Annotated in this window: 58 protein-coding genes (2 of these 58 only partly in view); 28 read left to right on the top strand and 30 right to left on the bottom strand. The window is 72.6% G+C overall.

Going from position 1 to position 55,727, the window contains the following annotated elements; translation table 11 throughout:
- The 4 genes from F8566_RS14905 to F8566_RS14920 form a co-directional block, all read right to left on the bottom strand.
- Positions 1-187, bottom strand: the 5' end (the start) of a protein-coding gene (locus F8566_RS14905) for a cytochrome d ubiquinol oxidase subunit II (protein ID WP_151560799.1). Its footprint begins 560 nt before the window's first position; 187 of the gene's 747 nt are visible here — the first part of the coding sequence; its start codon is at positions 185-187; its stop codon lies beyond the left edge, outside the window.
- A gap of 75 nt (positions 188-262) precedes the next feature.
- Complete coding sequence (locus F8566_RS14910; protein WP_225993185.1) at positions 263-1,495, bottom strand: cytochrome ubiquinol oxidase subunit I; 1,233 nt, start codon at positions 1,493-1,495, stop codon at positions 263-265.
- Between the two features lie 198 nt (positions 1,496-1,693).
- Positions 1,694-2,776 carry an MFS transporter gene (locus F8566_RS14915; RefSeq protein ID WP_151560801.1) on the bottom strand — a complete coding sequence of 361 codons (1,083 nt, stop codon included), beginning with the start codon at positions 2,774-2,776 and terminating at the stop codon, positions 1,694-1,696.
- A gap of 108 nt (positions 2,777-2,884) precedes the next feature.
- On the bottom strand, positions 2,885-3,373 hold the full coding sequence (locus F8566_RS14920; RefSeq protein ID WP_225993186.1) for an Lrp/AsnC family transcriptional regulator: 489 nt from the start codon (positions 3,371-3,373) through the stop codon (positions 2,885-2,887).
- A 70-nt stretch (positions 3,374-3,443) separates the two neighbouring features.
- Between F8566_RS14920 and F8566_RS14925 the strand changes: the two genes are divergently transcribed.
- The 3 genes from F8566_RS14925 (at position 3,444) to trxA (ending at position 5,312) form a co-directional block, all read left to right on the top strand.
- Positions 3,444-4,421 carry a threonine ammonia-lyase gene (locus tag F8566_RS14925; protein ID WP_151560802.1) on the top strand — a complete coding sequence of 326 codons (978 nt, stop codon included), beginning with the start codon at positions 3,444-3,446 and terminating at the stop codon, positions 4,419-4,421.
- Positions 4,422-4,606: 185 nt separating this feature from the next.
- The gene (locus tag F8566_RS14930) at positions 4,607-5,116 is read left to right on the top strand and encodes a MerR family transcriptional regulator (RefSeq protein WP_318836409.1); all 510 of its coding nucleotides are present in this window, start codon (positions 4,607-4,609) and stop codon (positions 5,114-5,116) included.
- Positions 4,998-5,312 carry a thioredoxin gene (gene trxA / locus F8566_RS14935; protein ID WP_318836410.1) on the top strand — a complete coding sequence of 105 codons (315 nt, stop codon included), beginning with the start codon at positions 4,998-5,000 and terminating at the stop codon, positions 5,310-5,312. The genes F8566_RS14930 and trxA overlap by 119 nt, the downstream gene beginning before the upstream one ends.
- A 6-nt stretch (positions 5,313-5,318) precedes the next feature.
- Here the strand turns inward: trxA and F8566_RS14940 are convergent, their stop codons facing one another.
- On the bottom strand, positions 5,319-5,771 hold the full coding sequence (locus F8566_RS14940; RefSeq protein WP_151560804.1) for a hypothetical protein: 453 nt from the start codon (positions 5,769-5,771) through the stop codon (positions 5,319-5,321).
- A 161-nt stretch (positions 5,772-5,932) separates the two neighbouring features.
- On the opposite strand from F8566_RS14940, the gene F8566_RS14945 reads away from it, so the two are divergent.
- Entirely contained in the window at positions 5,933-6,973 is a 1,041-nt protein-coding gene (locus F8566_RS14945; RefSeq protein WP_151560805.1) for a tyrosine-type recombinase/integrase, read from the top strand.
- Positions 6,974-7,118: 145 nt separating this feature from the next.
- Here F8566_RS14945 and F8566_RS14950 read toward each other — a convergent pair whose 3' ends face one another.
- Positions 7,119-7,712, bottom strand: a complete 594-nt coding sequence (locus F8566_RS14950) for a dihydrofolate reductase family protein (RefSeq protein WP_151560806.1) — start codon at positions 7,710-7,712, stop codon at positions 7,119-7,121.
- Between the two features lie 137 nt (positions 7,713-7,849).
- On the opposite strand from F8566_RS14950, the gene F8566_RS14955 reads away from it, so the two are divergent.
- The gene (locus tag F8566_RS14955) at positions 7,850-10,489 is read left to right on the top strand and encodes a helix-turn-helix transcriptional regulator (RefSeq protein ID WP_151560807.1); all 2,640 of its coding nucleotides are present in this window, start codon (positions 7,850-7,852) and stop codon (positions 10,487-10,489) included.
- A gap of 114 nt (positions 10,490-10,603) precedes the next feature.
- On the opposite strand, the gene F8566_RS14960 is transcribed toward F8566_RS14955, so the two are convergent.
- The 5 genes from F8566_RS14960 to F8566_RS14980 form a co-directional block, all read right to left on the bottom strand.
- Positions 10,604-11,290, bottom strand: a complete 687-nt coding sequence (locus F8566_RS14960) for a hypothetical protein (protein ID WP_151560808.1) — start codon at positions 11,288-11,290, stop codon at positions 10,604-10,606.
- Positions 11,287-12,255 carry an ArsR/SmtB family transcription factor gene (locus F8566_RS14965; RefSeq protein ID WP_151560809.1) on the bottom strand — a complete coding sequence of 323 codons (969 nt, stop codon included), beginning with the start codon at positions 12,253-12,255 and terminating at the stop codon, positions 11,287-11,289. Before F8566_RS14965 ends, F8566_RS14960 begins: the two co-directional genes overlap by 4 nt.
- A 90-nt stretch (positions 12,256-12,345) precedes the next feature.
- Positions 12,346-12,849, bottom strand: a complete 504-nt coding sequence (locus F8566_RS14970; protein WP_151560810.1) for a hypothetical protein — start codon at positions 12,847-12,849, stop codon at positions 12,346-12,348.
- Positions 12,850-13,154: 305 nt separating this feature from the next.
- Positions 13,155-13,799, bottom strand: a complete 645-nt coding sequence (locus F8566_RS14975) for an HAD family hydrolase (protein WP_151560811.1) — start codon at positions 13,797-13,799, stop codon at positions 13,155-13,157.
- 56 nt (positions 13,800-13,855) lie between these two features.
- Positions 13,856-14,335, bottom strand: coding sequence for a DUF1707 SHOCT-like domain-containing protein (locus F8566_RS14980; protein WP_225993187.1), 480 nt, complete (start codon positions 14,333-14,335; stop codon positions 13,856-13,858).
- 264 nt (positions 14,336-14,599) lie between these two features.
- Here F8566_RS14980 and F8566_RS14985 point away from each other — a divergent pair, with 264 nt between their 5' ends.
- Positions 14,600-15,361 carry a phosphatase PAP2 family protein gene (locus tag F8566_RS14985; RefSeq protein WP_151560812.1) on the top strand — a complete coding sequence of 254 codons (762 nt, stop codon included), beginning with the start codon at positions 14,600-14,602 and terminating at the stop codon, positions 15,359-15,361.
- Positions 15,362-15,451: 90 nt separating this feature from the next.
- On the opposite strand, the gene F8566_RS14990 is transcribed toward F8566_RS14985, so the two are convergent.
- The gene (locus F8566_RS14990; protein WP_151560813.1) at positions 15,452-16,726 is read right to left on the bottom strand and encodes an epoxide hydrolase family protein; all 1,275 of its coding nucleotides are present in this window, start codon (positions 16,724-16,726) and stop codon (positions 15,452-15,454) included.
- 183 nt (positions 16,727-16,909) lie between these two features.
- Between F8566_RS14990 and F8566_RS14995 the strand changes: the two genes are divergently transcribed.
- Together F8566_RS14995 and F8566_RS15000 are read left to right on the top strand one after the other, a co-directional pair.
- Positions 16,910-17,881: an ATP-binding cassette domain-containing protein gene (locus tag F8566_RS14995; RefSeq protein WP_151560814.1), complete on the top strand. Its 972-nt coding sequence runs from the start codon at positions 16,910-16,912 to the stop codon at positions 17,879-17,881.
- Between the two features lie 3 nt (positions 17,882-17,884).
- Positions 17,885-18,760 carry an ABC transporter permease subunit gene (locus F8566_RS15000; protein WP_151560815.1) on the top strand — a complete coding sequence of 292 codons (876 nt, stop codon included), beginning with the start codon at positions 17,885-17,887 and terminating at the stop codon, positions 18,758-18,760.
- Between the two features lie 95 nt (positions 18,761-18,855).
- Here the strand turns inward: F8566_RS15000 and F8566_RS15005 are convergent, their stop codons facing one another.
- Both F8566_RS15005 and F8566_RS15010 read right to left on the bottom strand, forming a co-directional pair.
- Positions 18,856-19,521 (bottom strand): response regulator, encoded by a 666-nt coding sequence (locus tag F8566_RS15005; protein WP_151560816.1) that lies wholly within the window; start codon positions 19,519-19,521, stop codon positions 18,856-18,858.
- A 47-nt stretch (positions 19,522-19,568) separates the two neighbouring features.
- A complete protein-coding gene (locus F8566_RS15010) occupies positions 19,569-21,203 on the bottom strand; it encodes a sensor histidine kinase (protein ID WP_151560817.1) in 1,635 nt (544 codons plus the stop codon).
- 71 nt (positions 21,204-21,274) lie between these two features.
- Between F8566_RS15010 and F8566_RS15015 the strand changes: the two genes are divergently transcribed.
- From F8566_RS15015 to F8566_RS15030, 4 genes are read left to right on the top strand one after another with little or no spacing between them, the layout of a single operon-like run.
- A complete protein-coding gene (locus F8566_RS15015; protein WP_225993188.1) occupies positions 21,275-22,480 on the top strand; it encodes a sensor histidine kinase in 1,206 nt (401 codons plus the stop codon).
- Positions 22,477-23,142 carry a response regulator gene (locus tag F8566_RS15020; protein WP_151560818.1) on the top strand — a complete coding sequence of 222 codons (666 nt, stop codon included), beginning with the start codon at positions 22,477-22,479 and terminating at the stop codon, positions 23,140-23,142. Before F8566_RS15015 ends, F8566_RS15020 begins: the two co-directional genes overlap by 4 nt.
- 42 nt (positions 23,143-23,184) lie before the next feature.
- The gene (locus tag F8566_RS15025; protein WP_225993189.1) at positions 23,185-23,814 is read left to right on the top strand and encodes an RNA polymerase sigma factor; all 630 of its coding nucleotides are present in this window, start codon (positions 23,185-23,187) and stop codon (positions 23,812-23,814) included.
- A gap of 4 nt (positions 23,815-23,818) precedes the next feature.
- Positions 23,819-24,583, top strand: coding sequence for a methylated-DNA--[protein]-cysteine S-methyltransferase (locus F8566_RS15030; protein ID WP_151560819.1), 765 nt, complete (start codon positions 23,819-23,821; stop codon positions 24,581-24,583).
- A gap of 59 nt (positions 24,584-24,642) precedes the next feature.
- Here the strand turns inward: F8566_RS15030 and F8566_RS15035 are convergent, their stop codons facing one another.
- Positions 24,643-25,236 carry a dihydrofolate reductase family protein gene (locus F8566_RS15035; RefSeq protein ID WP_151560820.1) on the bottom strand — a complete coding sequence of 198 codons (594 nt, stop codon included), beginning with the start codon at positions 25,234-25,236 and terminating at the stop codon, positions 24,643-24,645.
- 481 nt (positions 25,237-25,717) lie between these two features.
- Here F8566_RS15035 and F8566_RS15045 point away from each other — a divergent pair, with 481 nt between their 5' ends.
- From F8566_RS15045 to F8566_RS15060, 4 genes are all read left to right on the top strand, one after another.
- Positions 25,718-27,340, top strand: a complete 1,623-nt coding sequence (locus tag F8566_RS15045; RefSeq protein WP_225993190.1) for an RNA polymerase subunit sigma-70 — start codon at positions 25,718-25,720, stop codon at positions 27,338-27,340.
- A 99-nt stretch (positions 27,341-27,439) separates the two neighbouring features.
- Positions 27,440-27,958: a pyridoxamine 5'-phosphate oxidase family protein gene (locus tag F8566_RS15050; RefSeq protein WP_151560821.1), complete on the top strand. Its 519-nt coding sequence runs from the start codon at positions 27,440-27,442 to the stop codon at positions 27,956-27,958.
- Between the two features lie 55 nt (positions 27,959-28,013).
- On the top strand, positions 28,014-28,691 hold the full coding sequence (locus tag F8566_RS15055) for an alpha/beta hydrolase (RefSeq protein ID WP_151560822.1): 678 nt from the start codon (positions 28,014-28,016) through the stop codon (positions 28,689-28,691).
- Between the two features lie 329 nt (positions 28,692-29,020).
- Positions 29,021-29,863, top strand: coding sequence for an SCO6745 family protein (locus tag F8566_RS15060; RefSeq protein WP_151560823.1), 843 nt, complete (start codon positions 29,021-29,023; stop codon positions 29,861-29,863).
- Positions 29,864-29,867: 4 nt separating this feature from the next.
- On the opposite strand, the gene F8566_RS15065 is transcribed toward F8566_RS15060, so the two are convergent.
- Positions 29,868-30,569: a 2OG-Fe(II) oxygenase gene (locus F8566_RS15065; protein WP_225993191.1), complete on the bottom strand. Its 702-nt coding sequence runs from the start codon at positions 30,567-30,569 to the stop codon at positions 29,868-29,870.
- Between the two features lie 69 nt (positions 30,570-30,638).
- Complete coding sequence (locus tag F8566_RS15070) at positions 30,639-31,538, bottom strand: DMT family transporter (RefSeq protein ID WP_225993192.1); 900 nt, start codon at positions 31,536-31,538, stop codon at positions 30,639-30,641.
- An 87-nt stretch (positions 31,539-31,625) separates the two neighbouring features.
- Between F8566_RS15070 and F8566_RS15075 the strand changes: the two genes are divergently transcribed.
- The 4 genes from F8566_RS15075 (at position 31,626) to F8566_RS15090 (ending at position 34,526) form a co-directional block, all read left to right on the top strand.
- On the top strand, positions 31,626-32,156 hold the full coding sequence (locus F8566_RS15075; RefSeq protein ID WP_151560824.1) for a CGNR zinc finger domain-containing protein: 531 nt from the start codon (positions 31,626-31,628) through the stop codon (positions 32,154-32,156).
- A 187-nt stretch (positions 32,157-32,343) separates the two neighbouring features.
- Positions 32,344-32,928 carry a cysteine hydrolase family protein gene (locus F8566_RS15080; RefSeq protein WP_151560825.1) on the top strand — a complete coding sequence of 195 codons (585 nt, stop codon included), beginning with the start codon at positions 32,344-32,346 and terminating at the stop codon, positions 32,926-32,928.
- A gap of 23 nt (positions 32,929-32,951) precedes the next feature.
- Positions 32,952-33,887, top strand: coding sequence for a GlxA family transcriptional regulator (locus F8566_RS15085; protein WP_151560826.1), 936 nt, complete (start codon positions 32,952-32,954; stop codon positions 33,885-33,887).
- Positions 33,888-33,899: 12 nt separating this feature from the next.
- Positions 33,900-34,526, top strand: a complete 627-nt coding sequence (locus tag F8566_RS15090) for a YigZ family protein (RefSeq protein WP_151560827.1) — start codon at positions 33,900-33,902, stop codon at positions 34,524-34,526.
- A gap of 58 nt (positions 34,527-34,584) precedes the next feature.
- On the opposite strand, the gene F8566_RS15095 is transcribed toward F8566_RS15090, so the two are convergent.
- Positions 34,585-35,127: a DUF3152 domain-containing protein gene (locus F8566_RS15095; protein WP_225993214.1), complete on the bottom strand. Its 543-nt coding sequence runs from the start codon at positions 35,125-35,127 to the stop codon at positions 34,585-34,587.
- On the opposite strand from F8566_RS15095, the gene F8566_RS51165 reads away from it, so the two are divergent.
- Positions 35,033-35,506, top strand: coding sequence for a hypothetical protein (locus F8566_RS51165; protein WP_225993216.1), 474 nt, complete (start codon positions 35,033-35,035; stop codon positions 35,504-35,506). The genes F8566_RS15095 and F8566_RS51165 overlap by 95 nt on opposite strands.
- A gap of 98 nt (positions 35,507-35,604) precedes the next feature.
- On the opposite strand, the gene F8566_RS15100 is transcribed toward F8566_RS51165, so the two are convergent.
- Positions 35,605-36,387, bottom strand: coding sequence for an HAD-IIA family hydrolase (locus F8566_RS15100; protein ID WP_151560828.1), 783 nt, complete (start codon positions 36,385-36,387; stop codon positions 35,605-35,607).
- A 153-nt stretch (positions 36,388-36,540) separates the two neighbouring features.
- On the opposite strand from F8566_RS15100, the gene F8566_RS15105 reads away from it, so the two are divergent.
- Both F8566_RS15105 and F8566_RS15110 read left to right on the top strand, forming a co-directional pair.
- Positions 36,541-38,280, top strand: a complete 1,740-nt coding sequence (locus F8566_RS15105; RefSeq protein ID WP_151560829.1) for a class I adenylate-forming enzyme family protein — start codon at positions 36,541-36,543, stop codon at positions 38,278-38,280.
- Between the two features lie 11 nt (positions 38,281-38,291).
- Entirely contained in the window at positions 38,292-38,708 is a 417-nt protein-coding gene (locus F8566_RS15110) for a RidA family protein (RefSeq protein ID WP_151560830.1), read from the top strand.
- On the opposite strand, the gene F8566_RS15115 is transcribed toward F8566_RS15110, so the two are convergent.
- Positions 38,705-39,352, bottom strand: a complete 648-nt coding sequence (locus F8566_RS15115; protein WP_225993193.1) for a TetR/AcrR family transcriptional regulator — start codon at positions 39,350-39,352, stop codon at positions 38,705-38,707. The two genes, F8566_RS15110 and F8566_RS15115, sit on opposite strands and share 4 nt — an antisense overlap.
- A 12-nt stretch (positions 39,353-39,364) precedes the next feature.
- Between F8566_RS15115 and F8566_RS15120 the strand changes: the two genes are divergently transcribed.
- Positions 39,365-40,528 (top strand): alpha/beta hydrolase, encoded by a 1,164-nt coding sequence (locus tag F8566_RS15120; protein ID WP_151560831.1) that lies wholly within the window; start codon positions 39,365-39,367, stop codon positions 40,526-40,528.
- A 73-nt stretch (positions 40,529-40,601) separates the two neighbouring features.
- Here F8566_RS15120 and F8566_RS15125 read toward each other — a convergent pair whose 3' ends face one another.
- The 3 genes from F8566_RS15125 to F8566_RS15135 form a co-directional block, all read right to left on the bottom strand.
- A complete protein-coding gene (locus F8566_RS15125) occupies positions 40,602-41,177 on the bottom strand; it encodes a TerD family protein (protein WP_151560980.1) in 576 nt (191 codons plus the stop codon).
- Positions 41,178-41,296: 119 nt separating this feature from the next.
- The gene (locus F8566_RS15130) at positions 41,297-43,126 is read right to left on the bottom strand and encodes an acyl-CoA dehydrogenase (protein WP_151560832.1); all 1,830 of its coding nucleotides are present in this window, start codon (positions 43,124-43,126) and stop codon (positions 41,297-41,299) included.
- A 72-nt stretch (positions 43,127-43,198) separates the two neighbouring features.
- The gene (locus F8566_RS15135) at positions 43,199-44,263 is read right to left on the bottom strand and encodes an ACP S-malonyltransferase (protein ID WP_151560833.1); all 1,065 of its coding nucleotides are present in this window, start codon (positions 44,261-44,263) and stop codon (positions 43,199-43,201) included.
- 217 nt (positions 44,264-44,480) lie between these two features.
- Between F8566_RS15135 and F8566_RS15140 the strand changes: the two genes are divergently transcribed.
- A complete protein-coding gene (locus F8566_RS15140; RefSeq protein WP_192809681.1) occupies positions 44,481-45,503 on the top strand; it encodes a 3-oxoacyl-ACP synthase III family protein in 1,023 nt (340 codons plus the stop codon).
- Here the strand turns inward: F8566_RS15140 and F8566_RS15145 are convergent.
- Both F8566_RS15145 and F8566_RS15150 read right to left on the bottom strand, forming a co-directional pair.
- Positions 45,500-46,642 carry a serine hydrolase domain-containing protein gene (locus F8566_RS15145; RefSeq protein ID WP_151560834.1) on the bottom strand — a complete coding sequence of 381 codons (1,143 nt, stop codon included), beginning with the start codon at positions 46,640-46,642 and terminating at the stop codon, positions 45,500-45,502. The genes F8566_RS15140 and F8566_RS15145 overlap by 4 nt on opposite strands.
- A 68-nt stretch (positions 46,643-46,710) precedes the next feature.
- A complete protein-coding gene (locus F8566_RS15150; RefSeq protein WP_151560835.1) occupies positions 46,711-47,775 on the bottom strand; it encodes an aminotransferase class V-fold PLP-dependent enzyme in 1,065 nt (354 codons plus the stop codon).
- Positions 47,776-47,858: 83 nt separating this feature from the next.
- Here F8566_RS15150 and F8566_RS15155 point away from each other — a divergent pair, with 83 nt between their 5' ends.
- Positions 47,859-48,824: a LysR family transcriptional regulator gene (locus F8566_RS15155; protein WP_151560836.1), complete on the top strand. Its 966-nt coding sequence runs from the start codon at positions 47,859-47,861 to the stop codon at positions 48,822-48,824.
- Between the two features lie 33 nt (positions 48,825-48,857).
- Positions 48,858-49,637, top strand: a complete 780-nt coding sequence (locus F8566_RS15160; protein ID WP_151560837.1) for an alpha/beta fold hydrolase — start codon at positions 48,858-48,860, stop codon at positions 49,635-49,637.
- 4 nt (positions 49,638-49,641) lie between these two features.
- Here the strand turns inward: F8566_RS15160 and F8566_RS15165 are convergent, their stop codons facing one another.
- Together F8566_RS15165 and F8566_RS15170 are read right to left on the bottom strand one after the other, a co-directional pair.
- Positions 49,642-50,106 (bottom strand): SRPBCC family protein, encoded by a 465-nt coding sequence (locus F8566_RS15165; RefSeq protein WP_151560838.1) that lies wholly within the window; start codon positions 50,104-50,106, stop codon positions 49,642-49,644.
- 95 nt (positions 50,107-50,201) lie between these two features.
- On the bottom strand, positions 50,202-51,542 hold the full coding sequence (locus tag F8566_RS15170; RefSeq protein ID WP_151560839.1) for an MFS transporter: 1,341 nt from the start codon (positions 51,540-51,542) through the stop codon (positions 50,202-50,204).
- An 88-nt stretch (positions 51,543-51,630) separates the two neighbouring features.
- On the opposite strand from F8566_RS15170, the gene F8566_RS15175 reads away from it, so the two are divergent.
- A complete protein-coding gene (locus F8566_RS15175) occupies positions 51,631-52,215 on the top strand; it encodes a TetR/AcrR family transcriptional regulator (RefSeq protein WP_151560840.1) in 585 nt (194 codons plus the stop codon).
- 31 nt (positions 52,216-52,246) lie between these two features.
- Here F8566_RS15175 and F8566_RS15180 read toward each other — a convergent pair whose 3' ends face one another.
- The 3 genes from F8566_RS15180 to F8566_RS15190 form a co-directional block, all read right to left on the bottom strand.
- Positions 52,247-53,206, bottom strand: a complete 960-nt coding sequence (locus F8566_RS15180) for a helix-turn-helix transcriptional regulator (RefSeq protein WP_151560841.1) — start codon at positions 53,204-53,206, stop codon at positions 52,247-52,249.
- 987 nt (positions 53,207-54,193) lie between these two features.
- Positions 54,194-55,498: a hypothetical protein gene (locus F8566_RS15185; protein WP_151560842.1), complete on the bottom strand. Its 1,305-nt coding sequence runs from the start codon at positions 55,496-55,498 to the stop codon at positions 54,194-54,196.
- Between the two features lie 3 nt (positions 55,499-55,501).
- On the bottom strand, positions 55,502-55,727 hold the 3' portion of the coding sequence (locus tag F8566_RS15190) for a cupredoxin domain-containing protein (RefSeq protein WP_151560843.1). It continues 206 nt past the right edge of the window; the window shows 226 of its 432 coding nt (coding positions 207-432); its start codon lies off the right edge, out of view; its stop codon occupies positions 55,502-55,504.

A 55,727-nucleotide genomic window follows, 5' to 3' on the forward strand; every position in this document is an offset into this window, starting at 1 on the left:
CCGCCGTCGACACCAGCCACACCTCGTTCCCGAGGAAGAACGGCGCGATCGCCGCGATCACCACCCGGCGCTCCTGCTGCGAACGCCCCAGCACCGGCAGCAGCATGCCCACGCCGATGTCGGCTCCCGCCAGCACCAGATACGCGCCGGCGAACACCGCCAGCATCACGATCGCCAGAATCTCCATCGTCAGGCTCCACTCAAGACCGAAGTGAACAAAGGCCGCAGAAGTACGAAGGGCGGCAGAAGTACGAAGGGCGGGTCAGAACGTCGGGGCGAGCGCCGGCGCCGCCGGCTCCACCGGGGCGGGCGCACCGAGCCGCGCCGCGTCCGGCCCCCGCCGCGCATACCGCGCCAGCAGCCACGTGTTCACCCCGATCAGCACCGCGAACAGCGCCGTGAACGCCACGAACGACGTCGTGATCAACCCCGGGCTGACGTCCGACAGCGCGTCCTTGGTCTTCAGCAGCCCGTAGACCGTCCACGGCTGCCGTCCCACCTCACGGAACACCCAGCCCGCCAGCATCGCGACATAGGGGAGCGGCACCGCCAGCATCATCAGCACATGGAACACCCGCCCCCGCACCAGCCAGCGGCCGAACGGCAACTTCACCAACGCCACCAGCGCGACCAGGATCATCACGACCCACGCCATGACCATCGTGGCCAGGCCGGCGTCCGTCAGCCCCGGCGCCAGGTAGTCATCAGGCCCGAACCGCGCCGTGAACTCCGCCGCCTTCGCCGCCGCGTCATCCGACCCCGGGTTCTTCGTCGGCTGCACGTGCGCGAACTGCATCCCGCCGAACACCACCACCGGGAACACCGACAGGATCACCGTCAGCAGCCCGATCCGCATCGACCGGCGGAAGAACTCCACCTCCGCCGTCCGCCGGAACAAATGGAACGCGCTCACGCCCGCCATGAAGAACCCCGCCGTCAGCAACCCGCCGAACAGCACATGGAAGAACGCCAGCACCGCCGTCGGGTTCGTCATCACCGCACCCAGGTCCGTCAGCCGCGCGGCCCCGTCCACCATCTCGTAGCCCACCGGCCGCTGCAGCCACCCGTTCGCCACCAGCACGAAATACGCCGACAAGTACGCCGTCAGCGTCACCACCCAGATCAGCGCCAGATGCGCCCACCGGTTCAGCCGATCCCACCCGAAGATCCACAAACCCAGGAACGTCGACTCGATGAAGAACGCCACGATCGTCTCCATCGCCAGCGGCGCCCCGAACACCCCGCCGGCCATCCGCGTCATGCCGCCCCAGTTCAACCCGAACTGGAACTCCATCACCAGCCCCGTGACGATCCCCACCGCGTAATTGATCACATACAGCTGGCCCCAGAACCGCGTCATCCGCGCGTGCACCGCGCTGCCCGACACCGTCGCACGGGTCTGCATCACCGCCACCAGCGTCGCCAGGCCCAGCGTCAACGCCACGAACAAGAAATGCGAACCCGCCGTCAACGCGAACTGGACCCGGGACAGCATCAGCGCATCCATCAACTCACGCCCCAAATCAGGATCGTTCCAGTACGCCCCCGATCCTGACCGGGCCACCCGCACCGCCGAATCCGGCGCGAGCGTTCACCCGCCGTGCACCTTTCGCGCAGCACCACCCACCCGGCTACATCCGGAGATGTACACCACCCGCCACCCTGTACACCCGCCGTCCCGGCACCCCGGCGGTCAGCGGCGCGCCGGCACCCACAACGCCAGCCCCATCACCACGAACGGCACCGACGCCACCGCGAACAGCACCCCCGGCCCCGCCCACGCCGACCCCAGCGCGTACCCCGCGAACACCAGCACCGCCGCCACCTCCGACCCGAACCCCGCCATCGACATCACCGTCGCCCGCGACCGATCCGAGATCCGCTCCTGCAGCCGCACCTCCGCCGCCACGGCCGCCCACTGGATCACCCCGAACGCCACCGCGATCAACGCCATCCCCTCCGGCCGGCCGCTCAGCGCCCCCGCCGCCATGCACACCGCCGCGGCCACCAACGCCGGCGCCAGCCACCGCACACCCCGGCCCGCCAGCCACCCGCCCGCCGTCTCACCCACGCCGACCACCAGCATCAGCAACGGCACCACCGCCACCGCCGCGCCCGTCGAACGGCCCAGCACCGGCAGGTACTCATCCAGCGCCCCGAACCCCATCACCGCCGCCGTCAGCACCAGCGCACCCCGCACCCGGGGAACCCGCCGGACCTGCGCCACCCCGTCACGCAGCACCTCCAGGAACGACCCCTCGCCATCCCCCTCGCCCGCGCCGCTGCCCGCGGCCCGCGACTCCGGCAACGACCACGACACCACCGCGCACAGCAAGCACGCCACAACGCTCGCCACCCCCACCGCGCGGTAACCCCCGGCAGCCATCACCGGCGCCGCCACCCCGTTCGCCAGCATGATCGCGGTCGTCCCCAGCGCCTGCGACCGCCCCATCACCCGCGCGTACGAACCCGCCGCCCCCACCCGGCCGAGCTCCTCGTAGACCAGCGCCTGCAGCGTCCCCGAACGCAGCGCTGTCCCCACACCCCACAACACGAACCCCGCCGCGAACGCCGGATACGACGGCAGAAACGTCCACAGCGCGAAACCCGCACCGGTCAGCAGGGGAGCGGCCACCAGCAGCCGGCGGCGCGAGAACACATCGGCGAACAGACCCGACGGCAACTCGAACGCGAAACCCGCGACCGACCAGATGACGAACAGCGACGAGATCGCCGCGGGGGAGAGGCCGGCGTCGGCGAACAACAGCGCGTACACCGGATACAGAAGAACGAAGTCCTCAAGGAACGCGCAGGCGTACAGCCGCCGCGCCAGCCCGGACCCAGGCTCACCTGAAGATCAATGTCGCCACGTCATGGGCCCAGCCTATCCCGCCGCGCCCGGCAGCGGCACCGCCAATCCCGACTTCACCGTCTCGTACGCCGGCAACGTCTCATACCGCCGCACATACGTCGCGTCCCCGACGAACAACCGCCGCGACACCTCACGGTTCGCCGCCAGATCCGCCGTCACCAGCACCACCACGTAATCCCACTGCCCGACGATGTTGAAGCACTGCTGCACCGCCGGCTCGGCCCGCATCCGCGCCCGGAACCCCTCGTGATGCGCCGCGTCATCGTCCACCAGCGCCACCAGCACCACCGCCGTCAACGCCGCGCCCACCGCACGCGGCTCCAGCACCGCGACCTGCGACCGGATCACCCCCGCCGCGCGCAGCCGCGTCAGCCGCCGCTGCACGGCGCTGGGGGACAGGCCCACCTCATCACCCAGCTCGTGCAGCGGCCGCGCCGCGTCCACCTGCACCAGCCCGAGCAGCAGATAGTCGATCTCATCAAGCCCGTACGCGACGTCCACGCAAGAATCTTGCATCGCACCGGGAAAATCTTCAATCGTGTCCACCGGCTGCCTGCCTACCGTTCCACCCATGACCCACCACGCACCAGCCACCGACGCCGTCCCCGACCTCGGTCCGGACCTCGGCCTTGACCTGGAACGCATCGCCCACGCCGCCACCACCATCGACCCGGTGTTCCGCGACAGCCCCCAGTACGCCGACGAACAGCTCCAGGCACGCCTCGGCCGCCGCGTCATCACCAAGATCGAGACCCTCAATCCGCTGCGCAGCTTCAAAGGCCGCGGCGCCGACCTGCTCGTCAGCGGGCTGGCCCGGGGGAGCACCGTGGTGTGCGGCTCCGGCGGCGGCAACTTCGGCCAGGCCATCGCCTACGCCGCCCGCCGCCACGGCCTGCGCGCCGACGTGTTCGTCCCCGCCGACGCCTCCCAGGTCAAGACCCGCCGCATGGCCGCGTTCGGCGCCCACGTCCACCGCGTCGAAGGCTCCCACAAGGACCACGCCGCCGCCTACGCCGCCGAGGCGCCCGGCCGGTACTACGCCGTGGACGGCAGCGACACCGCCGTGTACGAGGGGAACGCCACCATCGGCGTCGAACTCCTGCGCGGCGAACCGTTCGACACGCTCGTGGTCCCCGTCGGCGACGGCGCGCTCATCGCCGGCGTCGCGCGCTGGGTGAAGGCCCACGCGCCGCACGTGCGCGTCGTCGGCGTCACCTCGGCCGCCGCGCCCGCCCTGGAACGCTCCTGGCGCAGCGGCGCGCGCGTCGCCGTCGAACGCGGCGCCACCATCGCCGCCGGCATCTCCATCAGCCAGCCGGAACCCGAGGCGGTCGTGCGCACCCGCGCGCTCGTCGACGACTTCCTGCTGATCGACGACGACGAGTTGCTGGCCGCGATGCACCTGGCGGCCGAGACGCTCGGGCTGCTGCTGGAGCCGGCCGGGGCGGCCGGCCTGGCCGCGATCGCCTCCCGCGACCTCCCCGGAGACGTGATCGCCACCGTCCTCACCGGAGCCAACGCCGACCTCGGCCTCTACCGGCTTACTTAACATAATGTACATTATCAACCAAGGACGAGAACGCCAGAAGAGGGGCGCAAACCAGAGAAACCGGAAACAGAAAGCGGGAGCGGAAACCGCGCGGCGACCGGGAAGAAGCCGTGACCGCGGCCGCTTGACCTTGACGCCGGTGTCAAGGGTTACCGTCGCTGACGGCTGAAGATCAGGGAGGGCCGATGCGGATCGGTGAGCTGGCCGGACGGGCCGGCGTCAGCACGCGCTCGCTGCGTTACTACGAGCAGCAGGGACTGCTGACGGCGCGCCGCGACGCCAACGGCTACCGCGAGTACGACGAGTCGGACGTGCGGCTCGTCGCGGAGATCCGCACGCTGCTGGCCGCCGGGTTCACGCTGGAGGACGCCCGCCCGTTCGTGGACTGCCTGCGGGCCGGCCATGACACGGGCGGCTCCTGCCCCCAGTCCATAGCGGTCTACCAGCGCAAACTCGCCGAGATCGACACCGAGATCCGCGCCCTGATCCGACGCCGGGCCGACATGGCCGACCAGCTGGCGCGGGACTGCCCAGGCTGCGTCCTGACTGGAAAGACGGCACGGAAGGATGACAACGATGATCGAACTGACCGGCGAGACCTTCGACGAGCAGGTACTGCGCGGCGGCACACCGGTACTGGTCGACTTCTGGGCGGAGTGGTGCCCGCCCTGCCGGATGATCGCACCGATCCTTGAGGAGATCGAGACCGAATACCGCGGCCGCCTGACGATCGCCAAGCTCAACGGCGACAACCACCCCGGCATCGCCCAGCGATACGGCGTAATGGGCCTCCCCACCCTCAACCTCTACCGCGACGGCCAGGTCGCCCTGCAGATCGTGGGCGCCAGGTCCAAGCGCCGCCTGCTCGCCGACCTGGCCCCGCACCTCTAGGCACCTTTAGCGACGCAGCGGCTCCAGTGCCGTCATGTAGTCGACGAGGCGCACCCCGATGTCGAAGGCGATGTCGCCGTCGGCGAGGTCGGGGTCGAGCCACAGCTCGGAGATGCGGCGCCAGTTGGCGGGGCCGATGAACGGGCCGGCAACCGCGTCGTCCCCCAGGTCCGGGCGCCACCGGTCCTGGCGGGCGGTGAGGCGTTCGAGCGCGGCGTCGTTGTCGGCGGCCTTGGGATGCTCGGCGTGGAAGCCGATCTCGATGGCGAACTCACGGGCGGCGGTGGCGATGTCGGCGCCGATGACCTGGGCTTCGTAGTGCTCGCGGTGCGGCGCGGCGTCGCCGAACCAGGCCTTGACGCCGGTGCGGCGCACCATCAGGCGCAGCTCTCCCAGGTCACGCGGCGCCGATCCCCTGACGACCTCGCCGACCTGCTCGAACAGCCCCTCGTCCAGCACCGCTGACCTCCTCGTGATCATTATGGGGAACGGCTCGCCGGGCCGTCCGATTCCACCGGATCCGCACCTATTTCAAAACCAGACAGAATGAGGGTTCTGTCTGGTTTTGCATCGGATGTCCGATTCTAGATTTGTCAGAGGTGGCCGGTAGCGTCCCGCGGGTGCGTCCAGCCGATGTTCAGCGTCTCACCGTGGCCGAGTGCGTCGACCGCTACACCGAGATGGTCCGCGCCAAGACCGCGACGGGCGCGCTGGCTCCCGGCAGCGCCGAGGTGTACGCGCGGGACGTGCACACCTTCGCCGACCTCGCCGGGCCCGACCGCGTCCTCGACGACCTGGACGGCGCCGACGTCGACGAGGTGCTGCTGCGGTTCGCCCGCAAGCCCGACGGGCGCCGCGCGCGTGACGGCGTTCCGGACGGCGGTGCCGCTCCCCTGCAGAGCGCCGCGTCGCAGGCGCGGTTCCGCCGGTCGGTGTCGGCGTTCTTCCAGCACGCGGCGATCTCCGGGTGGGTCCAGCTGAACCCGATGCTCGCGGTGACGGTCCGGCCCAAGCAGCGCGGCGGGCTGCGCGCCGAACGCCGCGCGCTGACGTCCGAGCAGGCGGCGGGGCTGGTCGGCGCGGCGCGGGAGCTCAGCACCGACCAGCGGCGGCGTGGCCGGTCCGACCAGCGGACCGAGCTGCGGGACGCGCTGATCGTACTCGTGCTGGCGGCGGTGGGGCCGCGAGTGTCGGAGCTGACGGGTGCCAACTCCGAGGACTTCTTCGTGAACGCAGGCACCCGCTACTGGCGGATCTTCGGCAAAGGCGGGCGGACCAGGGATGTGCCTCTCCCCCGGCCGGTGGCGCAGGTGCTGGACGCCTACCTGGCCGAGGGGCGCCCGCTGCTGGACCGCGGCCTCGAGCCGAAGGCGCTGCTGCTGTCATGGCGAGGGCGGCGGCTGGCGCGCGGTGACGTGCAGGCGGTGATCGACCGGGTGCTGGCGCGGGTCGAGCCGGACCGGCGGCGCAGCGTCACCCCCCACGGACTGCGGCACACCACCGCGACGCACCTGCTGGCGGCGGCGACCGACATGGACGCGGTGCGGCGGGTGCTGGGTCACGCGGACCTGTCGACGCTGGGCCGCTACCGCGACGAGCTGCCGGGTGAGCTGGAGGCGGCGATGCGCATACACCCGCTGCTAGGCCGCGACGACACCTGAGCAGACGCCCTGAGCGGACCCCCTCTCCCCCGCCACGCCACCTGGCGGAGGTGGCGTGGCGGGGCAGCGCGGCGACCTGCTGTGCCGGTGCGCGCCCACCGCGTCTGGACGGACGCGGCGGCCGCCGGCTGCGGCCCTCTGGAGGTCAGCGGATCCGGTCGTAGATGAGGCAGACGGCGCCGGTCTCGGACGTCGCCAGATCGGTGAGCGACCAGGACGTGGCGGGCATCTCCTCCGGGAACAGCTTGATTCCGCCGCCGACGAGCTCGGGGCAGAGCGTGATCTGCAGGCGGTCCAGCTCTTCGGCTTCCAGCAGCGCGGCGATGATGGTGTGGCTGCTGAGCACCACGATGTCGCCGCCCGGCTCGCTGCGGAGCCGCTGGATCTCGGTCACCAGGTCGTCGGCGGCGATCCGGGCGTTCTGCCAGGTCGCCTCGGTCAGCGTGGACGAGAAGACGACCTTCTCCACCTTGTCCAGCCACTGCGCGAAGGCGCGGTCGCGCGGGTCGGCGTCCTCGGCCTGTGCGACCTGCGGCCAGTACCCGGCGAAGCCCTCGTAGTTCTTGCGTCCCAGCAGTGCCGTCGTCGCCGTATCGATCATCCGCGTCATCAGGTCTCGGGGTGCGTCGGCGACGGCGTGGCGGCCGACCCAGCTCATGTCGTGGTCGCCGCCGCGTCCGGTGACGCGGCCGTCCAGGGAGAGGGAGATGTTGCCGGCTACGGTGCGGTTTGCGGTCATGTTCGTTCCTAGGGTTTTCGCGGTGCCCGGCGGGCTCCGTCTGCTCATGAGTCCGTCTGCTCATGAGACTGCCGCTGCGGCGGCGGAGGAACATCTGCCACCTGGCCGATATCGCGGGTAATGGCAGGATGCGCGGTATGGGTGAGGTGGATCGGCTTCCGGTGGAGCCGTCGTCCTTCGTCGGCCGCGCCGCCGAGCTGGCGGCGGTCGGTGACGCGCTGGCCTCGGCGCGGCTGCTGACGCTGGTCGGGCCGGGTGGCTGCGGCAAGACGCGGCTGGCGATCCGTGTCTGCCGCGAGCAGGAGGGCCGCTGGGCGGACGGCGTCCACTGGGCGGGGCTGGAGCACGAGCCCGACGGGCGGCAGATCGCTCACCGTGTGGCCGAGGCGCTCGGTCTGGTCCTGCCGGGCGGGTCTGACACGGTCCCGGGGCTGGTGCAGGCGCTGCGGGGCCGGAGTCTGCTGCTTGCGCTGGACAACTGCGAGCACGTTCTGGACGAGGCCGCCGGGTTTGCGTCGGCCGTTCTGACGCAGTGCCCAGGTGTGAAGATCCTTGCGACCAGCCGGGCGACGCTCGGCGCCGGGGGTGAGCGGGTGTGGCGGGTGCCGCCGCTGGCCTTGGCGGATGCGCTGGAGCTGTTCGTGGAGCGTTCCGCGACCGGTGACACGAGCGCGGCGCGGCGGATCTGTGATCGTCTTGACCGGTTGCCGCTCGCGCTGGAGCTCGCCGCCGGGTGGGCGGACACGCTGTCGCCTGCGCAGATCGCCGAGGCGCTGGCGGGGTCGTACGCGCTGCTGGAGGGCGGTGCGCGGACCGCGGCGTTCCGGCAGCGGACCCTTGAGGGGTCGATGCGGTGGAGTCATGACCTGCTGGAGGAGGACGAGCGGGTGCTGTTCCGCAGGCTCGCGGTGTTCGAGCCGGGCTTCGGTGTGGAGTCGGCGTGTACGGTGGCGGCGCTGCCCGCCGAGCGGGCGCTTCGGGCGCTGCGGGGCCTGGTCGACAAGTCCCTCGTCGTGGCCGACACGGCGGGTCCGGTCGCGCGTTACCGGATGCTCGGTGTCGTGCGCGCCTTCGCGCTGGCGCGGCTGCGGGACGCCGGGGAGGAGGACGCCGTGCGCGCCCGGCATCTGAAGGCGCAGCTGGCTCTCGTGGAGGAGGCCCGTCCGCTGCTGGAGACCGACCGGGACGCGTGGCGGGCCCGGATCGGCGAGGACTACGCCAATCTGCGGTCAGCGCTCGGCTGGGGGCTGCGGCGTGCTGATCCCGGCCCGGCGCGGTGCCTGGCCGCCGAGCTGGCCTGGTTGTGGCATCTGGAGAGCCGGCGCGCCGAAGGGCTGCGGTTGCTGCGGGAGGCCGCCGAACGCGGGCGCGGTGAGCGGACCGCGCTTCAGGCTCGGGTGTTGCTGGCGCAGGCGCTGGTGGCCGACTCGGGCGGGCCGGGCCCGGAGTCGCACGCGGCGGCCCGCGCGGCGCGGGAGCTGGCGGTCGAGACCGGGGCGGAGGCGGCCGCCCGGCTTGCCGGTCTGCTGGCCGCCCTCGGCCTGCTGGAGAGCGACCTGGAGGCGGCTGCCGCGGAGGCCGCCCGGCTCCGCGGCGAGGCTCTGGAGGCGGGCGACGGCTTCGTCGCCGACGCCGCGGCGGCCCTGGTCGGCCTCGTTCACCTGCAGCGCGATGAGCACGGTGACGCGATCATGCAGCTGCGGGCCGCGCTGGAGGGCCTGCTGCGGCGTGGTGACCGGGGGGTGGCGTCGTCCGCGCTGGGCTGGCTGGCGCAGGCCACGGCCGGGTCCGGTGACCTGAAGCAGGCCGAGGACCTCGCCGAGCGTTCGGTGGCGACGGCCGAGCCGCTGCGTGACTTCCACCGGATCGGGCTGGCGCGCGGCATCCTGGCTGAGGTCCGCACCGCGCGGGGACGTCTGGATGCCGCCGCTGAGGCGTTGCGGCCGATCGACCGGCTGCGTGCCGAGTCCGGGGAGACCGGCGGGTCCACCTACGTTCCCGGCTGGGAGCGGCGCAAGGCGTTGCTCGCGCTCGCGCTGGGGCGCGCGGATGAGGCTGTCGCCCTGTGCCGGGCGGAGGCGGCCTGGCGTGGTGAGGCGAGCGGTCACCTCGAACCGGAGACCCGGCTGGTGCTGGCCAGAGCTCAGCGGGAGTCCGGCGACGAGGCGGGCGCGGCGCGCACGCTCGATGTCCTGGAGGAGTCGCCTCTCGCCGCGGCCATGCCGCGCGTCCGTGCGGGGATCCTGGAGCAGCGTGCGCTTCTGCTGGCGGCGGCGGACGATCCCGGCGCGGTCGCCCTGCACCACGAGGCGCTGCGGATCCGCACCGGCCACGAGCTCGTCCTGGATCTGATCACCGGTCTCGGTCACCTCGCGGACCTGGCGCGGCGACGCGGCGCCGCGGAGACGGCCGCGGTGCTGACCGGCGCCGTCCAGCGGGCCCGGGAGGACGCGGGTGCCGAACCGGCCCCGCCCGGCGGCGATCCGGCGTTGCGTGCGGCGCTTGACCGTGGCCGCGCTCTTGGCCTGCGGGAGGCCGTGGCCTACGCGCGGCGTGCCCGTGGCCCGCGGCGCCGCCCCGGCTCCGGCTGGGCGAGCTTGACGCCGACCGAGCGTTCGGTGGTGGAGCTGGCCGTCCAGGGCCTGTCCAATCCGCAGATCGCTGCCCGGCTGCTGATGAGCCGCGGCACCGTGAAGACTCATCTGGCCCACGTCTACGCCAAACTCCACGTTGCCAACCGCACCGAACTGGCCCGTCTCTCCACAGACCGCTTCTGACGCTGACGCAGCGGTGTGTCATGGGTGTGTCATGGACGCTGGACTGGCAGCCTGAGCCGCTGACAGTCTGAGCCGCTGTCGCGCCGCGCCGAGCGGCGGCGGAGCGGGACCGGGTCAGACCCAGCCGATGTCGGAGGGTTCGGGGAATCCCCCGTGCATGATGCCGTAGGCGATGAGCAGGATCAGCGCGGGCGCGAAGGTGTAGATCATGACGCGGCCGAGGGTGCCGCGGGTGCGCCACCCCCAGGCGGTGAACGCCGCCGCGACCGCGATGCCGGCGACGGCGGTGCCGCCCTCCAGGGCGTTGGTGGTGAAGGTGACGCCGGTGATGAGGGCGAGGAGGGCCGGCAGCGGCCCGCGTGCGGGTGGCCGGCGGGCCAGGGCCGCGGCGAGCGCGGCGAAGACGACGGCGAGGCCGCCGTACCACAGGTAGTGGCCGACGACCTCGTCCCACAGATGCACCAGGTCGCTGGGTTCGGCGTTGCTGACGGAGTTGGCGGCCAGGTGGATGCCGTGGCCTTCGACGTAGGTGAGGGCGCCGGCGAGGTAGAGGATCCAGAGGCGGGGTGCCGCTCCCCCGGCGCGCAGTGCCGCGGCGGCGGGGAGCAGGACGGCGTAGGGGGTGATGAGGTCGACCCAGTCGGCCCATCGGGTCTCCCCCGCGTTGCCGAGCCAGGCCAGTCCGAACCCGATGTGGTGCGTGAGGGAGTAGGCGATCGCGATGACGGCGAGCCAGGGCAGGTAGGCGGCGCCGGTGGTGTGGCCGGTGGGAGGTGTGCCGGGGGTCGTGGGGGCCCTCATGGGTGCTCCTGGGCCTGGACGAGGGCGTCGCCGGTGCCGGTCCGGTAGTAGAGGACCGAACGCCCTGCGCGGCGGCGCTGGACGAGGTGGGCGTCGAGCAGGACTTTGAGATGGCGGCCGACCGAGCCGAGGCCGTGTCCGGTGAGCGCGACGAGCTGGGTGGTGCTCTTGGGGGTGTCGAGGAGGGTCAGGACGGCGGCTCGTACCGGTCCGAGGAGAGCGGCGAGTGATGCGGCGGCGGGGGTCTGGCGGGCGGTGGTGAGGGTGGCGGAGCAGGGGTAGACGACGGCGGAACGGCGGTGGGTGTCGTCCCAGGCGAGCCAGGTCCGGTGAGGGGTGACGGGGACGAACATGAGCTGGTCTCCGGTGAGGTGCCGGGGCGGGTGGTCGTGGGTGGTGATCTGGAGGCGGTCGCCGCCGAGCCAGCGCATGCCCGGGCGCAGGTCGCCGACGGCGGCCGCCCAGCCGCCATGGCCCAGGTGGGCGGTGCGGGCGACGATGTCGGCCTCGATCACGCGGCGGCGGTGCGGCCAGGTGGGGTGGACGGTGTGGATCCAGACCCAGCGGAGGAGGCCGGCGGCGCGTTCGGGCAGGTCGTCGCGGTCGAGGGCGGTGGGGAGCGGGCCTTGCAGGGAGGGGCCGAGGTCGGTGCGTGCGGCATCGGGCGGCGTGGCGCGGACGCGGGCGAGTTCCTGGTCGAACGTGGCGTCGTCGCCGGGTGCGGGGGTGAGGAAGGTGGCGTTCCAGGTGGGGCCGAGGGCGGCGTGGATCAACAGGGCGGTGACGGGGTCGGCGGTGAGGCGCCGGCGGTAGGCGGGCAGGTGCGTGTCGAGCCAGGTGCGTTCACCGGGATGGGCCGCCGTCGCGTGGTGGAGGGTTTTGAGCGCGGCGGTGGTCTCGGCCAGGGGCGAGATGACGAAGCGGCCACGCGCGAGCGTGTCCGCGTTGATCTGCCACCAACCCATCGTTTCCCTCCTGGCGCGACGATATCGGTCCGCCTACGGACGACCGCGCATGGCCGTGCGGGGTCGCCGTGGCGGCGATCCCGGAGGGTGTCAGCGGCTGAGGGTCTGCTGGAGTTGGGTGACGCAGGCCGAGCGGCGCGGGCCGTCATCGAAGCGGCGTGCGCATTCGGCGCGGATCCAGGCGGGTGCCTGAGGCTGCGCGGGTTTGCGTGGTTGGACCTGCGGAGGGCGGCGCGGCGGCTTGCGCGAAGGCCGTGGTGGAACGGGACGCGGCGTACGGGCATCTGGCGTGCCGGCGCGGGTGCGGGTGCGGGCGGGCGCGGGTGCCGGCCGTGTGATGTCCTGCTCACCGGTCAACCCGGTCAACGTGGAGGGGGTGGTGTGCGGGGACGGCGGTGTGCCGCTGTGACTCGCGGACGGCGTGCCCGGCCCGGAAGGCGCCAGATCGCCACGGCCGCTGCGCGGGGTGTGGTGGGCGGCCTGGACGGTGACCCAGACCGCTGCGGCAGCGGCGATCGCGAGGAGAGTGAAGACCGCGGTGGACCGGGCCCCCGCCGTGCGGCGCGGCCTGGGCGGGTGCGGGGGCCAGGTCATATGACCCACGGTAATCGGACAGGTGCAGATCGTGATAGCGGTTGCGGGATTTGGCATGTCGATGGCGGCCACGGCGATGATCCCCTCGGCATCAGGAATCTGGCTTGGGACGGCTCGTTTGCTTCCGAGGGTCGCTGCCGCACCGAGAACCCCGGCGGTCGTGGACTGCGATGGCGGCTTCAGGTTGGGTGAGGCGAGCGCGGCGCGCGTGCCCAGCGCGTTGGCCAGCGTCATCACGGTCTGCGTGTCGCTGGGCGATGGTGATGATCTCGCCGTGCCCGTGCCCGTGCCCGTGCCCGTGGCGGTCAGGCGGGATTGTCGAGGAGGGCACGGCCGAGGCTGTAGGCCTGGGTGAGGTCGTTGCCGCGGTAGTCGGCGGCGGCGATGCCGGCGAGGTGGTGGTCGGCGTTGACGGCGACGGTGTGGGTGAGGTGGCGGAAGAGGGGGCCGTCGGACATGGAGTCGCCGTAGGCGACGCACTGGGCGCGGGTGAGGCCGTGGCGGGCGCGCAGGTCGTCGGTGATGCGGACCTTGTCGGCGGGGGTGAGGATGCCCGCGGGGTCGAGCGGGGCGGTGAACGGCAGCGGCGGGAAGCGCGAGGCGACGACCTCGTCGAAGCCCAGGTCGAGCAGGTGGCGGGCGAAGAAGTCGGGCGACATGGTGATGACCACGGAGCGTTCGCCGCGGCGGCGGATGTCGGCGGCGACGTCGGGGATGCCGTTGAGCCAGGGCCCGGCGGTGTAGGCGGCGGCGACCTGGGCGGGGGTGAGGGCGCGCCAGAGTGCGTGGATGGCGGCGGAGAAGCCGCGGGTGTCCAGGGTGCCGGCGGCGAAGCGGGCCTCGAGGGCGTGGAGTTCGGGGAGAGTGCCGAGCTGCCGGGCCACCTCGAGATTGGCGGTGGACCCGGCGAGCAGCGTGCCGTCCATGTCGAAGATGTGCAGGTTGCTCACGATCAACCAATTGTGGTGCATCGTGGGCGGACGGGGCGAACGGGTTCCCAGTGCCGTCAGTGGCGAACCGAGCCGCGGTGCTTGTCCTTGGCGTCGGGCCAGATGGCGTACGACACCAGGATCGCGGCCCAGATGCCGAGGGGGGCGATGGGCCAGAACCACTTGAGCTCGCCCGCCTGCAGTGAGGAGACGCCCCAGATGACCGTCATGATGAGGGCGCCGGCGCCCCAGTAGCCCCATTCGTTGAGCCATTCGCGCTTGTCGGCCTCTTCCCGGGCGGCTTCGGCCTTGGCCTGGGCGGCGCGTGAGACCGGCAGGTCGGCGGTGAGCAGCTCGAGCCGGTCCATGGTGACGGCGGTGGCGGCCAGTTCCAGACGGCGGCTGTACTCGGCGGTGTCCAGGGCGCCGTCGGCGAGGGCGTCGCCGAGGCGTTCGATCACGGCGTTGCGGTCGGCGTCGCCCGCGCGCAGCGCGGTGCCGGGCCGCGTGAAGTCGGCCTCGGCCAGGTCGGGCTTGGTGAAGTCGGGCGTGGTCATCGGGTTCCTCCCCGTTCGTGCTGGGTGTTTCCAGCATGGCTGCGGGGAGTGGCGTGGTCGTCCTCCGGCGTGACGAACCGGGTGTACATCGTTCGCAGGACCCTGCCGAAAGTAGGGGTCGGGTCTGGTCTTCCGGATGATCCGCCGCCTAATGATCACTCTTTAGCCTGACATTCAGCACATTTCGATGAACGTGGAGTGAACTTTCCCGGTCTGCTGGAGGATCTCACCTTGCGAGTGACCGTTCCGTACGTGAGGGAGAGCATGCAAGCGCCTGGATTCAGCGCAGACTGGTACCGCGCGATCACCGAGTTCGCCGACGGGCTGCCGTCATGGGTGCACGTGGTGGCCGAGATCGGCACCGACGCGGGCCTCCTGCTGTTCGCCGCGCTGTTCGTGGCGGGCTGGTGGCGCGCCCGCGGCGGGACGGACCAGGCGATGATACTGGCGCTGGCGGCGCCGTTCGCGGTGGTCGCCGCCTACCTGGTCAGCGAGGTCTCCAAGACCTTCCTGGAGGAGGAACGGCCGTGCCGGGCGGTCGCCGACGCGGCCAACATCGTGGCCTGCCCGGCGCCGGGCGACTGGTCGTTCCCCAGCAACCACGCGACGATCGCGGCGGCGTCCGCAGCCGTGATCGTGGTGGCGTGGCGGTCGATGGCGGCGGTGGTGCTGCCGCTGGCGGCGCTGATGGCGTTCTCCCGGGTGTTCGTGGGAGTGCACTACCCGCACGACGTCGCCGCGGGGTTCGTGCTCGGCGTGACGGTGGCGCCGGTGGTCGTGCTCGTCATGGCGCGGCTGCTGGCCCCGGCGGTGGAGCCGATGCGGGCCTGGCCGGGTGCCGCGTTCCTGCTCGGTCCGTCGCCCGCGTTCCTCGACCGGGCCCCGGTCCCGGCTCCGGCGCGCGCCGTGCCCGGCGGGATCGCCGCGCCCACGGCCGCGCCCACAGCCGCGCCCTCGATGGCGGCCGAGACGCTGCCGGACGTGATGTCGGGCACCGGCCGCGACGGCCACTACCCGCCCGCCTGACAGAGCACACCCCAGCACAGAGCACACCCCAGCAGAGACGCAGCCGACGTCCCGGTGCCGCCCGGCACCGGGACGTCGGCTGCGGCGGGCTCAGCGCAGCTTGCGGAAGAACGCGCGGACGTCGTCGATCAGCAGGTCCGGCGCCTCCATCGCCAGGAAGTGGCCGCCGCGGCCCGCCTCGGTCCAATGGACGATGTCGTGGTCACGTTCGGCCCACCGGCGGATGGTCACGTCGTGGTTGGACACGAGCACCCCGGTCGGCACGGTCCCCCGCTCGGGCGCCCATCCGCCCGCGCCATCCTCACCCGTGGCCGCACCGGTGGCCGCACCGGTGTCGTCGGCTGCGGAGGAGTCCCATCCGGCACTGCCGGTCCCCCACTCCCCCGCCTCGCCTGCTTCGGCTGTGCCGCTCCAGGAGGCGGCGGACATCTCCTCGTAGTAGATCTGCGCGGCCGATCCGGCGGTGCCCGTCAGCCAGTAGATCGACACGTCGGTGAGGATGCGGTCACGGTCGACACTGTCCTCGGGCAGCCCGTCCTCGGGGTCGGTGAACTCCTTGAACTTCTCCACGATCCAGGCGAGCTGCCCCGCGGGCGAGTCGTGCAGGCCGTAGGCGACCGTCTGCGGCCGCTTGGAGTTGCACTGCAGGTAGCCGTCGTTGAAGTCCTGCATCGCCTGCCAGCGGCGCTGCTCGGTCTCGGTGAGGCCGTCCATCTCACCGTCCGCGCCGACCGGGAAAGTGATCATGGCGTTGAGGTGGACGCCGGTGACGTGCTCGGCGTCCTGCCTGCCCATCTCGGGACCGACCCACGAACCGGTGTCATAGCCCTGCACGCCGTACCGCCCGTACCCGAGCGCCGCCATCAGCCGCACCAGCACGCCCGCCATCCTGGCAGCGCTCATGCCGGGTCCGGCCAGCGGCGTGGAGAACCCGAAACCCGGCAGCGACGGGATCACCAGGTGGAACGCCTCGGCCGGGTCACCGCCGTGCGCACGCGGGTCCGACAGCGGCCCGATCACGTCCAGGAAGTCGGTGACGCCGCCGGGCCAGCCGTGCAGCAGGATGAGCGGGGTCGCGTCCGGCTCCGGTGAGCGCACGTGCAGGAAGTGGACGTTCTGGCCGTCGATGGTGGTCATGAACTGCGGGTGCTCGTTGAGCGCGGCTTCGTGCGCCCGCCAGTCGTAACCGGTGCGCCAGTACTCGGCCAGGTCCTTCAGGTACCCCACCGGGACGCCGCGGTCCCAGCCGACGCCGGGCAGCTCCCTTGGCCAGCGCGTGTTGGCCAGCCGTGCGTTGAGGTCGTCGAGCTGGGCCTGCGGGATGTCTATGCGGAACGGGCGGATGTCGTGCTGCGAGTTCGTCATGCCGCCGACGCTAGAAGCCAAGTAGGACAGATATGTTCCTACTCGTGCCCTGCGGCTGTGGTCAGGCGGGGTTGACGAAAGTCAGGGAGCGCGGGTGGCGTTCGGGCACTGTGGCGGCACTCCCCCGGTTCCTAGCGTCGGTACCGACATCGGATCGGCATGACGAGAGAGCCGGGAGGCTCGATGATCACATTGCGGGGACTCACCAAGCGGTACGGGGACAAGGCCGCGGTCAGCGACCTGTCCCTGGAGATCGCGCCGGGGAAGGTGACGGGGTTCCTGGGCCCGAACGGGGCGGGCAAATCCACGACCATGCGGATGATCCTGGGCCTGGACCGGCCCACCGCGGGCGAGGCGCTCATCGGCGGCCGCCCGTACGCGGCGCTGCCACGGCCGCTGACCGAGGTCGGCGCGCTGCTGGACGCAAAAGCGGTGCATCCCGGACGGTCGGCGCGGGCGCACCTGACCGCGATGGCGCGCAGCAACGGCATCCCGGTGCGGCGCGTCGATGAGGTGCTGGAGACCGTGGGGCTGACGGCGGTGGCGGGCAGGCGCGCCGGGTCGTTCTCCCTGGGCATGGGGCAGCGGCTGGGCATCGCCGGGGCGCTGCTGGGCGACCCGCGGGTGCTGATGTTCGACGAGCCGGTGAACGGGCTGGACCCCGACGGGGTGCTGTGGGTGCGGCGGCTGATGCGGTCGCTGGCCGCCGAGGGCCGCACCGTGTTCGTCTCCAGCCACCTGATGAGCGAGATGCAGCTGACCGCCGACCAGCTGGTGGTGATCGGGAAGGGCCGGCTGCTGGCCGACGCGCCGGTCACCGAGGTGATCGCGGCCAGCTCGCGGAACGCGGTGCGGATCCGCACCCCGCGACCAGGAGAGCTCGCCGCGCGGCTGGCCGCCGAGCCGATGCCGCTGCAGGTCACGCGGTCAGACGCCGGTGAACTGGCGGGCGACGGAGAGCGGGCGGACGAGCGGGCGGGCGAGCTGATCGTGACGGGCGCGCCGATCGAACGGATCGGGATGATCTGCCACGAGATCGGGGTGCCGCTGTACGAGCTGAGCCCGCAGGAGGCCTCGCTCGAGGAGGCCTACATGGAACTGACGGGGACGAGCGTGGAGTACGGTGCGGGCGCGCCGCAGAAGGCAGGGGTGTGACCGGTGGCGAACCTGACCGGACTACGAGCACGCGGCGACCACAACGGTGACCGCGAAAACGACGGCGACCGCGGCGGGAACGGCGGCGCACACGGCAGGGGCGGCGGCGCGGTCGGCGGTGGGCTGCCGGGAGCGGTCGCGGCCGAGTGGACCAAGCTGTGGTCGCTGCGTTCCACATGGTGGGCGCTGTTCGCGGCGTTCGGGGTCATGGGGTTGATGAGCGCGATCCTGGCGACGTCGACCGCGTCCAACAACACCAACGCCATCACCACCGACGACCAGGGCGTGGTGCAGGTCAGCGGGATCGCGGTCGGCGCGACCGACCTGGTGCAGTTCGTCCTGATCGCACTGGCGATCCTGATGATCACCGGGGAGTACGCCACCGGCAGCATCCGCACCACGCTGCAGTGGGTGCCGCTGCGCGACCGGATGCTGGCGGCCAAGGCCGCGGTGACGGCGGCCGTGATGCTGCCCGCCGGAGTCGCCCTGGGCGTGCTGGGGACCGCGGTGGCCGAGCCGCTGCTGGGCCGATGGGGCCGGCTCTCGGCAGGGGACGCGGTCGCCGACGTGCTGGCGGTCGGCGTGTACCTGGCACTGACCTGCGTCTTCATCCTGGGGGTCGGGACCGTCCTGCGCAGCACCGCCGGGGCGCTGACGACGGCGTTCCTGCTGCTGATGGCCGTCCCGATGCTCCTGGTCAACAGCAGCGTCAAGGCGCTGGGGTACGTGGCGGACGCGCTGCCGAGCACGGCTGGCAGGCACTTCATGGCCGGCGAGGGAGGCCCGTACCCACCGGCCGTCGGGCTGCTGATCCTGGCCGCCTGGGCGGTGGCGTCGCTGGCGCTGGGCACGGTGGTGCTGCGCCGCCGCGACGCCTGACGGCGCCCTCGATCCGGAGGCCCGGTGGCGGGGCCGGGCGGCGGTGCCCTGCGGTGACACCCTGCGGTGACACCCTGCGGTGACACTCTGCGGTGTCATCGCAGGGTGTCGTCGACCAGTCCCGCCTCGTAGGCGATGATCGCGGCCTGGACGCGGTTCCTGACCTCCAGCCGCGTGAGGATCGCGCTGACGTAGGCCTTCACGGTGCCCTCGACGACGTGCAGGCGGGCGGCGATCTCGGCGTTGGACAGACCCGCGCCCACCAGCGCCAGCACCTGGCGTTCGCGCGGGGTGAGGGCGCCGGTGCGCTTGCGGGCGGTGGTGCCGTGCGCCAGCCGGCCGCCGCCGCTGAGCTCGGCGATGACCCGGTGGGCGACCTTGGGCGACAGGTAGGCCGCGCCCTCGGCGACGGCGTGCACGCCCGCCAGCAGCTCACGCGGGTCACCGGACTTCAGCAGGAACCCCGCGGCGCCGCCCGACAGGGCGCGGGCGATGTACTCGTCCTCCCCGAACGTCGTCAGCATCAGCACCGATGCGGCGGGGGCGACGCGGCGCAGCTCGTCCGCCGCGGCCAGCCCGTCCATGCGCGGCATGCGGATGTCCAGCAGCACCACGTCGGGCCGGTGCGCGAGCGTCAGCTCCACGGCCTGGTGGCCGTCGGCGGCCTCGGCGACGACCTCGATGCCGGGGTCGGCCGACAGGATCGCCCGTACCCCGGCGCGGATCATCGCCTCGTCGTCGGCGAGCAGTACCCGGATCACCTGTGTCCTCTCATTCGCATCATGGAAGGTCTGTCATGGCAGGCCTGTCATGGCGTGGCCGACGGCGAGGGCGCGGGATCGGAGGTCACGCGCACGGCGTCCTTGCCGGCCAGGCGGTCACCGGCGAAGCACAGCCGGTAGACGGTGCCGAGGCCCAGCAGGTTGCCGTCGGCCCGGTAGAACTCGCAGTGCGCCCCGGGCGGCGGCGGAGCGAACCGGACGCGGTTGGCGTCGGAGTCGATGAGCTCGGTCGCCGGCAGCACCTCCTCGACCTGCGTGCGCGGCTGCCCCACCCGCAGCGCCTCGTACTCCTCGGGCGGCAGCACCGAGTTGAGCGTGGCGTAGGCGTAGTAACCCAGGATGATCGCCGACAGGACGGCGACGAGGCCCGCCGGGACCGCGATGGCGGTGATCAGGCCCCGGCGAAGCCGGCGGCGGCCGTGGTCAAGCCGCCAGGCGGTCTCGTGCCCCGCGCCCGCCACCGGTGCCGCGGCGGGGACGTCGGGCAGTTCCGCCTCGACCTGAAACCCACCGTCCGCGGTCGGGCCGGTGCTCAGGGTCCCGCCGGCCAGGCGGACCCGTTCGGCCAGCCCGGTCAGGCCGCGGCCCCCCGACGGCAGCAGCGGCGGCCCGGCGGGCGGCGGCTCGTTGGTGACGGTCACCATGGTCGCGCCGGGTCTCTTGCCCGCGCCGTTGCCCCCGTCCGAGCGGGCCAGCCGGACTGTCACGGCGGCTCCCGGGGCGTGCTTGGCGGCGTTGGTCAGGGCCTCCTGCACCACCCGGTGCGCGGCGAGGACGACCATCGGCGCGGCGCCGGCGGGCGGCTCGGCGTCGCCGGTGAGGCAGACCGGGATCCCCGAGGTGCGGGCGCGTTCCACCAGATCGGTGATGCTCTCGCGGGCGGGCCGGATCGGCGCCCCGCCCGGCGGCTCCGCCGCGCGGCCGGTGGTGTCGTGGCCGGTCTCCTCCCGCAGCACCCCGATGATCTCCCGGAGGTGCTCGGTGGCGTCGGCGGCGCTGGCGCGCAGCTCGGCGGCCTGCCCGCGGTGACGTTCGGGCAGGCCGGGTGCGACCTGCAGGGCGCCCGCGCGGACGGCGATGAGCGCCAGCTCGTGGCCGAGGGAGTCGTGCATGTCCTGGGCGATGCGGGCTCGTTCACGCAGCCGCTCCCGCTCGGCGACGATGCGCTGCTCGCGTTCCAGCTGCTCGGCGCGTTCCCACCCGGCGTCCACCAGTTCCTGGTACTGCCGCCAGTAGCGGCCGACCAGCCACGGCAGCACCCCGAGCAGCACCAGGTAGAGGGTCAGCGGGAACCAGCTGGTGACATCGATGCCACGGGCGATGTTGAGCACCGAGCCCGCGACGAACACGGCGGTGAACGCCCACAGCACCGGGCGTGCGTGCGCGGTGCGGCGGCCGGTGAGGTAGGCCATCACCGGGACGCCGAACGCGAAATTGCCCTGCAGCGGCACCAGCGCCAGCACGATCACCAGTGACAGCAGCGGACGGGTGCGGCTGGCCGCGACCGCGCCGCCCAGCGCCGCCACCCCCGCGGCAGCCGCCCACCAGGCGGCTCCGCCCTGGGCCGGCGGCAGCAGCGCGCCGTAGACCACCGGCGACGCCAGCGCCGCGAACAGCAGCGCGTCCTTCACCCTGGTGCGGCGGGGCCCCGAGTCGTTCACGCCGTCCACGCTACAAGCGGTTTGATCAGCGTTGATACTGACGAAAGTCAGGGGTGCAATAGGTTGTGGCCGTGACCCGGAGCTGGTGGACGCCCGCGCGCGCCGACATCGCGCTGGCCGCGCTCGCCTTGATCGTCAATCTGGTCGCGGCGGCGGCCAACACCAAGTCGGGGGACAACGCGCTGTTCCCCGCCGGCGCCGCGATGACCGCGGTGGGTTCGGGGGCGCTGGCGTTCCGGCGCCGCCACCCCGTGATCGTGCTGGTGGTCACCCTGCTGGTGTCGGTCGCCTACTACCCGATGGGCTTTCCCGACGGGCCGCTGGCGTTCGTGTTCATCATCGCGCTCTACACCGCGGCGGTGCGGTGCCGCCTGTACGTGCCGCTCAGCGCCGCGGCGGCGATCAACGCCGGGTTCGTCATCGTCAACCTCGCCAGGGGCGCCACGGGCCAAGAAGACGCCGACATGGTCATGGGCGCCGAGTCGGTCGCCGGCCTGACGTTCTGGCTGCTGCTGGTGACCGCGCTCGGGCAGTACGTGCGCAACCGCCGTGCCGCCCTCGCCGCCGCCGAACAGCGCGCGCTGGAGGCCGAGCGGTCCCGTGAGCAGGAGGCGCGGCGGCGCGCCACCGAGGAACGGCTGCGCATCGCCCGCGAGCTGCACGACATCCTCGCCCACCAGATCTCACTGATCAACGTGCAGGCCGGGGCGGCGCTGCACCGCCGCGACGACCCCGCCAAGGCCTACGCCGCGCTCGAGGCGATCAAACACGCGAGCAAGGACACGCTGCAGGAGCTGCGTGGCGTGCTGGGTGTTCTGCGGCAGGTCGACGGCGGCGACGAGGCAGGCCCTCCGGTGGCGCCCGCGCCGTCGCTGGCGCGCGTCGGTGAGCTGCTGGCGCAGACGTCGGCGGCCGGGCTGCCGGTCACCCTGGTCGGGGAGGTGCCCGCCGGGCCGCTGCCCGCGCCGGTGGACCTGGCCGGGTACCGCATCGTGCAGGAGGCCCTGACCAACGCGGTCCGCCACGCCCGTGCGAGCAAGGCCACCGTGGAGATCAGCTCCACTGCGGATGCGGTGGTGGTGCAGATCGACGACGATGGGACCGGTCCGGCGGACCCGGCCGCGCTCGAGAGCGGCAACGGGCTGCGCGGGATCAGGGAACGCGCCGCCACAGTCGGCGGTGAGGTGACCGCCGGGCCCGGCCCGGCGGGCGGGTTCCGGGTACGGGCGCGGCTGCCGCTGCGCCGCCCGGCGGGGCAGATGGAGGAGAGTGCGTGATCCGGGTGCTGCTGGCCGACGACCAGACGCTGGTGCGGGCGGGGTTCCGGTCGATCCTCGAAGGCGAGGACGACATCGAGATCGTCGCCGAGGCCGGTGACGGCGAGCGGGCGGTGCGGCTGGCCGACGAGCTGCGGCCCGACGTGGTGCTGATGGACATCCGGATGCCGGTGCTGGACGGCCTGGAGGCCACCCGCCGCATCGTCACCGACCCGCGGCTGGCCGGCGTCAAGGTCGTGATCCTCACCACCTTCGACCTCGACGACTACGTGTACGGGGCGATCAAGGCGGGTGCCAGCGGGTTCCTGGTCAAGGACACCGAGCCGCCCGAGCTGATCCACGGCGTGCGGGTCGTGGCGCGCGGTGACGCGCTGCTGGCCCCCACCGTGACCAGGCGGCTCATCGCCGAGTTCGCCTCCCGCATCACCGCGCCGCCGCCGTCGGTCGAGCTGAACGCCCTCACCGACCGTGAACGCGAGGTGCTGGAGCTGGTCGCCGCCGGCCTGTCGAACGAGGAGATCGCCGCGCGGCTGGTGCTGAGCCCGGCGACCGCCAAGACCCACGTCAGCCGCATCCTGTCCAAACTCGGCGCCCGTGACCGCGCCCAGCTGGTCGTCCTCGCCTACGAAAGCGGCATGATCAAACCGGGGTGGCTCAGCTGACCCCGGGTGCAACCGGGCGCGGCCTGCCGGTGTTGAACGGATGTGACGGTTACGGACGAAGTGGTCTCCGACCCTGACACCAGCACGGCACCCGACGCGGCCGACGAGGTCGCCGCCCGGGTCGTGACGGCGCTCGCCGGCGACCTCGACCACGGCTTCACGGTCCTGTACGACGCCTACCGCGGCGCGGTGTTCTCCACCGCGCTGCGGCTGTGCGGACGCTGGGCCGAGGCCGAGGACCTGGCCGCCGAGGCGTTCCTGCGCGCCTACCGCGCGCTCGCCGGATACGGCGCCGGCCGGATCGCCGAGCTGCGGCCGCGGGCCTGGCTGCTGACGATCCTGATGAACCTGTGGCGCAACAGCCGCCGCGGCGCCGCCCGCCGCCCGCCGCCCGGCCCGCTGGAGGACGCTCCCGACCCCGCAGACCCCGCCGAAGGCGTCGAGGCGGCCGCCACGCGGCATGAGACCGGCCGGGAACTGGCCGGGCTTCTGGAGAAGCTGCCGGAGGCGCAACGCGCCGCCGTCGTGCTCCGCCATGTCGCCGACCTGCCGATCGCCGAGATCGCCGTCGTGCTCGCCGTGCCCGAGGGGACCGTCAAATCGCACATCTCCCGGGGACTGGCCCGGCTCCGCAAGCTGCACACCACTCAGGGGGCACCTCATGCATGTTGAAGGTATGCGTTCTGACGTTCCCGACCCGCTCACCACCGGCTTGGCCGGGCTGGCCGCCGACGCACCCGACACCCTGCTCGACCGGATCGTCGCCCGCCGCGTGCACGTCCCCGCGCCGCTGGAGGAAGTCCAGGTCGCCTTCACCGACCACGGCGTCGCCTACCTGCGCGTCGGGCTGGACGAGGAGGAGTTCACCGCCGCGTTCCGCACCCGCTTCGGCCGGCCGCTGCTGCCGGCCGCCAAGCCGCCGCCCGGGCTGCTGCCCGCGCTGCGCACCGGCAAGCTCGGCGGTCTGCGGCTCGACCTGCGCGGCCTCAGCGACTTCGAGGCCGCCGTGCTGCGCGCCGCCGCCGCGATCCCGCGTGGCCAGACCCGCCCCTACGCCTGGGTGGCGCGACGGGCCGGGCGGCCCAAGGCCGTCCGCGCCGTCGGGTCCGCGCTCGGCCGCAACCCGGTGCCGCTGCTGATCCCCTGCCACCGCGTCACCCGCTCCGACGGCGCCATCGGTGACTACGTGTTCGGCGCCGGTGCCAAGGAACGGCTCCTGCGCGCCGAGAACGTCAACCTCGACGAGGTCGCCGCGCTCGCCGACGCCGGCGTGTTCTACCTCGGCAGCGACACCACCGGCATCGTGTGCTACCCTACCTGCGCCGACGCCCGCCGCATCACCCCCGAGCACCGGCACGGGTTCCGCACCCTCACCGCCGCCCAGGCCGCCGGATACCGCCCCTGCCGGCACTGCCGCCCCGGCCAGCCCGAGCCCGCCTGACCCGAACCGCGCATGAACGCCCGGGCGAATCAGCACCGGCTGCTCGCCGGGGTGGGGATTCACACATGCAGGGTGGGTCGGTAGATGAGCTCTTGGGTGTGGCCGTCGAGCGTCCGGTGCTCGATCAGCTCAAGGTCGAAGTCGGCCGCATCCTGGAAGATCGGCTCCACTCCGGTCCGACCGGTGATCACAGGGAAGATCGTCAGCTGGACGCGGTCGACCAGACCGGCGGCCATGAGCGACCGGTTCAGCGACAGGCTGCCGTGCGAGCGCAACGGCACCTCGGACTCCTCCTTGAGCCGGGAGACGACGTCAACGACATCGCCGCTCACGACGTCCGCACCGCCCGGCCAGTCGAGGGGGCCCTCCAGTGTGGCCGACACCACCGTCGCCGGCATGCTCCTCATCCGTGCGTTCGGATCGACCGACGGGTCACCCACACCGGACCCCTCGGCGCCCGAGCCCAGCAACTGCACGAACTGCCGATAGGTGTTGGCGCCCAGGACCAGCCGCTGCTCCTCGCCGTACAGGGCGAGGCGGCGGTCGAGGAACTCGGGGCCCTGCTTACCCCAGTAACCGCCCCAGTCCCCGCCGTCGTAGGAGCCGAACCCATCGAGGCTGGAAAAGACGTCGAACGTGTAGGTAGCGGTCATGATGCTCTCCTCGGCTGCTGATCGCGTGTTGGGGATCCAGACCGGGTTGCCGGCCTCTCACCTTGGCTACGAACGCACTCGCCGCCAATCGACACCCCATCCAGAAAAATCAGAAGACAAAGGCCGCAGGGTCGACCTGACCCACACCGGGGCGATCACCGCCTACGGCTCCGCTGCTCACCCGCCACGAGCACAAGCCCGTCTGTGCGACAGGCCCGTTCCCGAACCCACGTCAAGTGCGCCCGCGCCGTCCAGCGTTCCGCCACAAGCCGCCGCGAGGTGGTCATACACCTGCGGCGGGTACCCGGGACGTGCCCTGGCGTAGACGCCGACCACGCCGTCGAAATGCGCACCGTCATCGGCACCTCCTCGTCGAGCGACCCGCAGATCCTTCACGACTGCCACTGATCGTGCCGGAAGTCGTTCCACAAGCATCGTTCCGAAACAGTAGTACGAACCCGAGTTTCGGTACGGTGTGCGGATGGGAACCGATGACGCCCACCCTCGGCGCGGGCTCGACCTCGGCTACGCCCGTGTCTCCACCACCAGGCAGTCCCTTGATCGGCAGCTCGACGCCCTGGCCGCCGCCGGCATCCCGGACGAGCGGATCTTCGTCGACGAGAAGACCGGCACCGTCGACCGCGAGGGCCTCAATCGGCTCCTGACCTACGCGCGTGCCGGCGACACGGTCGTCGTACACACGCTGGACCGGATCGGCCGCAACCTCCGCGAAGTGCTCAACCTGGTGCACGACCTCGCCGAGAAGGGCATTGGTGTACGGTCGCTGGCCGACCCGCTGCCGATCAATACCGCCGACGAGGGCATGGGCCGCATCGCCTTCCTGCTGCTGGCGCTGTTCGCCGAGATGGAACGCACCTTCACCGCCGAACGCGCCGCGCACGCCCGTGCCACCGCCGAGGCCGCCGGGCGCCAGATCGGCCGCCCCCGCACCCACCCCGCCGACAAGATCGAATACGCTCGGTTGCTCAAGACCCAGGGCGACTCCCTCGGTCAGATCGCGGCCAAGACCGGAATCCCCAAGACGTCCCTGCACCGCTACCTCTCCGATGCCGTCGCCCCAGCCAGCAGGGGCCGGGCCGGTGAAGCCGTGACCATCGCTACCTCTCAGAACGCTGATGAGTCGGCCTTCGGCGGGCTGGTCGAGCAGTATCGGCGGGAGTTGCAGGTGCATTGCTACCGGATGGTCGGCTCGTTCGAGGAGGCCGAGGATCTGGTCCAGGAAACATTCCTGCGGGCGTGGCGCAAACGCGAGAGCTTCCAGGGGCGTTCCACATTCCGTGCGTGGCTCTACCGGATCGCGACGAACGCCTGTATCGACTTCCTCGACCGGCACCCACGCCATCCGCTCCCGCGGGAGGGCGCTGGAGGCGAGGTGCCGCCGGATGAGATCCGATGGCTCCAGCCCTACCCGGATCGGCTGCTGGAGCCGATGGCGCCAGGCGACGCAGAGCCGGACGCCGCCGCGGTCGACAAGGAGACCATCGAACTGGCGTTCCTGGTCGCCATCCAGCACCTGCCTCCCCGGCAGCGTGCGGTGCTGATCCTGCGCGACGTGCTCGGCTGGTCGGCCAAGGAGGCCTCCGCGGCGCTGGGAGTGAGCGTCGCCTCGGTGAAGAGCGCTCTGCAGCGAGCGCGGCCGACTCTGAAGATGCACCTCCCGCAGCGTCGGGAGGAGTGGGCGGCGTCGACGCCCGCCACTGCGCAGGAGCAGGCATTGCTGCAGCGCTTCATGGACGCCCACCAGCAGGCGGACACCGCTGTGCTCGCACAGTTGCTGAGTGAAGACGTGCGGATGACGATGCCTCCGCTTCCGTTCTGGTTCTCCGGTCGCCAGGCGGTCATGGACTTCACCGCCCATGCCCTCGGACCCGACTCGCCGCTGTACCGGGCGCAGTGGCGAAGCGTGCCGACCCGGGCCAACCGGCAGCCTGCCGTGGCGGGGTACGTCCGAGTGCCAGGAGACCGGGAGTACCGGGCTCAGGTGCTCAACGTCCTGCGGGTCGAGGACGGGAGAATCGCCGAGATCACCGCCTTCGAGCCGCGTGTGTTCCCTGCGTTCGATCTGCCGCTGACACTGTCCTAGCTATCGTCGCCCTGGGCCGTGATTCCTTTTCGGCCGCCTCACCGTCTCAACAGCCGACGGCCGCGATACGCGCGGTCGGCGACGGTGAGGAGTTGTTTGATGGGAACCGGAAATCGCGACGATGTGATGGCGCTGCCGCAAGGTGATGTCGGCCTGCTGGGCAGTGACGTGGCACAGCGTCTGCTCTCCTCCAAGGAGCTGGCTCGAGTGGCGTATGTCGCGGCGGACGGCACGCCGCGCGTGTTCCCGATGCTGTTTCACTGGACAGGGACGGAGGTGGTGCTCTCGACGTTCGGGGGTGCCAAGGTCGGCGCCCTGCGGGCAAGGCCCGACGTCGCCATCACCATCGACGCCGCCACCACCCCACCTCAGGCCCTCCTCATCCGTGGGCGGGCGTCGGTCACCGACATCGAGGGGATCGTCCCGGAGTACGCGCTGGCCCAGCGCCGCTACGCCGGACAGGAGCAGGGTGCCGCCAATGTGGCGGCCGTCGATCACCCTGGTACCAAGATGGTGCGCATCGCCGTGCGGCCGACCTGGGTCGGGGTTCTGGATTTCCAAACACGGCTTCCCGGTGGCAGCAGCGTGCGGGACTTCGAACGTCGGGGCCGACTGTGACGAGAGGGACCGGAAATCAGCCCGACCGTCACCACCGTCAGGCGGGCAGCTCATCGTGACCACCTATGTACTGATCCCCGGCGCCGCGTCCGACTCCTGGTACTGGCATCTGCTGAACGCCGAACTGCGCGGGCGCGGCCACGACGTGGTCGCGCCCGATCTGCCCTGCGACGATGACTCGGCCGGGCTTGCCGAGTACACCGACGTGGTGATCAACGCCATCGGGCACCGCACCGGCCTCGTCGTGGTCGCCCAGTCTTTCGGCGGATTCACCGCTCCTCTGGTGTGCGATCGGGTCCCGGTCGATCTGCTGGTGCTGCTGACAGCGATGATCCCCTCGCCGGGTGAGCCGCCCGGCCAGTGGTGGGCCAACACCGGCTGGGAAAAGGCCCGACACGAGCAGGACACACGCGACGGACGGGCACCCGACGACGAGATCTCCCTCTTCCTCCACGACGTGCCACCCGACCTGGCGGCAGAGGCGATCAAGCGGCGCCGTTATCAGTCCGCCACACCTTTCCTGCACCCATGGCCGCTTCAAGCATGGCCCGCGGTGCCGACGAAAGTCCTGCTCTGCCGCGACGACCGCTTCTTCCCTGCAGAGTTCATGCGCCGGATCGTCGAACAACGCCTCGGCATCGCCCCGGACGAGATCGACGGCGGCCACACCATCGCCCTCAGCCGCCCCAGGGAACTGGCCGATCGACTGGAGGCCTACCAGGCCGAACGGTAACAACCCGCGTGCGCGGGTCCTCTGCACGCCCACAGACATCAGGGTGTGCAGAGGAGGCGGAGCCTGCCGGTTGAGTCAGCGGATCCGGTACGGCCACGTGGCCACTCCGGGACCGGAACCCCTAGAACCACCGTCCCCTGAAGGGCGTCTCATCGAGTACCGGGGCAGATGGCGCCCAAGCTCGCTGACCGGTGGGGTGTCCGATGGCGAAGCGGTTGTCTTACGCCGACGCGGTGAAGCTTCTGGGTGGTGCAGGCTGGGCCGTGCGCGCCTTCGGTGACCTTCCCGAGGCTGGACGGGTCGTGTGAGCGGTCGCTAGCGTGTGCGCGATGGACGAGGTGTGGCGGTTGATCGAGGCGTACCACGCGCCCATCTACTTCTCCGACGAGGCGGCGGCCGCCTACAAGGCCGCCGGGCTCAAGGGCTACTGGATGGGCTACTTCGCCTCCCGGTCGGCCGCCATGGGCGAGCCCGGGCCCCAGATGGTCACGGCCACCTTCTACAACTTCGCGCCGCGCCGCGTCGAGCGCGCGATCCCCGACGCCTGGCGGTTCTGCCCGCCCGGCAAGGTCCTGGACGCGCGGCTCCAGGCCGCCGACCGGACATTGCGGCGCCTGCTCGGCGACCTCATCACCGCGCCCGAGGTCGCCGAGGCGGCCGAGCTCGCCACCCAGGCGGCCGCCGCGTGCCCGCCACAGGGACGTCCCCTGTCGGCCGCGCACGCGGCGCTTCCCGTCCCCGCCGAGCCGCACCTGGCGCTGTGGTGGGCGGCCACCGTGCTGCGTGAATTCCGCGGTGACGGGCACATCGCCGCGCTGCTCACCGGCGGGCTGGACGGCTGCGAGGCCAACCGCGTCTCCGTCGCGGTCGGCACCTCCTCCCCGCAGCAGCGCGAGCAGCGCGGCTGGAGCGAACAGGAGTGGGACGCCTGCACCGCACGGCTCGCCGCACGCGGCTGGCTCACCGCCGACGGCGCCCTGACCGAGCAGGGACGCGCCGACCGCGCCGCCATCGAGGACACCACCGAACGGCTCGCCGCACCCGCGCTCGAGGCGCTCGGCCCGGGCGCCACCGCACGGCTCACCGAATGCCTGCGGCCCCTGGCCCACCACATCGTCGGCTCCGGCGGCGCCATCCCGTTCCCCAACGCCATGGCGCTGCCCCCGATCTGAACGTTCAGCGGGCGTTGTGGAAGATGACGCCCAGCACGTGACGGTCGCCCGACAGCACCTCGCTCACCCCGTGCCGCATCGCCACCCGCTTGAAACCGCGGGCCGACGGCACCGGCCGGTGCCGCACCGGGAAGACCACCCCCTGCCCCAGGCCCGGCCGCGCCACGATCGGACGGGACTGCGCGCGGGGACGCTGCTCCACGAACACGCTCTCCCCGCCGGTGAAGTCCACATCCGGCGTGCTCAACATCACCGCCACCTGCAGGGGGAACATCAACTCGCCGTACACGTCCTGGTGCAGGCAGTTGTAGCCGCCGGGCCCGTACCGCAGCAGCAGCGGCGTCGGCCGGTGCTGGCCCGCCGCCGCGCACGCCTCCAGCAGCCCCTCCAGATCACCCGGGTACGCCTCCTCGCCCAGCCGCTCGGCCCACCGGTTGGCGACGGCCGCGAGCGGCGGATACAGCCGCGTGCGCAGCTCCTGCACCAGCGGCGGCAACGGATCGCCGAAATACCGGTACTCACCCTCGCCGAACGCGTGCCGTGCCATCACCACGGTGCTGCGGAACGCCCTGTCCGCGCCGTACATCCCGATCAGCTCCGCGCACTCCTGCGGGGTCAGCAACGGCGGCGTCAGCGCGAACCCGGCACGATCCAGGTCCTCCTCCGCCCGCACCCAGTCCACAGCGAACCTTTCCTGGACTGACACAAGGGATCCTTCCTGCCAGAGGTGTCTCTGCGGAGAACCCCGCCGAGCCCCCGCCGGTTGCAGCGGCGTTCAACCACGATTGGCCAGCAGCACCCCCGCGCCGCCCAGCACCAGCCCCGCCACCGTCGGCAAAGCCAGGGACTCCCCGATGGTCACCCACGCCAGCAGCGCCGTCACCGACGGGATCAAGAAGAACAACGTGCTCACGCGGCTCGCCGACGACCGCCGCAGCATCGTGTTCAGCAGCAGGAACACCCCGACCGAGTTCACCAGCACGATCCACGCCAGCGCCCCGCCGAACGCCGGCCAGTCCGTCACCCGCGGCGTCTCCACCAGCAGCGACGACACCCCGATCACCGGCGCCGCCACCAGGAACTGCACCGCCGTGCCCGAGAAGACGTTCATGTCCGCCACGAACCGCTTCTGGTAGAGGGTGCCCACGCTCAGCCCCAGCAGACCCGCCACGCACAGCACCACGCCCAGCGCCGAGAACGCCACCCTGTCCGCGACCGCGAGCACCACCCCCGCCGCGCCCAGCCCGAACCCCGCCCACTGCCGGGCCGTCACCCGCTCCCCCAGCGCCGACGCCGCCAGCAATGCGATCACCACCGGATTCAGCCCCTGCACCAGCGCCACCACCCCTGCGGGCAGCCCCAATCCCATCGCGCTGTAGAGCGCACCGAACTGCACCGCCTGGATCAGCAACCCCGTCACCGCGATGTGCCCCAGCCGCCGCCCGCGCGGCCACGGCGCCCGCAACACCACCGCCAGCCCTGCCAGCAGCACCCCCGCCAGCGCGAACCGCGCGAACGTCAGCAGCAACGGCGGCGCCGCGTCCACCCCGATCGCCCCCGCGATGAACGCGCTGCTCCACAACACCACGAACACCGGCGGCATCACCGCCGCCCACCCGGACCCGGTCACCGGCGCGGCCTGCGCGGGCGGAGCCTCCTCGATCCTGACCGCCACGACCACACCCTCCCGAGTAACCCTCTAGAACGGTTATTCAGTCTGGTGATCGCGTCCATAACCTGTCAAGCCGGTTATGATGGGGTGATGGGCTTCACGTTCGTCAGCGGTGACCCCGCGCTCGACTTCGCCGGCACCGTGCGGCACCGGCGCGACGACCGCACCGACCAGCTCGCCACACCCGCCGACCTCGCCCGCTGGACGGTGGAGGCGGGCCTGCTCACCACCGCGCCCCCGGCCGACGCCGCCGGGCTCGACACCGCCGTGGCGCTGCGCGAGGCCATCTACCGCCTGGCCGCCGGCGCCGGCGGCCGGCACGACCGGGACCTGGTCAACCGGCACGCCGCCGCGGCACCCGTCACCGTCGGCCTCACCGCCGACGGCACCGTCGAACGCACCGGCGACCTGCCCGCCGCGCTGGCCACCCTCGCGCGCAGCGCCGTCGAACTCCTCGGCGGCCCCGACGCCCGCGACGTGAAGGAATGCGAGGCCGACCCCTGCACCCGCCTGTACCTGGACACCTCCCGCCGCCGCACCCGCCGCTGGTGCGACATGCGCGAATGCGGCAACCGCGCCAAAGCCGCCGCCTTCCGGGCCCGCCACCGCCCGGACCCCTGACCCGCCCCGGCGTCTGACCCACCCGGACCCCTGACCCGCCCCGGCGTCTGGATCGCGGGGTGGGTTGTGCCGCAGCGACATCGCATGAACGTGGCACGGCATGCGTCGGAGGATGTGACCGGATCGTTCCGGCAAGGGGCCTGATCGTGTCTGTCGCCGGCCGGCCGTCGGGCGTCAGGATCGGGGTATGAGCACCGCACTCCTCGTCATCGACGTTCAAGAGTCCTTCCGCATGCGGCCCAGCTGGCAGGCGGTCTCCGCACCCGACATCGCCGGCCGGGCGGGACGGCTGGTGGACGCCGCCCGCACCCGCGGAGACCTGGTGGTATGGGTGCTGCACGCCGAGCCGGGGACCGGCGGCGTCTTCGACCCCGAGACCGGGCACGTCCGCCTCATGGACGGGCTGGAGCCGCGCCCCGGCGAGCCGCTGGTCACCAAGACCAGCCGCAACGCCTTCACCACCACCAACCTCCAGCAGCTCCTCACCGCCGCGGGCGTCACCGACGTGGTCATCTGCGGCATCCAGACCGAGCAGTGCTGCGAGACCACCGCCCGGCTGGCCGCCGACCTCGGCTACACCGTCACCTTCGTCACCGACGCCACCGCCACCTTCCCCATCCCGCACCGCGACGCCCCGGCCTACACCACCGCCGCCGACCTGCTCGCCGACCCCCGCACCCTGCCCACCGGCGACATCATCGCCCGCACCGAATACGCCCTGGCCGGCCGCTTCGCCACCATCGCCACCCTGGACCAGCTCACGGTGTCCTGAACAGACGGTATCCTGACCAGATCGTGACCCAGATCGTCTTCCTGCTCGTCCCCGGACTGCACCTTCTGGACCTGGCCGGACCCGCCCAGGTCTTCTCCACCGCCGCCCACAACCTCGACGGCGCGCCCTACCGGCTGCGGTACGTGGCCGAGCAGGACGACGTCCCCACCGCACAAGGCCTGCCGGTACGAGCCACCACCACCTGGCCCGAACTGGAACCCGGCGACATCGTCATGGTCCCCGGCTGGCGGTGGGGCACCGGCAACCCCGGCTGGGGCCGCGTCGGCGCCGCCACCGCGAGCCGCCTGGCCGCCCACCACCAGAACGGCGGCACCGTCGCCAGCGTCTGCGCCGGCGCGTTCGCGCTCGCCGCCGCCGGGCTGCTGGACGGCCGCCGCTGCACCACCCACCACGAACTGCAGGACGAGCTCGCACGCCGCCACCCGCGCGCCAACGTCGTCCGCGACGTGCTGCACGTGACCGACGGCCGCGTCGTCACCTCCGCGGGCATCGCCAGCGGCATCGACCTCGCCCTGCACCTGATCGCCGTCCGGCACGGGCCCGGCGCCGCCGCCCGCGTCGCCCGCGCCATGGTCGTCTACGCCCGCCGCAACGGCGACGACCAGCAGATCGGAGCCATGCTCCGGCACCGCTCCCACCTCAACGACGCCGTCCACCGCGTCCAGGACCTCATCGACGCCCGCTTCGCCGAACCGCTCCCGCTGTCCGCGCTCGCCGCCGCCGGAGGCGTCAGCCAGCGCACCCTCACCCGCCTGTTCGGCGCCGCCACCGGGCTCACCCCGCTGCGCTACCAGCAACTGCTGCGCCTCGAACACGCCGGGCACCTCATCGGGCAGGGCGTCACCGTCGAGGCCGCCGCGCGCGCCGTCGGCTTCCAGGACGCCCGCATGCTGCGCCGCCTGCGCTCGCGCACCGGCGCCACCGCCGCCCGGCCGTAGACTCAGAGCCCCATGCGCATGATCAGGAAAGCGGGCTCCCACGAGCTGGAGATCCGCAAGTCGAGGTTCATCTGCACGCTGGCCCGCGTTCACTCCGAGGCCGAGGCGGCGGAGTTCCTGGCCGGCCATCGCCGTGCGCACCGCGACGCCACCCACAACTGCACCGCCTACGTCCTGGGCGAACACGGCGAGATCACCAAGAGCAGCGACGACGGGGAGCCCGCCGGGACGGCCGGGATCCCGATGCTGGAAGTGCTGGTGCGGCGCGGGCTGACCGATACCGCCGCGGTGGTGACGCGATATTTCGGCGGGGTGAAGCTCGGCGCCGGCGGGCTGGTCCGCGCGTACGGGCAGGCGGTGGCGGCCGCCGTGGACACCGTCGGGGTGGTGGAGCTGCGGCCGGTCGTGACCATGACCGTGCGGGTCGACCACGCGCTCGCCGGCCGCTTCCTGGGGGATCTGCACGGCAGCGGCAGGCAACCGGGCGACGTCCGCTACGGGGACGGCGTCGAGGCCGACGTGGCGGTGCCGGTGGAAGACCTGGAAGGCTTCCAGGCCTGGGCGGCGGAGGTCACGGCAGGCCAGGCGCACATGACGCGCGGAGCCACAGGGCACATCGAAGTGCCGGTGAACGACTGAGGACACACCCTTGAGGACACACCCTTGAGGACGCACCCCCGGCCCGGCGGCCGGGAGCTCAGCCCTTCGGGAAGGGCCAGGGGTTCGGGCGGCATCCGTACAGCGACTTGCTCTGCTGCACCATCACCGGCGCCGGACGGCCCGGGCCCGGACACTGCTCGTGCTGATGCCCCAGCAGGTGCCCCACCTCATGGCTGACCAGGTACTCGCGGTAGGTCGCCAGATCCCGGCCATAGGTGACGGCGCCGATGCCCCAGCGGCGCGCGTTCAGCACCGCCCGCCCGCCCTGCCCGCACGACAACTCCCCGCCGGTCACCAGCGGCGCGCACATCCGGTCCACCAGCGCCGGGCTCGACAACGACACCCGGAACCGCACCGGCCCCCGGCTCACCCGCACGAACCGCATCGTGCGGCCCCGCCCCCAGCCGCGCCGGTCGTTCAGCACCCGGTGCACCTCGGCGGCGAACTCCGCGGCACGGAACGGCAGCCCGCGCTCGACCTCGACCATGTACCGCACCACGGCGCCCCGCCGCCCCGCCGGCGCCACCGCCGTGCCGGGCACCACGGCGTACCTGCCGCCCGCCGACCGCGCCACCCGCACCCGCGGCGGCTGCCGCCGGCCGTTCACCACCGGCCCCTGCCGCGACGCCCTCGGCGGCACCGTCGCACGCCGGCTTCCCGGCGCCGTCGGGGCCGCCGAAGCGGTAGGCGCACCCGCGCCCGGCGGGGACGTGCCCGCCTTGCCGGAGGATCCACCTGGGACGATCACCCATATCGCGACGCCCGTGCCCGAGGCGATCACCACGGCCGCCCCGGCCGCCGCCGCCCACACGCGGCCACGGCGCCCGTCCCGACGCTGGCGGCGGCGCGGCGGCGCCGGGGCCAGCGGCTCCCTGAGATTGTGCATGAACCCTGGTCAGCGCCCCGCGCCAGGGCCCGCACTGCGACTGCCGCTCAACTCGCCCCCGATGATCGCCTAATGATCTCTGCGGCATCGTAGTGGCCAGGCGATCATGGCGCCGCCCATTCCATCCATGGCGGGCCCGGGGCGAATCAGGCGATCGCGGTCAGCGGGGGATCACTCCACCAGGTCGATGACCTCGGCGATCGACGGCAGCACCCGCGACGGCCGGAACGGGAACCGCTCGACCTCCTCCTTGCGGGTCACGCCGCTCAGCACCAGGATCGTCTGCAGCCCGGCCTCCACGCCCGCCACGACGTCGGTGTCCATCCGGTCCCCGATCATCGCGGTGCGCTCGCTGTGCCCGCCGACCACGTTCAGCGCCGTCCGCATCATCAGCGGATTGGGCTTGCCGACGAAGTACGGATCCACCCCCGTCGCCTTGGTGATCATCGCGGCGACCGCGCCGCACGCCGGCAGCGACCCCTCCGGCGACGGGCCGACCGGGTCGGGGTTGGTGGCGATGAACCGCGCGCCACGCTCGATCAGCCGGATCGCCTTGGTCAGCTGCGAGAAGCTGTAGGTGCGGGTCTCCCCCAGCACCACGTACTCGGGATCGAGGTCGGTCAGCACGTACCCCACCTCGTGCAGCGCCGTGGTCAGCCCCGCCTCGCCGATCACGTACGCCGACCCCTCCGGCCGCTGGTCGGACAGGAACCGCGCCGTCGCCAGCGCCGAGGTCCAGATGAACTCCGGCGGCACCACCAAGCCCACCGTGGCCAGCCGCGCCGACAGGTCCCTGGGGGTGTAGATGGAGTTGTTGGTCAGGACAAGGAAGGGCCGTCCCGACGCCGACAGCCTGCGGATGAACTCCTCCGCGCCCGGCACCGGCCGGCCCTCGTGCACCAGCACCCCGTCCATGTCCGACAGCCAGTACTCGATCGGCCTGCGCTCGCTCATGCGCTCATTGTCGCAGGTGGATCAAGCCCTGGATCACGTCGCGGTGATTGACCCCGCGCACGCGCGGATCATAGATTCACGGCGACAGGCGCACCGAACCGTGTTCGGCCAGGGAGCGCGGGAGGGCGCCACCCGGTCCCGCGGAGGTACGGCATGCCCAGCGTTCCCGACACCCACACCGGCCCCGGCATCCCGAGCGTCCAGGAGGTCCGGGCCGCGCTGACCGCGCCCGGGCAGCTGTTCGAGATGGACGAGGTGGACGTGCGCGGCGTGCGCACCCGAGTGTGGAAGAACGCCCCCGCCACCCTGCGCGACATCCTGGAGCTCTCCCGCGGCCACGGCGACAAGACCTTCCTGGTGTACGAGGGCGAGAGCCTGTCGTTCGCCGGGCACTACGCGCGCGTCGCGGCCTTCGCGCACCGGCTCGTCGACCGGTACGGCATACGCAAGGGCGACCGGGTCGCGATCGCGATGCGCAACTATCCCGAATGGTCGGTGGCGTTCTGGGCCGCCGCGGCCGCCGGCGCCGTCGTCGTCCCCCTCAACGCCTGGTGGACCGCCGCCGAGCTGGAATACGGCCTGCGCGACAGCGGCGCCCGGCTCCTGGTCGCCGACGGCGAACGCGCCGAACGCCTCGCCGCCGCGCTCCCCGGTCTCGACCTGGCCGCCACCCTCGTCGTCCGCGCGGAGGGAACGCCACCCGCAGGCACCGAACCGTTCGACGACACACCCGCCACCGGCACACCCGCCGGTGACGCCGCGCTGCCCGGCATCACGCTCGACCCCGAGGACGACGCCACGATCTTCTACACCTCCGGCACCACCGGCCGGTCCAAGGGCGCCCTCGGCACCCACCGCAACATCACCACCAACCCCGTCAGCCTCGCCTACGGCATGCTGTCGGGCGGCGTCCGCGCCGGCCGCACACTGCAAGAGCTGCTCGCACCCCAGCCGCGCGTCACCCTGCTGTCGGTGCCGTTCTTCCACGCCACCGGCTGCCACTCGGTCCTGGTCACCAGCGCGCTGCAGGGCGGCACCGTCGTGCTGATGTACAAGTGGGACGCCGAACGCGCGCTGCAGCTCATCGAACGCGAGAAGGTCACCGGATTCGGCGGCGTGCCCACCATGGCCTGGCAGGTCCTCACCCATCCCGACTTCGACAAGTACGACACCTCCAGCCTCACCGGCGTCAGCTACGGCGGCGCCCCCGCCGCGCCCAGCCTCGTCGACACCATCAGGGAACGCCTGCCCGACCGCGTGCCCGGCAACGGCTACGGCCTCACCGAGACCTCCTCGGTCACCACCTACAACGCCGGCGTCAACTACCTGGAACGGCCCGGCAGCGTCGGCCCGCCCGTCGCCGTCTGCGACGTCAAGGTCGTCGGTCCCGCGGGCGAGGAACTGCCCACCGGCGAGGTCGGCGAGCTGCTCATCAAGGGCCCCAACGTCATCAAGGGCTACTGGGGGCGGCCCGAGGCGACCGCGCAGTCCTTCGACGCCGACGGCTGGTTCCACAGCGGCGACCTGGCCCGCCTGGACGCCGACGGCTTCGTCTACATCGTCGACCGCGCCAAGGACATGCTCATCCGCGGCGGTGAGAACGTCTACTGCGCCGAAGTCGAGGCCGCCCTCTACGACCACCCCGCCGTCACCGACTGCGGCGTCATCGGCGTGCCGCACGACGTCCTCGGCGAAGAGGTCGGCGCCGTGGTGTGCCTGCGGCCCGGCGCCTCGCTCACCACCGCCGAGCTCCAGGAGTTCCTGCGGCCCCGCATCGCCGCGTTCAAGATCCCCGCACACGTGTGGTTCCGCGAGGGGGAACTGCCCCGCAACCCCGGCGGCAAGCTCCTCAAGACCCGCCTGCGCGAGGAACTCCTCGGCCGACCCGGGTAACGTGGCCGGGCGTGAGCGACAACGACCCCACCGGCATCCGGAAGATCGCCCCGCCCGGCCTGGCCCCCGGGCCCGGCTACAGCCACGCGGTCTCGGTGGACGTCCCCGGCCGCCTGGTCGCCATCAGCGGCCAGGTCGCGCTGGACGCCGCCGGTGACCTCGTCGGCCCCGGCGACCTGGCCGTCCAGACCCGCCAGGTGCTGGCCAACCTGCACGCCGCGCTCGCCGCAGCCGACGCCGACTGGCGCCACGTCATCAAGCTCGGCTACTACCTGCGAGACGCCGGGCAGGTGGCGGTCGTCCGCGCCGTCCGCGACGAGATCGTGCCGCCCGGGTTCGCGCCCGCCAGCACCCTGGTGGAGGTGTCGCGGCTGTTCCGCGACGACCTCCTGGTCGAGATCGACGCCCTCGCCGTCGTACCCGCCTAAGGGCGCAGGGACCTCAGGCACAGCACCACCACCGCCTCGACGACCTCCTCGGCCGAACGGCCCGCCGGAGGATCCAGCAGCGCGCCGTGCACCTGCGCCTCGGCGGCCTGCACCAGCAGCAGCGCCGTCAGCGCGCGGTCCGGCCCGCCCACGCCCAGCCGGCGCAGATGGTGCTCGACCTCCCGCGCCATCGCCGTCTGAACGCCACGCAGCTGCGCCGCGGCCTCCGGCGGGCGCGGCGCCTGGTCGTACAGCAGCCGGTGCGTCACCGGATCGGCGCGGTGCAGGTCGGCCAGCGCCCCCACCAGCGTCCGCACCGTCCCCTCCAGCGGCGGCGCCTCCTCGCGCAACCGCGCGAACACCGCGCCCAGCGCCTCCACCAGCTGCAGCATGTGCCGCTCCCCGAGCGCGTACAGCAGCGCGTCCTTGTTCGGGAAGTACTGGTAGAGCGACCCGATCGACACCCCGGCCCGCTCGGCGATCCGGTTGGTGGTCGCGGCCGCGTAGCCGTGCCGCTCGAAAAGCTGAGCCGCCGCCTCAAGGATCGCGTCGTAGGTCTCCTGGGAGCGCTGCTGGCGGGGCCTTTTGCGGGGTGTGGAGATGACGGCTCCAATGCGAGTTGCCAGACCCTGAGGATTGCTCACATTCTAGTGGTCATGTTCACCTTCCCCGCCGATCCGCAGGAGATCGTCGATGAGCGGGCGCGGCAGTTCACCGCCTGCGGCATCCCCGCCCGCGTGGTCGCCGCCGCCCGGGACGAGATCGACGACATGTGGGGCATGGGTCCCGGCGGCTGGGTGCCGGTCTGGGCGCGGCACGCCGAACGCGCCGACCGCGACGGCGACCTGCTGCTGTCCGCGCTGTGCTGGGGCGCCGCGCGTTTCCCCGCCCTGGCCACGCCCGGCCGCCGGTTCGCCTACGAGCAGCAGCTGGAGTGCTATCTGGCCGCCGCGCCGCGCTTCCGCGCCGCGTTCAAACGGCAGATCCTCCACATCCCCTGGGCGGACGGCACCACCGACGGCACCACCGACGGCACGACGCCCGTCCCCGTGCACTTCCTGCGGCGGCCCTACGGCAGGCCGCGCGGCGTGCTGATCCTGTCAGGCGGCGTCGACACCTGGAAGATGGACCTGCACCGCCTGGCGTCGGCCACCGCCCTGGCCACCGGGCTGCTGGTCGCCGCGATCGACATGCCCGGCACCGGGGAGTCGGCGGTGCCGCTCACCTCCGGCGCCGACCGGATCCTGGCCGGGCTCGCCGAGCGGCTGCGCGCCGAACACGCGCTGCCCGTCGGCTTCCTCGGCCTCAGCTTCGGCGGGCACTGGGCCGCCAAGCTCGCCCTGCTCGGCGAGGTCGACGCGGCCGTGGACCTGGGCGGCCCGACCGGCGCCGCCGGCGAGCCCGTCGACGTGCTGAACCTCCCGTACGGCATGGCCGGCATCATCGGCAACGCCCTGCACCTGGACGCCCTGCCCACCCCGGCCCAGGTCGCCGAGCAGCTCCAGGCGTTCTCCCTGCGCGCCCAGGGACTGCTGGACCGGCCCGACGGCGCGCCGCTGCTGGCCGTCAACGGCGCCGACGACCAGTACATCCCCCGCGGCGACACCACGGGCCTGGCCGGGCGGCCCGGCACCGCCGTCTGGCTCGTCCGCGGCGCCACCCACTGCGCGCCCGAACGGTTCCGGCCCGTCATCCTGGCCATCTGGGGCTGGCTCACCGCTCGCCTGACGGCCCGCCCGGCCACTGCGCTGGCCGAACGCGCCGCACGCCTGCCCCTCACCCCGCACCTTGTCACCCCGCACTTGTCACCCCGCGCCTGACCGCCCCCCACCCGGGGAAAGTGTGAGGGCGCCGCGGCCGGTGGCCGGGCGCCCTCACGGAGCGGAACTCGGGTCAGACGTTGACACCGAAGTCGGACGCGATGCCCGCCAGGCCGGACGCGTAGCCCTGGCCGACGGCGCGGAACTTCCACTCGGCGCCGTTGCGGTAGAGCTCGCCGAAGACCATGGCGGTCTCGGTCGAGGCGTCCTCGGACAGGTCGTAGCGCGCGATCTCGCTGTTGTCGGCCTGGTTGACGACCCGGATGAAGGCGTTGCGGACCTGGCCGAAGTTCTGCTGCCGGTTCTCGGCGTCGTAGATCGACACCGGGAACACGATCTTGGCGACCTCGGCCGGGACCGTGGCGAGATTGACCTTGATCTGCTCGTCGTCGCCCTCGCCCTCCCCGGTGAGGTTGTCGCCGGTGTGCTCGACGGCACCGTCGGGGCTCTTGAGGTTGTTGAAGAACACAAAGTGCTTGTCCGACAGCACCTTGCTCTCCGGCGAGCACAGCAGCGCGCTGGCGTCGAGGTCGAAGTCGCCCCCCGTGGTGGTCCGCACGTCCCATCCCAGACCCACCACGACCGCGGTCAGTCCAGGAGCCTCCTTGGTCAGCGAGACGTTGCCGCCCTTGCTCAGACTGACTCCCACTGCGTGCACCTCCATATAGACGTTCCGCGCGGGCCTCTGCGCCCGCACGGCCTGATGGTAGAACGGTAGCCACCCGACGGCGGTTCCCGGCAGGTTTCGCACACGGCGTGGCGAAAGATTCACCCTTGGCCTACAAAAGCCGTCGGTGCGGTGACCTCGGACGGGAGTTCGAAGGCGGCGGCCAGCGCGGCCGCGTCCCCCGCCAGCTCGTCGCACAACGCGCCGCGCCGCTCCCACACCCGTTCCAGCAGCCCCGGCTCGGCCACGCCCTCGTCCAGCAGCACCCCGGCCCGGCGCTCCAGCCAGCCCAGCGCGTGCAGGCCCAGCAGCGGCCGCAGCGTCCCTGCCGCACCTGCTGCGGACGCCGGCTCAGACCCTGGCTCCGGCTCGCAGGCGGCGGCCAGGATCTCCAGCATCGTGCGGTCGGCGCAGGCCGTCGCCGTCCGCACCGCCAGCGACAGGTTGTCGTTCCAGGCCTCGAAGCCGTCGCGCCCGTCGGCCCGCGCCGCGGCGACACGTCCAGCCAGGCGCCGCTGCAGCCGCAGCTCGCAGTCGCGGGCCAGGTGCACCCACACCCGCGGGGACGACAGATCGCCGCCGTCGGGCACCGCCCCGGCCACCACCGGCGGCTCGTAACGGTCCAGATCGGCCATCGCGCGGGCGGTGTCGAACAGGATCAGCTCGTTGTCGCCGCCAGCGTTCATGTAGGCGTGGGCCAGGCCGCGGTAGCCGTTGAGGCGGTCGGTCGCGGCGAACCCCGGCGCGCCCGACAGCACCCGGCACCGCGACACCGTCTCCTGCGCCTCCATCGTCGTCGCCGCCTTCAGCAGCGCCAGGTCACGGTCCACCGCCGACCAGGGCGCCCACGCCGTCGCCGGGCCGCCGGCCTGACCCGCCCCGTCCCGGGGTTGTTTGACGTGCGCGGCCACCACCGTCAGCGCGTACGCCGACGCCAGCGACTCCAGCACCGCCTCCCGGACGTTGCGGTAGTCGGTCAGCGGCCGCAGCGGCGCCAGCCGCCCCAGTGTGACCCGGTCGGCGGCGTGGGCGTGCAGGATGCCCGCCGCCGACCGCGTGATCGCCGCCGACATCGAGATCACCGCGCGCCACACCGGCGGGCCGATGCTCATCGAGCGGGTCAGCCGCGCGGCCGGGTCGCCCAGCGGGTCGTGGAACTGCCCGTCGGGGCCGATCGTGGCGCCGTCGCGCAGCCACGCCTCGTACGGCACGCGCAGCCCCGACAGCCGCACCGCCGCGTAGTCGACCATCAGGCCGGTGGTGTCGGGCGCGGGGACGATCTCCACCCCGGCGGGCACCGCGCCGCCCGGGCCGCGCACCGGCACGGCGAACACGAACACCCCGCGCTCCCGCCCGCCGTGCTCCACCGTCGCGTACACCGCGCCGATCTTGGGGATGTCCGGGTGGGCGGTGTTGGTGGGGAACTTCACGGCCTCGTCGTCGGGGGTGGTCAGCACGAACTCGCGGGTGGCGGCGTCGTAGCGCGCCAGGGTCCGCGGGGCCAGATGGCTGTTGCTGCGTCCCACCTCGGTCATCAGCAGCGCGCCGAACGACTCCATCGACTCCAGCGAGTCGCGCGCCGCCCGCAGCCCCTCCTGCTCGGAGCCGAACAGCAGGATCGGGCCGAGGGCCAGGGTGTAGTGCAGCAGCATCACGTGGAAGAGCCCGGGATCGGCCATCGCGGCGCGTTCCAGCAGCGCGCACAACGCCGGCGGGTCGTCCAGCAGCTCCGGCGCGGGCGGGGCCGCCAGCCCCGCCCGCCGCAGCCGGTCATAGGTGAGCGCGTGCCGGTCCCGGATCGTCAGGCCGTCGGGATAGCCGAAGAACTCGCCCGGAACGGCCTCCTCCAGCCGGCTGCGGGTCTTGGCGGTGAGCCCGGCGCCGCGGACCAGCCGCAGCAGGACGGGATCGGGCGGGGGGACGGTTCCCATCGCGGCGCTCCTGAGTGGTGCGGGGTGTTGTGGTGGGGGATCATTCGCGGAACGGATCGTTCGCGGAACGGGTCATTCGAGGTGGGGGCGGTCGAGGGCGTCGGTCAGCGGCACCGGGCGCACGCCGGGCGCCGACTTGCTGACCGGGGCCTCGCGCTGCCCCGGCAGGCGCGGCCGCTCGCGCAGCGGCGCCAGCGTCGGCACCTCGGGCAGGGTGAGGCGGGCGCACTGGCACAGCGCGTTGCCCGCGCCGGCCTCGGCGAACGCGGTCGCGCCGGCCTCGTGCACGGCCCGCAGGATCTGCGGCAGCCGCACCGGCTTGACGATGCAGTCGGTGAGCGCGCGGTGCAGGTCGTCGTCGTCGCGGTAGGCGCGGCCGCGCACCGGGGAGTACACCGCGACCTCCAGCGGGCGCTGCGGGAACGAGCGGATCATCTCGTACCACTCGTCGTCGGCGCCGGCCATCGCCGGGTGGTGCGACAGGTAGGGCACCGCGAGGCGGACGGCGCGGATGCCCGCGGCCTGTGCCGTCTCCAGCGCCGTCTCCAGCGGCCCTTCGGGGCCGCTGACGACCGTCACGCCGGGGGCGTTGAGGCAGGCGACGACGACCTCGGGCACACCGGCGGACTCGATGCACGCCAGGGTGCCGTCCTCGGTCGCCTCCATCAGCCCCATGCCGCCGCCGGCGCCGCGCCGGGCCAGGACCCCCACCAGGCTCACGGCCATGCGGGCGCCGTCGCTGATGGTGAATACTCCGGCGCTCACCAGCGCCGCGATCTCGCCGAAACTCTGCCCGACCGCGTAGCCGAGGGGAACGCCTTCTGCGCGCAATACCCTGTCGACGGCAACAGATGTGGCGTAGGCGGAAAGTTGCGCGACTCCTTGCTGGCGGGCCGCGGCGCGGTATTTGCCCGGTTCATCCAGCAAGATCGTGCGCAATGACGGCCAGCCCGTGCGCGGCAGGCCTTCCTGAACGGCGTCCAGGACGTCGGCGACGATGCGGGGGGCTGCCGGGCCGGTGCGCGACAACTGCTGCAGATCGGGCGCTCCGGCCGAACCGGTGCCCGGAAACAGGAACGCGCATAGGTCGTCCGGTTTGAATTCCTGCGTCCAGCCAAGTGGGAACGAGATGGACACGCGGGTGTTCTCCTTACCTCTAAGGAAGGGCCGACTTTCCTTATTGGACGAAGACCGCTTTGTTGTTGTTATGGATTGAAAGTCACGAAATGCGATTATTCACTCAAGGGATCGGCGTGACAACCGTCCGTGTGGCCAGTATGCACGGTCGGGGTCCGATCGTGGGCACGAGAACCACCGGTCTGGCGGGCCGGACATCGGGATATGAGGAGGACGCATGAACGGGCGGCCGGTCGTACGGCAGCGGTGGGCGATCCGGGGCACCGGGTCCTACCTCCCCGACCAGCAGGTGGCCAGCGAGGAGCTCTCGCTGGCGATGGGCCTGGCGGCGGGCTGGATCGAGGATCGCACCGGCATCCGGCACCGGCACGTCGCCGGCTCCGGGCAGGCCGCGTCCGACCTGGCCGCCGGCGCCGCCCGCCGCGCGCTGGAGGCCGCCGGGCTCACCCCGCAGGACATCGGCCTCATCGTGCTCGGCACCTCCACCCCCGACGAGCTCGGCCCCTCCACCGCCTGCCGCGTGCAGGCCGTGCTGGGCGCGCCGCAGGCCGCCGCCTTCGACGTCGCCGCCGCCTGCACCGGGTTCGTCTACGGGCTGCAGGCCGCCGTGGGCTGGCTGGCCACCCAGCGCGGCAAGCCCCCCTACGTCCTGGTCATCGGCGTCGAGGTCTACTCCCGGTTCCTCAACACCGGTGACCGCGCGACCGCCGCGCTGTTCGGCGACGGCGCCGCGGCCGCCGTCATCGGGCCGGCCCCGCCGCCGTACGGGATCGCCTCCATGGGGATGGGCGCCGACGGCACCCGCGCCGGCGACGTCCTCATCCCCGCCGGCGGCAGCCGCACGCCCGCCAGCCCCGGCACCCTGGCCTCGCTCGGCCACACCATCCACATGGACGCCCGCGCCGTCCGCTCGTTCATCGTCGACGTCCTCCCCCGGCTGATCGCCGAGGCGACCGACGACGCCGGCGTGAAACCGTCGGACCTGTCGCTGGTCGTCCCGCACCAGCCCAACCCCCGGCTCGTGGAGTCGCTGGCCGAGCATGCCGGGCTCGCACCCGGCCAGATGGTGATCGCCGGGCAGGACGTCGGGAACATCGGCGCCGCGAGCCTGCCGTACGCCCTGGACCGCGCCGTGCGCACCCGCGGCATCGGCGAGGGCGAGGTGGTGCTGCTCGCCGGCTTCGGCGCCGGGCTCACCTGGGGCCACACCCTGATCGTCTGGCCGCCCGGATCGATCTAACCGGCCGCCAGGCCCGCGTAGGCGGCCAGCACGATGCCGACGCCCCGGTCGTCACCGAGCGTGCCGGGGCTCAGCATCCGGTTCATCGCGTACGCCACCACCATGCGCGCGTCCAGGTCCACGACCACCAGCGAGCCGCCCCAGCCACCCCAGAAGCACGTGCGCGGGTTGGGGGAGATCGGTATCTCCGCGCTGTTGAGCCCGTACCCCATCCCCAGCCGCAACGGGACGCCCAGGCAGCGGTCCTTGCCGTTCGACTGCTCCTGGAAGACCACCTCGCAGCCCGCCTGCGACAGCAGCCGTACCCCGCGCGCCTCTCCCCCGCAGGCCAGCACCGACTGCACCGCGGCCACCGAGCGCGCGTTGCCGTGCCCGCCCGCGGCCGGGATCTCCGCGCGCCGCCAGCCCTCGGAGTTGGCGGTGCCGGCGTCGAACCGCGGATTGCCGTAGTGGCGCAGCAGCAGCCGCGCCGCCTCCATCGCCGGCCCTTCGGAGCCGGGGACCGGCGCGGGGATGACCGGCGCGACCCGGTGGTCGTGCTCGGCGGGCAGGCCGATGTGGAAGTCGGCGCCCAGCGGCCCGGCCACCTCCGCCGCGAAGAACGTGCCGGCGCTCACCCCGGTGATCCGGCGGATCACCTCGCCGACCAGATGGCCCTGGGTGAACGCGTGGTAGCCCGACTCGGTGCCCGGCTCCCACCGGGGCCGCTGGCGGGCCAGCGCCGCGGTGGACCTGTCCCAGTCGTACAGGTCCTCGATCTCCATCGGCTCGTCCCAGCTGGGCAGCCCCGCGGTGTGCGCCAGCAGGTGCCGCACCTCCACGCGCTCCTTGCCCGCGGCGGCGAACTCGGGCCAGTACCGCGCCACCGGGGCATGCAGGTCCAGCTCACCGCGGTCGGCGAGCATCAGCGCGCACAGCGCGGTCATCGTCTTGGTCGTCGACCAGACGTTGACGATGGTGTCGCGTTCCCAGGGCCGCGTGCGCGCCTCGTCGGCATGGCCGCCCCACAGGTCGGCGACCGGCTCGCCGTCCAGGAACACCGCCGCCGAGGCGCCCACGTCGTCGCGGTCGAGGGAGGCCGCCAGTGCGTCGCGCACCCCGCCGAACCGGTCATCGCACGTGCCGTGGATCTGCGTCATGAACGCAAGGTAGACGGGTTCCGCGCCGGCCACCAGAGCGGGATTCGGTCCGGGCCCGGGCATGAGCGTCAGGCCGTGGCGGGGAGCCGGACACGTCCCGCCAGCAGGTCCAGGGCGCGGTCGACGTCCTCCTCGGTCGTCGACAGGTGGAACGAGCAGCGCAGCAACCCCGCCCGTACCGCGGCGACCAGCTTGTTGTCGCGCAGCAGCTCGGCGGTGCCGTCGGCCACCCCGACCGACACGATCGCCGAATCGCCCGGCGGCAGGCCGAGCCCTGCGCGGAACCGCGCGGCCATCGCCAGGTCGTGCCGGTGGATCGCCTCAATCCCGACCTGCTCCAGGAACTCCAGTGCCGGGGCGTGCCCGGCCCACGCCTGCCAGGCCGGGGACATGTCCAGGCGGCGCGCGTCGGCGGCGAGCCGCAGCGGCAGGCCGTAGATCGAGTTCCAGATGTCATCGCCGGCGTACCAGCCGGCCGCCATCGGCGGCAGCGCGGCCAGCGCCTCGGCCGTGCCCGCCAGGAAACAGGTGCCGCGCGGGCCCAGCAGCCACTTGTAACCGCCGCAGACGAGCAGGTCGACCCGGTCGGCCGGGAGCGGCAGCCAGCCCGCCGCCTGCGTGGCGTCCAGCAGGATCCGGGCGCCGTGCGCGCGGGCCGCGCCGATGAGGTCCTCCATCGGCGCGAGCGCCCCGTCGGCCGACTGCACCGCCGACACCGCCACCAGGTCCACGCCGCCGTCCACCGCGTCGGCGATCCGCTCCAGCGGCACCGAGCGGACCCTCAGCTCCGGCCGCGCCAGGAACGGGAACAGCAGCGAGGTGAAGTCGCCGTCGGCCACCAGCACGGTGGCGCCGGCGGGCAGCGAGGCCGCCACCAGGCCGACGAAGTACGACACCTGCGGGCCGATCGCGACCCGGTCCGCGGGCAGGCCGATCAGGCGGGCGAACGACTCCCGCGACCGGGTCACCGCCGCGTCGCCCAGATCGGTCGTGAGGAGCCCGGCCGCCCGGTCCCGCTCGGCGGCCAGCATCGCCTCGTGCGCGACCCGGGGCGGCAGGCCGTAGCTCGCGGTGTTCAGGAACGTGACCTCGGCGGAGAACTCCCGCTGGGCGTCGCGGATCGAAATGTTCATGTCCCGATCATCGCCGCCCCCAAGCCATAGGACAAAGTCCTATTATCTAGAACAACCATAAGTGGCATTGATAGCTTGGGCGGATGCTGGACCTTCACCGGGGACGGATCCTGCGCGAGGTGGCGCGGCTCGGGTCGATGACCGCCGCCGCGCGGTCCCTCTCCTTCACCCAGCCCGCGGTCTCCCACCACATCGCACGGCTGGAGGCCGAGGTCGGCACCCCGCTGGTCATCCGGTACGGGCGCGGCGTGCGGCTGACCGAGGCGGGGCGGATCCTGGTCGAGCACGTCGAGGACGTGCTGTGCCGCATGGCCGACACCGAGGAGCGCATCGCCGCCGTCGCCGGGCTGCGCGCCGGCCGCGTCCGCGCCGCGGTCTTCCCGACCGCGGCGGCCGCGCTGCTGCCCGACGCGCTGGCCGCGCTGCGCGACCGCGCGCCCGAGGTCACCGTCAGCCTCGTCGAGGCCGAGCCGCCGCAAGCGCTGGCGGCGCTGCGCGCAGGTGACGTCGACCTGGCCGTGGTGTTCTCCTACCCCGGGGCGCCGCCCGACGGCGACACCCGGCTGCGCGAGGTCGCGCTCTGCGAGGACCCCGTCCGGCTGGCGCTGCCCGGCGACCACCCGCTCGCCGACCCGGCCACGGCGCGCCACGCCGGGCTGGCCGACCTGGCGGAGGAGACCTGGGCGTCAGGGTGCGAACGCTGCCGCGGCCACCTGCTGCGCGCCTGCGAACAGGCCGGGTTCACCCCGCGCATCGCGTTCGCCACCGACGACCACATCGCCGTCCAGCGGCTGGTCGCCCGCGGACTGGCGGTCACCGCCCTGCCCGGCCTGGCCCTGGCGCTGCATCACGAGCCCGGAGTGGCCCTGCCGCCGCTGCCCGACCTCGGCCGCCGCCGCGTCAGCGCCCTCGTGCCCGCCGGACCGCGGCCGCCCGCGGTCGCCGCACTGCTGGACGAGCTCGGCACCGCCGCGGCCGGCATTCTCACAGAGGTCGACACGATCAAGGAGGCCGTGGCTCTTGACGGCCGACGGCCCGTAAGGACATAAACGGCTGTATCACCGCGCCAAAAAGGGGAATCCATGCCGTCGATCACCGTCGCCGACGCCAACGTCCACTACGAGGTCGAGGGCACCGGCCCCGGACTGATCCTGGTGCACGGCACCCAGGGCAGCGGCGAGAGCGACTGGGGCCACCTGGTCGACGGATTCTCCGGCGACCGCACCGTCGTGCGGCCCGACCTCAGCGGCAGCGGCAAGACCACCGACGCGGGCGGCGAGCTGACCGTGGAGATCCTGGCCGGCCAGGTGGCCGCCGCCGCCCGCGCCGCGGTCGACGGACCCGTCGACATGGTCGGTTTCTCCCTCGGCGCGGTCGTGGCCGCCGCGGTCGCGGCGCTCGAGCCCGGCCTGGTCCGCCGGATGGTGCTCGTGGCGGGCTGGCCGCACACCGGGGACTCCCGGCAGCGCCTGATGTTCGAGCTGTGGCGCGATCTCGACCGCGCCGACTTCAGGCTGCTCCACCGCGAGGTGACCCTCCACGGCTTCAGCCCTCGTTTCCTGGACGGCCTGGGCCCCGACGGCATCGCCGAGGCGATCGCCGAGGGCACCCGCGAACCCGGGCTGGACCGCCAGATCGACCTCAACCTGCGGGTCGACATCCGCGATCTGCTGCCCCGGGTCGCGGTGCCGACGCTGGTGGTCGAGCTGACCCGGGACCAGCTCGTGCCGGCCTGGGGGCCCGTCGCCCTCCATGAGGGCATCCCCGACAGCCGCTACACCGAGATCGACAGCGGCCATCTGGTGCTGTTCGAGCGCCCGGCCGAGCTCACCGAGATCATCCGCGGGTTCGTGCTCGACTGAGGCGTCAGGACGTCGGGTCCTGGCCGACCTCGCCGCGCCAGCCGCCGGTCTCGCGGCCCTGGGCCTCGATGAACTCCTTGAACCGCTTGAGGTCGCCCTTGACCTTGCGCTCGACCACGTTCAGGGCGTCCCCGGCCTTCTCCACCACGCCCTCGGGGGCGAACTCCATCTGGAGCATCACGCGGGTCTTCTCGGGCGCCAGGTGATGGAAGGTGACCACACCCGCCTGCCGGGGCTCCTCGACCGACGTCCAGGCGATGCGCTCGTCGGGCCGCTGCTCGGTGATCTCGGCGTCGAACTCGCGCTTGACCCCGGCGATGCTGGTCTTCCAGTGCGTGCGAGTGTCGCTGATCTGGTCGATCTTGTCGACGCCCTCCATGAACCGCGGGAACTCGGTGAACTGGGTCCACTGGTTGTATGCGGCGCGCACGGGCACTTCGACGTCGATCGACTGCTCGATGGTGCTCATGACCGATTCCTCCATTCGAGTCGGGGTTCTCTGGGTCGTGGCTGGCCCTGCCCGGAGGATCGGGGGTCAAACGCCCGCCGGCGAGCGCCCGCACCTCACTCAGGCTGGGGCGCGGGCGACTCCCGTGGCAGCGCCTGAACGGCCACCAGGACCAGCGCCGGGAACACCAGCGCCGCGAGGAACGCGGCCTGGTAACCGCCTGCGACCGCGGCCACGGTGCTCATCAGCGCCAGGCCCAGCGGCGCGCCGAGCTGGAACGAGGTGTTGAGCAACCCCGAGGCCAGCCCCTGCTCGGCATCGGCCACGCCGGTGGTCGCCACCATCATCGACGGCGCATAGGCCAGTCCCGCGCCCAGCCCGCTGATGAGCAGCCCCGGCAGCAGCGCGGCCCAGCCGTCGATGGCGGCCGGGCCCGCCGCCATCGCCAGCAGACCCAGCGCGGTGCACCCGGCGGCGGCCACCAGCGTCGCCCGGGCGCCGAACCGGGAGACCAGCGCACCCGCCTTCCCCGACACCACGACGATGATGAGGGTGACCGGCGCGAACACCAGCCCGGTCGCCAGCGCGCCCAGGCCCGCCACGTTCTGCAGGTGGAGCGTGGCGAAGAACTGCGTCACCAGCGCCGCTGAGGCGATGAGGGCGCAGACGAGGTTCCCGTACCGCACATGCGGGTCGCGGAACATCGACAGCCGCACCACCGGCGCCCGTACCGCGCGTTCCACCACCACGAACGCGCCGAGCAGCCCCACCGCGCCCGCCGCCATCCCCAGCACCCTGAACGTCACGCCGCCGGCCGCGCGGGACACGGCCGCGACGAACAGCACGGCCCCGGCGGTGAGCAGCACCGACCCCGGCAGATCCAGGCGCGCCCGCCCGGCCGGCCGCCCGCCGGGCACCGCCCACAGCACCACCAGGATCACCAGCACCCCGATCGGGAGGTTCACCAGGAAGACCGCCCGCCAGTCCACCAGGTCGGTCAGGACGCCGCCGACCAGGCCCGCCGCGGCGGCGCCGCCAGACCCGACCGCGCCCCAGATCCCGAGCGCGCGGTTGCGGGCCTCGCCTTCGGCGAAACCGGTGACGACCAGCGCGAGCGCGGCGGGCGACACCAGGGCGGCACCGAGCCCCTGCAGCGCGCGGGCGCCGAACATCAGCGGCGCGCCGGCGGCCAGCCCGGCCAGCGCCGACGCGGCGATGAAGACCACCAGTCCCGTGACCAGGACCCGCCGGTGCCCGTACAGATCTCCCGCCCGGCCGGCCACGATCATGAACCCGCCGTAGGCCAGGCCGTAGGCGGTGACGACCCACTGCAGGTCGCCCTCGGCGATGCCGAGATCGGCCCGCATCGCCGGCAGCGCGACGGTCACCACCACCAGGTCCAGTACCAGCATGACCTGTGCCGCGCAGAGCACGGCCAGGAGCGCACCACGGCGCATGACGCCACCTCCGTTAGTAAATGTATGTTCGTTTATAAACGATCCTGGTAGAGTTTTCAAACGTTCATTCACAAATCCGGAGGGGACCGTGGCGCGACCGCGCACCACCAGCGACGAGGCGATCCTCGGCGCGACCGCACGAGCCCTGGGACGCCTCGGCCCCGGGCGGCTGACCCTGAACGCGGTGGCCGCGGAGGCCGGGCTGTCCCCGGCCACCCTCGTCCAGCGGTTCGGCTCCAAGCGCGGGCTGCTGCTGGCCTTCGCCCGGCGCGCCGAGCACGGTGCCCGCCGGCCGTTCGAGCGCGCCCGCCGCGACCACGCCTCCCCGCTGGAAGCCCTGCACGCGGCGATGGCGGCCCTGGCCTCAGGCGTCGGCACCCCCGAGGAACTGGCCAACAACCTCGGGTTCCTCCAGCTGGACCTCACCGACCCCGAGTTCCGCGAGCACGCCCGCACCTACACCCGTGTCATGCGCGAGGAGATCTCCGCGCTGCTCGCCGACGCCGTCACCGCCGGCGAACTGGCCGAGGGCACCGATCCGGCGCGCCTGGCCAGGTCCGTCCAGGTCGCCTACAACGGCACCCTCATCGTCTGGGCGCTCGACGGCGAAGGCGCCCTGCCCGGCGCGCTGCGAGCCGGCCTCGACGACCTCCTCGCCCCCCACCGCCCCTGAACCTCCCGGATTCAGCCGGCGCCGCTCCCCTTCACCCGGCGGCGCGGACCAGGCGGCGGCCCAGGTCGCGGAGGCGGCCGGCCAGCTCGGGCGGCTCCTTGACCTCGAAGTCCAGCTCCAGGAAGGCGATGCGCAGCGCGGTCCACTCCAGCGACTCGGGGGCCGTGCGCACGATGCAGGTGTGCTCGTCGACCGGCTCCAGTTCGGTGCCGCTCACGCGGAAGCTGTCGGCGAGACGCTCGGCCGAGGCGTGCACCAGCAGCACCGCGCGCACCGTCGATCCTCGGGCGCGGCCCTTCCGCACGAACGCGGCGGCGTCCTCGGCGGGCAGCTCGCGCGGGGGAAACCGCACCCCCGTCGGCTGCGGCGCCTCGATGCGGTCGGTCCGGAACGTCCTCCAGCCGGCGCGTTCGACGTCGAAGGCCACCAGGTACCAGCGGCGGCCGGCCGGCACCAGGCTGTGCGGGTCGGCCTGGCGCCGGGAGCTGCTGTCGTCCTTGTCGCGGTAGGAGAAGCGCACGCGTTCGTGGTCGCGGGCGGCGGCGGCCAGCACGGTGAGCGTCCGGGGATCCACCGTCGGCCCCGCGGGTGCGCCGTCGATCGGCACGGTCGCGGCGTTCAGCGCGCTGACCCGGCGGCGCAGCCGTTCCGGCAGGACCTGCTCCAGCTTGGCCAGGGCGCGTACGGAAGTCTCCTCGATGCCCTCCACCGCGCCGCCGGTGGCACCGCGCAACCCCACGGCGATCGCCACTGCCTCATCGTCGTCCAGAAGCAGCGGCGGCATCGCGGTGCCCGCCTCCAGCCGGTAGCCGCCGATCGAGCCCAACGTGGCGTGCACGGGATAACCCAGGTCCCGCAGGCGCTCCACATCACGGCGCACGGTCCGGCCGCTCACGCCGAGCCGCTCGGACAGCTCCGGTCCGGTCCATTCACGCCGGGTCTGCAACAGCGACAGAAGCTGGAGAAGCCGGGCCCAGGTGGTGTCGGTCACCCTTCCAGCATCCCCCCGAACAAGGACAAGATCTGACCCTTATCGGATCGGCGCAGGTCGTCCTCGATCGTCCTGCCTGCATTCGACTTTGGTCTATGGGGTTTGGAGCTTCGGACGCAGCGCGGCCCGGGCGCGGCGGTGCAGCCTGGAGGCAGCGTACGGGGGGAGAACGCAATGCAGTCCTTGATCAAGGGGATCCCGATGACCGGCACCGCCGAAGGCAGATGGGTGCTCGACCACGATGGGCACCGCCTGGAGATCGAGACGGAGCGCACCGACTGGCAGCGGGTCGCGCGGCTCTACGTCGACGGCGAACCGGCCGGAGAGACGAACGAGATCATCATCAAGGGCGAACTGCCCTACGACGACGAACTGACCGTGGTCGTGCACTTCGACTCCAGGGGGCTCCTGGACGGCGAGGCCAGCAAGGTCGAGCTCGCTCCCGCCGCCAGTGACGAGGACGGCGACGACGAGGCGGAGGCCAAAGCGGAGGCCAAGGTCTCACTGGTCAAGGACGCCGGCAAGGACGAGGCCTCCGGGTCCGAAGGCAAGGCTCCGGCGTTCCCGTTCACGCCGCCGGAGGGAAGCCGCGCCGCCAAGCGCGAGAAGTGGGCCCGCGAGCACCCGGTCCTGTACGCCGCGCGGCACCCCGCCGCGGCCACCGCCAAGGTGCTGTTCCCGCTGCTGGGCCTCGGTGTCCTGATCAAGCTGCTGCTGTCCTACCTGCCCAAGCCCGACATCGACCTTCCCTCGGTCGACCTGCCGTCGATCCCGTGGCCGGACATCCCCTTGCCCGACATCTCGCTGCCGGATCTGCCGGACGTGTCCGTACCGTGGTGGATCAAGGCGATCGTGATCACGGCCAAGTACTGGATCCCGATCCTCATCGCGATCGGCGTGGCGATCCGCGAGGTGCGCAAGCGCAAGCAGGACTCGGACGCCAAGCAGGACTCAACCGCGCAGCAGGACTCAACCGCGCAGCAGGGCTCAGCCGCTGAGCAGGGCGAAGAGTCCGGCACAGGTGAGGGCGACCATGACGACCGCGATCGGAAGCTGGCCGCGGACGGTGCGGTGGGCGGGCTGGGTGCGCAGCGCGAGGTCGTGGGCGGCGATGGTGGCCGCGATGTGGCCGAGCACGATGGCGTTGACCTGCACCTGAGCGGTCAAGGTGGGGCCGGCGAGGTCGTAGTCGATCCGGTGGCCGGTCGAACCGAGCAGGTTCAGCCCGGTGCCGAACGGGTCGCTGGCGAGAATGAAGGTCATCTGCCCTTCGAGGACGAAGAAGGAGAAGTAGTGAGCCACGGTGTAGCCCAGCGCGATCGGCAGCAGAGTCGCCGCGAACCGCCCCGGTAGCTCGCCCGCGGCCTCCCCGGTGAGCGCCGCGCTCACCCGCATCCCCGCCAGGTACAGCACCGTGACAACGCCGATCGCGGCCGCCAGGCCCAGGGTTCCGGCGCTCAGGCTGCCGGGGTCGACGTTGTCACGCCAGTACGTGGTCCGCGTGATGCCGTCGAAGCCGGTCGAGCCGATCAGCACGCAGGCCGCCGCCACCAGACCGGGCTCGCCGGTGACCCGCATCAGCCCCGTCAACGGGGTTCGCAGCACCAGCGTCCCGTCACCGCGGCGGCCCACCGGGCACATCCGCGCCAGCAGGTTCGAGTAGGCCTCGAACCCGTCCCCTCGGGTGAACCAGTCCCGCCCGCACACCCGGGCCAGCGCCAGATTCACCGCCCCGTACGCGATGATCAGGACGCCGACCAGGCGCGGGTCGGAACGGTGCGGAGCCACCAGCTCCAGCCAGACGAAACCGGTCAGCCACGCCGCGGCGGGCCAGTAGCCCAGCCGTTTGGGGATCGGCCAGCGCCCGGCCGGGTCGGCCCGGGTGATCCTGCAGAGCCCGTCGTGCAGGGTCCGCAGCGGGTTGACCCGCCGCCATACCGGCCCCAGCAGCACACTGGCCGGCACCAGCCCCACCCAGAACGTCACGTACAGCGCCCACGGGGCCAGGTTGGCCTTCTCGCCCCCCGGTCCGGCCAGCGCGACCACCACCACGAACACCGCAGCCGCCAGCGCCACCGTGCGGCCGGCCCAGGTCAGCGCCGGTGAGTCCAGGGCGCGGGCGATACGGGCGGGCACCGGCCTGCCGCCCTCCGGACGCAGGCGGGGACGCCGCCACGCCACCGTGAGCGCCAGGAACGAGGCCGCCACCGCCGCGCCGCCGCCGACGATGGCGGCGACGGCGTCCAGCGGCAGGTCGGTCCGGCCGCCGAGCCCGTGCGCGAGCACCTCCACCGGTCAGCTCACCTGCAGCTCGAACACGCGGGCGCCGGAGTGGTGCAACTCGGCCTCGAACACCCCGGTCTTGTCGGCGACCACATCCAGGGTGCCGGGGCGGCCGGGTGACAGCTTGAGCGTCCGGTCATAGCCGTGCAGGTGGAACTCGTCGGCCTCGTCCGTGGTGACGGTGATGCGCACGGTGGCTCCGCGGCGTACCTTCACCCGGCCTTGCGCGTTCACCCCG

The organism is Actinomadura rudentiformis (assembly GCF_008923185.1).
GTDB classification, from domain to species: Bacteria; Actinomycetota; Actinomycetes; order Streptosporangiales; family Streptosporangiaceae; genus Spirillospora; species Spirillospora rudentiformis.

Excerpts from the sequence above, each read along its gene's own strand:
- F8566_RS14910 (WP_225993185.1), bottom strand. The coding sequence starts at position 1,495 with ATGCTGTCCCGGGTCCAGTTCGCGTTGACGGCGGGTTCGCATTTCTTG.
- F8566_RS14925 (WP_151560802.1), top strand. The coding sequence starts at position 3,444 with ATGACCCACCACGCACCAGCCACCGACGCCGTCCCCGACCTCGGTCCG.
- F8566_RS14930 (WP_318836409.1), top strand. The coding sequence starts at position 4,607 with ATGCGGATCGGTGAGCTGGCCGGACGGGCCGGCGTCAGCACGCGCTCG.
- trxA (WP_318836410.1), top strand. The coding sequence starts at position 4,998 with ATGATCGAACTGACCGGCGAGACCTTCGACGAGCAGGTACTGCGCGGC.
- F8566_RS14950 (WP_151560806.1), bottom strand. The coding sequence starts at position 7,712 with ATGACCGCAAACCGCACCGTAGCCGGCAACATCTCCCTCTCCCTGGAC.
- F8566_RS14955 (WP_151560807.1), top strand. The coding sequence starts at position 7,850 with ATGGGTGAGGTGGATCGGCTTCCGGTGGAGCCGTCGTCCTTCGTCGGC.
- F8566_RS14960 (WP_151560808.1), bottom strand. The coding sequence starts at position 11,290 with ATGAGGGCCCCCACGACCCCCGGCACACCTCCCACCGGCCACACCACC.
- F8566_RS14965 (WP_151560809.1), bottom strand. The coding sequence starts at position 12,255 with ATGGGTTGGTGGCAGATCAACGCGGACACGCTCGCGCGTGGCCGCTTC.
- F8566_RS14970 (WP_151560810.1), bottom strand. The coding sequence starts at position 12,849 with ATGACCTGGCCCCCGCACCCGCCCAGGCCGCGCCGCACGGCGGGGGCC.
- F8566_RS14980 (WP_225993187.1), bottom strand. The coding sequence starts at position 14,335 with ATGACCACGCCCGACTTCACCAAGCCCGACCTGGCCGAGGCCGACTTC.
- F8566_RS14985 (WP_151560812.1), top strand. The coding sequence starts at position 14,600 with ATGCAAGCGCCTGGATTCAGCGCAGACTGGTACCGCGCGATCACCGAG.
- F8566_RS14990 (WP_151560813.1), bottom strand. The coding sequence starts at position 16,726 with ATGACGAACTCGCAGCACGACATCCGCCCGTTCCGCATAGACATCCCG.
- F8566_RS14995 (WP_151560814.1), top strand. The coding sequence starts at position 16,910 with ATGATCACATTGCGGGGACTCACCAAGCGGTACGGGGACAAGGCCGCG.
- F8566_RS15030 (WP_151560819.1), top strand. The coding sequence starts at position 23,819 with ATGCGTTCTGACGTTCCCGACCCGCTCACCACCGGCTTGGCCGGGCTG.
- F8566_RS15035 (WP_151560820.1), bottom strand. The coding sequence starts at position 25,236 with ATGACCGCTACCTACACGTTCGACGTCTTTTCCAGCCTCGATGGGTTC.
- F8566_RS15045 (WP_225993190.1), top strand. The coding sequence starts at position 25,718 with ATGGGAACCGATGACGCCCACCCTCGGCGCGGGCTCGACCTCGGCTAC.
- F8566_RS15050 (WP_151560821.1), top strand. The coding sequence starts at position 27,440 with ATGGGAACCGGAAATCGCGACGATGTGATGGCGCTGCCGCAAGGTGAT.
- F8566_RS15060 (WP_151560823.1), top strand. The coding sequence starts at position 29,021 with ATGGACGAGGTGTGGCGGTTGATCGAGGCGTACCACGCGCCCATCTAC.
- F8566_RS15075 (WP_151560824.1), top strand. The coding sequence starts at position 31,626 with ATGGGCTTCACGTTCGTCAGCGGTGACCCCGCGCTCGACTTCGCCGGC.
- F8566_RS15080 (WP_151560825.1), top strand. The coding sequence starts at position 32,344 with ATGAGCACCGCACTCCTCGTCATCGACGTTCAAGAGTCCTTCCGCATG.
- F8566_RS15090 (WP_151560827.1), top strand. The coding sequence starts at position 33,900 with ATGCGCATGATCAGGAAAGCGGGCTCCCACGAGCTGGAGATCCGCAAG.
- F8566_RS51165 (WP_225993216.1), top strand. The coding sequence starts at position 35,033 with ATGTACCGCACCACGGCGCCCCGCCGCCCCGCCGGCGCCACCGCCGTG.
- F8566_RS15100 (WP_151560828.1), bottom strand. The coding sequence starts at position 36,387 with ATGAGCGAGCGCAGGCCGATCGAGTACTGGCTGTCGGACATGGACGGG.
- F8566_RS15105 (WP_151560829.1), top strand. The coding sequence starts at position 36,541 with ATGCCCAGCGTTCCCGACACCCACACCGGCCCCGGCATCCCGAGCGTC.
- F8566_RS15120 (WP_151560831.1), top strand. The coding sequence starts at position 39,365 with ATGTTCACCTTCCCCGCCGATCCGCAGGAGATCGTCGATGAGCGGGCG.
- F8566_RS15130 (WP_151560832.1), bottom strand. The coding sequence starts at position 43,126 with ATGGGAACCGTCCCCCCGCCCGATCCCGTCCTGCTGCGGCTGGTCCGC.
- F8566_RS15140 (WP_192809681.1), top strand. The coding sequence starts at position 44,481 with ATGAACGGGCGGCCGGTCGTACGGCAGCGGTGGGCGATCCGGGGCACC.
- F8566_RS15145 (WP_151560834.1), bottom strand. The coding sequence starts at position 46,642 with ATGACGCAGATCCACGGCACGTGCGATGACCGGTTCGGCGGGGTGCGC.
- F8566_RS15150 (WP_151560835.1), bottom strand. The coding sequence starts at position 47,775 with ATGAACATTTCGATCCGCGACGCCCAGCGGGAGTTCTCCGCCGAGGTC.
- F8566_RS15155 (WP_151560836.1), top strand. The coding sequence starts at position 47,859 with ATGCTGGACCTTCACCGGGGACGGATCCTGCGCGAGGTGGCGCGGCTC.
- F8566_RS15160 (WP_151560837.1), top strand. The coding sequence starts at position 48,858 with ATGCCGTCGATCACCGTCGCCGACGCCAACGTCCACTACGAGGTCGAG.
- F8566_RS15165 (WP_151560838.1), bottom strand. The coding sequence starts at position 50,106 with ATGAGCACCATCGAGCAGTCGATCGACGTCGAAGTGCCCGTGCGCGCC.
- F8566_RS15170 (WP_151560839.1), bottom strand. The coding sequence starts at position 51,542 with ATGCGCCGTGGTGCGCTCCTGGCCGTGCTCTGCGCGGCACAGGTCATG.